This is a genomic window from Pseudomonas sp. FH4 (assembly GCF_000510915.2).
In the GTDB taxonomy this organism is placed as follows: Bacteria; Pseudomonadota; Gammaproteobacteria; order Pseudomonadales; family Pseudomonadaceae; genus Aquipseudomonas; species Aquipseudomonas brenneri.
The window spans coordinates 167,768-225,438 of record NZ_AOHN01000024.1 but is presented as its reverse complement, the minus strand read 5'-3'; the positions used below and the strand labels follow the sequence as shown (position 1 = coordinate 225,438).

General features: G+C 57.6%; 49 protein-coding genes and 3 pseudogenes (2 of these 52 running past the window's edge). 28 read left to right on the top strand and 24 right to left on the bottom strand.

What is annotated here, in order from left to right; translation table 11 throughout:
- Positions 1-91, top strand: the 3' portion of a protein-coding gene (gene trmA, locus H097_RS19735; RefSeq protein ID WP_032861839.1) for a tRNA (uridine(54)-C5)-methyltransferase TrmA. 989 nt of this gene lie to the left of the window's left edge; 91 of the gene's 1,080 nt are visible here — the last part of the coding sequence; the start codon falls outside the window, past its left edge; it ends in the stop codon at positions 89-91.
- Positions 92-255: 164 nt separating this feature from the next.
- On the opposite strand, the gene H097_RS19730 is transcribed toward trmA, so the two are convergent.
- The 5 genes from H097_RS19730 to H097_RS19710 form a co-directional block, all read right to left on the bottom strand.
- The gene (locus H097_RS19730; protein WP_032861837.1) at positions 256-693 is read right to left on the bottom strand and encodes a DUF2442 domain-containing protein; all 438 of its coding nucleotides are present in this window, start codon (positions 691-693) and stop codon (positions 256-258) included.
- Positions 690-1,118, bottom strand: a complete 429-nt coding sequence (locus H097_RS19725; protein WP_032861835.1) for a hypothetical protein — start codon at positions 1,116-1,118, stop codon at positions 690-692. The genes H097_RS19730 and H097_RS19725 overlap by 4 nt, the downstream gene beginning before the upstream one ends.
- 173 nt (positions 1,119-1,291) lie before the next feature.
- Positions 1,292-4,042, bottom strand: a complete 2,751-nt coding sequence (locus H097_RS19720; RefSeq protein WP_032861833.1) for a TonB-dependent receptor — start codon at positions 4,040-4,042, stop codon at positions 1,292-1,294.
- 248 nt (positions 4,043-4,290) lie between these two features.
- The gene (locus H097_RS19715; protein WP_032861831.1) at positions 4,291-5,277 is read right to left on the bottom strand and encodes a FecR family protein; all 987 of its coding nucleotides are present in this window, start codon (positions 5,275-5,277) and stop codon (positions 4,291-4,293) included.
- Positions 5,278-5,339: 62 nt separating this feature from the next.
- Positions 5,340-5,861, bottom strand: a complete 522-nt coding sequence (locus tag H097_RS19710) for an RNA polymerase sigma factor (protein ID WP_032861829.1) — start codon at positions 5,859-5,861, stop codon at positions 5,340-5,342.
- A gap of 215 nt (positions 5,862-6,076) precedes the next feature.
- On the opposite strand from H097_RS19710, the gene aroQ reads away from it, so the two are divergent.
- Positions 6,077-6,514: a type II 3-dehydroquinate dehydratase gene (aroQ, locus tag H097_RS19705; protein WP_032861827.1), complete on the top strand. Its 438-nt coding sequence runs from the start codon at positions 6,077-6,079 to the stop codon at positions 6,512-6,514.
- Complete coding sequence (locus tag H097_RS19700) at positions 6,511-7,365, top strand: shikimate dehydrogenase (protein ID WP_032861826.1); 855 nt, start codon at positions 6,511-6,513, stop codon at positions 7,363-7,365. Before aroQ ends, H097_RS19700 begins: the two co-directional genes overlap by 4 nt.
- A gap of 71 nt (positions 7,366-7,436) precedes the next feature.
- Here the strand turns inward: H097_RS19700 and H097_RS19695 are convergent, their stop codons facing one another.
- Positions 7,437-8,102: a TetR/AcrR family transcriptional regulator gene (locus H097_RS19695; protein WP_032861824.1), complete on the bottom strand. Its 666-nt coding sequence runs from the start codon at positions 8,100-8,102 to the stop codon at positions 7,437-7,439.
- A gap of 71 nt (positions 8,103-8,173) precedes the next feature.
- Positions 8,174-10,069: a 3-dehydroshikimate dehydratase QuiC gene (quiC, locus tag H097_RS19690; RefSeq protein ID WP_032861822.1), complete on the bottom strand. Its 1,896-nt coding sequence runs from the start codon at positions 10,067-10,069 to the stop codon at positions 8,174-8,176.
- 254 nt (positions 10,070-10,323) lie between these two features.
- Between quiC and H097_RS19685 the strand changes: the two genes are divergently transcribed.
- Entirely contained in the window at positions 10,324-11,658 is a 1,335-nt protein-coding gene (locus tag H097_RS19685; protein WP_032861820.1) for an MFS transporter, read from the top strand.
- Between the two features lies 1 nt (position 11,659).
- Here the strand turns inward: H097_RS19685 and H097_RS19680 are convergent, their stop codons facing one another.
- The gene (locus H097_RS19680; protein ID WP_032861818.1) at positions 11,660-12,538 is read right to left on the bottom strand and encodes a DMT family transporter; all 879 of its coding nucleotides are present in this window, start codon (positions 12,536-12,538) and stop codon (positions 11,660-11,662) included.
- Between the two features lie 195 nt (positions 12,539-12,733).
- On the opposite strand from H097_RS19680, the gene H097_RS19675 reads away from it, so the two are divergent.
- From H097_RS19675 to H097_RS19665, 3 genes are all read left to right on the top strand, one after another.
- A complete protein-coding gene (locus H097_RS19675; RefSeq protein WP_032861815.1) occupies positions 12,734-13,147 on the top strand; it encodes a hypothetical protein in 414 nt (137 codons plus the stop codon).
- 156 nt (positions 13,148-13,303) lie between these two features.
- Complete coding sequence (locus H097_RS19670) at positions 13,304-14,194, top strand: neutral zinc metallopeptidase (protein WP_032861813.1); 891 nt, start codon at positions 13,304-13,306, stop codon at positions 14,192-14,194.
- Positions 14,195-15,172 carry a lipoprotein gene (locus tag H097_RS19665; RefSeq protein WP_032861811.1) on the top strand — a complete coding sequence of 326 codons (978 nt, stop codon included), beginning with the start codon at positions 14,195-14,197 and terminating at the stop codon, positions 15,170-15,172.
- A gap of 39 nt (positions 15,173-15,211) precedes the next feature.
- Here the strand turns inward: H097_RS19665 and H097_RS19660 are convergent, their stop codons facing one another.
- The 3 genes from H097_RS19660 to H097_RS19650 all read right to left on the bottom strand — a co-directional run bounded on the left by H097_RS19660 (position 15,212) and on the right by H097_RS19650 (position 17,394).
- Positions 15,212-15,799, bottom strand: coding sequence for an HAD family hydrolase (locus tag H097_RS19660; protein ID WP_032861809.1), 588 nt, complete (start codon positions 15,797-15,799; stop codon positions 15,212-15,214).
- Positions 15,796-16,665, bottom strand: a complete 870-nt coding sequence (tesB, locus tag H097_RS19655; RefSeq protein ID WP_032861807.1) for an acyl-CoA thioesterase II — start codon at positions 16,663-16,665, stop codon at positions 15,796-15,798. The genes H097_RS19660 and tesB overlap by 4 nt, the downstream gene beginning before the upstream one ends.
- Positions 16,666-16,824: 159 nt before the next feature.
- The gene (locus H097_RS19650) at positions 16,825-17,394 is read right to left on the bottom strand and encodes a GNAT family N-acetyltransferase (protein ID WP_032861806.1); all 570 of its coding nucleotides are present in this window, start codon (positions 17,392-17,394) and stop codon (positions 16,825-16,827) included.
- Positions 17,395-17,469: 75 nt separating this feature from the next.
- On the opposite strand from H097_RS19650, the pseudogene H097_RS19645 reads away from it, so the two are divergent.
- The 9 genes and pseudogenes from H097_RS19645 to H097_RS19605 all read left to right on the top strand — a co-directional run.
- A pseudogene (locus H097_RS19645) lies at positions 17,470-17,862 on the top strand (histone deacetylase); the annotation flags it as partial.
- A 322-nt stretch (positions 17,863-18,184) separates the two neighbouring features.
- Positions 18,185-18,949: an aldolase/citrate lyase family protein gene (locus H097_RS19640; protein ID WP_032861804.1), complete on the top strand. Its 765-nt coding sequence runs from the start codon at positions 18,185-18,187 to the stop codon at positions 18,947-18,949.
- 153 nt (positions 18,950-19,102) lie between these two features.
- A complete protein-coding gene (locus H097_RS19635) occupies positions 19,103-21,079 on the top strand; it encodes a TonB-dependent siderophore receptor (RefSeq protein WP_229752363.1) in 1,977 nt (658 codons plus the stop codon).
- Positions 21,080-21,153: 74 nt separating this feature from the next.
- Positions 21,154-22,353 (top strand): carboxylate--amine ligase, encoded by a 1,200-nt coding sequence (locus tag H097_RS19630; RefSeq protein WP_032861802.1) that lies wholly within the window; start codon positions 21,154-21,156, stop codon positions 22,351-22,353.
- Complete coding sequence (locus H097_RS19625; RefSeq protein ID WP_032861967.1) at positions 22,350-24,131, top strand: IucA/IucC family protein; 1,782 nt, start codon at positions 22,350-22,352, stop codon at positions 24,129-24,131. The genes H097_RS19630 and H097_RS19625 overlap by 4 nt, the downstream gene beginning before the upstream one ends.
- Entirely contained in the window at positions 24,116-25,258 is a 1,143-nt protein-coding gene (locus H097_RS19620; protein WP_032861801.1) for an MFS transporter, read from the top strand. The genes H097_RS19625 and H097_RS19620 overlap by 16 nt, the downstream gene beginning before the upstream one ends.
- On the top strand, positions 25,255-27,030 hold the full coding sequence (locus H097_RS19615) for an IucA/IucC family protein (RefSeq protein WP_050593417.1): 1,776 nt from the start codon (positions 25,255-25,257) through the stop codon (positions 27,028-27,030). Before H097_RS19620 ends, H097_RS19615 begins: the two co-directional genes overlap by 4 nt.
- Positions 27,027-28,211 (top strand): type III PLP-dependent enzyme, encoded by a 1,185-nt coding sequence (locus tag H097_RS19610; RefSeq protein ID WP_032861800.1) that lies wholly within the window; start codon positions 27,027-27,029, stop codon positions 28,209-28,211. The genes H097_RS19615 and H097_RS19610 overlap by 4 nt, the downstream gene beginning before the upstream one ends.
- A 328-nt stretch (positions 28,212-28,539) precedes the next feature.
- On the top strand, positions 28,540-30,663 hold the full coding sequence (locus H097_RS19605; RefSeq protein ID WP_032861799.1) for a TonB-dependent siderophore receptor: 2,124 nt from the start codon (positions 28,540-28,542) through the stop codon (positions 30,661-30,663).
- A gap of 203 nt (positions 30,664-30,866) precedes the next feature.
- Here H097_RS19605 and H097_RS27915 read toward each other — a convergent pair whose 3' ends face one another.
- The 4 genes from H097_RS27915 to H097_RS19585 are packed head-to-tail and all read right to left on the bottom strand — an operon-like array spanning position 30,867 to position 36,150.
- Positions 30,867-31,235, bottom strand: a complete 369-nt coding sequence (locus tag H097_RS27915) for a hypothetical protein (RefSeq protein WP_232860026.1) — start codon at positions 31,233-31,235, stop codon at positions 30,867-30,869.
- Positions 31,236-31,279: 44 nt separating this feature from the next.
- The gene (locus tag H097_RS19595; RefSeq protein WP_050593416.1) at positions 31,280-33,373 is read right to left on the bottom strand and encodes a hypothetical protein; all 2,094 of its coding nucleotides are present in this window, start codon (positions 33,371-33,373) and stop codon (positions 31,280-31,282) included.
- Positions 33,363-34,904, bottom strand: coding sequence for a site-specific integrase (locus tag H097_RS19590; protein ID WP_156356819.1), 1,542 nt, complete (start codon positions 34,902-34,904; stop codon positions 33,363-33,365). Before H097_RS19590 ends, H097_RS19595 begins: the two co-directional genes overlap by 11 nt.
- On the bottom strand, positions 34,897-36,150 hold the full coding sequence (locus H097_RS19585) for a site-specific integrase (protein WP_050593414.1): 1,254 nt from the start codon (positions 36,148-36,150) through the stop codon (positions 34,897-34,899). Before H097_RS19585 ends, H097_RS19590 begins: the two co-directional genes overlap by 8 nt.
- 132 nt (positions 36,151-36,282) lie before the next feature.
- On the opposite strand from H097_RS19585, the pseudogene H097_RS19580 reads away from it, so the two are divergent.
- Both H097_RS19580 and H097_RS19575 read left to right on the top strand, forming a co-directional pair.
- Positions 36,283-36,816: pseudogene (locus tag H097_RS19580) on the top strand (histone deacetylase); the annotation flags it as partial.
- Between the two features lie 136 nt (positions 36,817-36,952).
- Positions 36,953-38,224: a TIGR03862 family flavoprotein gene (locus H097_RS19575; protein WP_156356818.1), complete on the top strand. Its 1,272-nt coding sequence runs from the start codon at positions 36,953-36,955 to the stop codon at positions 38,222-38,224.
- Between the two features lie 66 nt (positions 38,225-38,290).
- On the opposite strand, the gene H097_RS19570 is transcribed toward H097_RS19575, so the two are convergent.
- The gene (locus H097_RS19570) at positions 38,291-39,622 is read right to left on the bottom strand and encodes a DEAD/DEAH box helicase (protein WP_032861794.1); all 1,332 of its coding nucleotides are present in this window, start codon (positions 39,620-39,622) and stop codon (positions 38,291-38,293) included.
- A 48-nt stretch (positions 39,623-39,670) separates the two neighbouring features.
- On the bottom strand, positions 39,671-40,567 hold the full coding sequence (gene yedA, locus H097_RS19565; RefSeq protein ID WP_032861792.1) for a drug/metabolite exporter YedA: 897 nt from the start codon (positions 40,565-40,567) through the stop codon (positions 39,671-39,673).
- Positions 40,568-40,728: 161 nt separating this feature from the next.
- Here yedA and H097_RS19560 point away from each other — a divergent pair, with 161 nt between their 5' ends.
- A complete protein-coding gene (locus H097_RS19560; RefSeq protein ID WP_032861790.1) occupies positions 40,729-41,187 on the top strand; it encodes an Lrp/AsnC family transcriptional regulator in 459 nt (152 codons plus the stop codon).
- 30 nt (positions 41,188-41,217) lie between these two features.
- Here the strand turns inward: H097_RS19560 and H097_RS19555 are convergent, their stop codons facing one another.
- The 5 genes from H097_RS19555 to H097_RS19535 all read right to left on the bottom strand — a co-directional run bounded on the left by H097_RS19555 (position 41,218) and on the right by H097_RS19535 (position 44,213).
- On the bottom strand, positions 41,218-41,475 hold the full coding sequence (locus H097_RS19555; protein WP_032861788.1) for an acyl carrier protein: 258 nt from the start codon (positions 41,473-41,475) through the stop codon (positions 41,218-41,220).
- A complete protein-coding gene (locus H097_RS19550; RefSeq protein ID WP_032861787.1) occupies positions 41,465-42,031 on the bottom strand; it encodes a hypothetical protein in 567 nt (188 codons plus the stop codon). Before H097_RS19550 ends, H097_RS19555 begins: the two co-directional genes overlap by 11 nt.
- Before the next feature lie 231 nt (positions 42,032-42,262).
- The gene (locus H097_RS19545) at positions 42,263-42,874 is read right to left on the bottom strand and encodes a 3'-5' exonuclease (protein WP_032861785.1); all 612 of its coding nucleotides are present in this window, start codon (positions 42,872-42,874) and stop codon (positions 42,263-42,265) included.
- Between the two features lie 25 nt (positions 42,875-42,899).
- Positions 42,900-43,376 carry an NYN domain-containing protein gene (locus H097_RS19540; protein ID WP_032861784.1) on the bottom strand — a complete coding sequence of 159 codons (477 nt, stop codon included), beginning with the start codon at positions 43,374-43,376 and terminating at the stop codon, positions 42,900-42,902.
- Positions 43,377-43,496: 120 nt separating this feature from the next.
- Positions 43,497-44,213 (bottom strand): DUF2076 domain-containing protein, encoded by a 717-nt coding sequence (locus tag H097_RS19535; protein WP_032861782.1) that lies wholly within the window; start codon positions 44,211-44,213, stop codon positions 43,497-43,499.
- A 169-nt stretch (positions 44,214-44,382) separates the two neighbouring features.
- Here H097_RS19535 and H097_RS19530 point away from each other — a divergent pair, with 169 nt between their 5' ends.
- Positions 44,383-45,045: a YciC family protein gene (locus tag H097_RS19530; protein ID WP_032861781.1), complete on the top strand. Its 663-nt coding sequence runs from the start codon at positions 44,383-44,385 to the stop codon at positions 45,043-45,045.
- A 72-nt stretch (positions 45,046-45,117) separates the two neighbouring features.
- A complete protein-coding gene (locus H097_RS19525; RefSeq protein ID WP_032861779.1) occupies positions 45,118-46,206 on the top strand; it encodes an endonuclease/exonuclease/phosphatase family protein in 1,089 nt (362 codons plus the stop codon).
- Between the two features lie 67 nt (positions 46,207-46,273).
- Here the strand turns inward: H097_RS19525 and hrpB are convergent.
- A pseudogene (gene hrpB / locus H097_RS19520) lies at positions 46,274-48,400 on the bottom strand (ATP-dependent helicase HrpB); the annotation flags it as partial.
- A gap of 370 nt (positions 48,401-48,770) precedes the next feature.
- On the opposite strand from hrpB, the gene H097_RS19515 reads away from it, so the two are divergent.
- From H097_RS19515 to H097_RS19495, 5 genes are all read left to right on the top strand, one after another.
- Positions 48,771-50,771 (top strand): hypothetical protein, encoded by a 2,001-nt coding sequence (locus tag H097_RS19515; RefSeq protein WP_156356817.1) that lies wholly within the window; start codon positions 48,771-48,773, stop codon positions 50,769-50,771.
- The gene (locus H097_RS19510; protein WP_032861777.1) at positions 50,755-52,836 is read left to right on the top strand and encodes a hypothetical protein; all 2,082 of its coding nucleotides are present in this window, start codon (positions 50,755-50,757) and stop codon (positions 52,834-52,836) included. The genes H097_RS19515 and H097_RS19510 overlap by 17 nt, the downstream gene beginning before the upstream one ends.
- Positions 52,833-53,435 carry a hypothetical protein gene (locus tag H097_RS19505; RefSeq protein WP_050593412.1) on the top strand — a complete coding sequence of 201 codons (603 nt, stop codon included), beginning with the start codon at positions 52,833-52,835 and terminating at the stop codon, positions 53,433-53,435. Before H097_RS19510 ends, H097_RS19505 begins: the two co-directional genes overlap by 4 nt.
- Positions 53,435-54,859, top strand: a complete 1,425-nt coding sequence (locus H097_RS28870; RefSeq protein WP_032861775.1) for a site-specific integrase — start codon at positions 53,435-53,437, stop codon at positions 54,857-54,859. The genes H097_RS19505 and H097_RS28870 overlap by 1 nt, the downstream gene beginning before the upstream one ends.
- 362 nt (positions 54,860-55,221) lie before the next feature.
- A complete protein-coding gene (locus H097_RS19495) occupies positions 55,222-55,509 on the top strand; it encodes a hypothetical protein (RefSeq protein ID WP_032861774.1) in 288 nt (95 codons plus the stop codon).
- A 311-nt stretch (positions 55,510-55,820) separates the two neighbouring features.
- Here the strand turns inward: H097_RS19495 and H097_RS19490 are convergent, their stop codons facing one another.
- Positions 55,821-56,825: a hypothetical protein gene (locus H097_RS19490; RefSeq protein ID WP_032861772.1), complete on the bottom strand. Its 1,005-nt coding sequence runs from the start codon at positions 56,823-56,825 to the stop codon at positions 55,821-55,823.
- A gap of 428 nt (positions 56,826-57,253) precedes the next feature.
- Between H097_RS19490 and H097_RS19485 the strand changes: the two genes are divergently transcribed.
- Together H097_RS19485 and H097_RS19480 are read left to right on the top strand one after the other, a co-directional pair.
- The gene (locus H097_RS19485) at positions 57,254-57,523 is read left to right on the top strand and encodes a hypothetical protein (protein WP_032861771.1); all 270 of its coding nucleotides are present in this window, start codon (positions 57,254-57,256) and stop codon (positions 57,521-57,523) included.
- A gap of 18 nt (positions 57,524-57,541) precedes the next feature.
- On the top strand, positions 57,542-57,671 hold the 5' portion of the coding sequence (locus H097_RS19480) for a hypothetical protein (RefSeq protein ID WP_032861769.1). The gene runs 1,235 nt beyond the window's last position; the window shows 130 of its 1,365 coding nt (coding positions 1-130); its start codon is at positions 57,542-57,544; the stop codon falls past the right edge of the window.

Sequence of the window (57,671 nt, the reverse complement as noted above, 5' to 3'; positions counted from 1 at the left end):
TGACACGCACCGCATCACCCGTTGTGCCATGTTCGACCAGTTCCCGTGGACCCACCATATGGAATCGGGCGTACTGCTGACCCGGCGCTAACCCGTCAGGGCACAGCAGATCCAGAAATGTGGGAGTTTTCGAGCCCCGGCGAGGCTGCGATGGCGGTGGATCAGTTGCCAAGTAGTTGGCTGACCCACCGCATTCGCGAGCAAGCCCGCTCCCACATAAGCCCGTACACATTGGATTGGCGGGTATTCCCCGACTTATTCTTCCTTACGCGGTCGACCGCCCTTCTTGCCATTGGCGCGGGCGGCTTCGGACTTGGCAGCACTGGTTTTACGGCCATTGCGCGATGCCACCATGCTCGCGGCCAGATCCATCAAGGGCTGGCTCGTGGCAATCAGGCCGCTGATGGAAACATGCAGGTCTCGGCCCTCATAGCACAGCGCCTTGCCACCAAACCCGACCTCAAGCTTCTGGAAGTCCTGTACAGAAAAACCTTCGAACTCCACAAGGCCGGCCACCGGCAACACAATGCGGCTGCCGTCGCCGAAGCCGATGGAGATGCAGTCATCTTCGTAGCGCACGGAACTGGCATTGGCGTACACCCGCTTGAGCTTGCGCCCACGGGCCACGGCCTTATCAATATCGGCCTCAGTGATAGGGACATCGGGCCGGACTTTGGCTTTCACAATCTTCATAACTCAATCTCCACGGATCCTGGCGCCCTCACCAGATTCAAAATAGTTCGCCGCCCCGCCACATCGTGCCGGGCACTGGCAATCACGTAGACACCCCGCCGGATGACCAGCCCCGGCACAACCTCATCGGCCTCCCAATCCCAGGAATGGTTGTCCAGGCAGACCGTTTGCAGCTTCTCCCACCAGATCCTTCGTGCCCGCGCCAGATAATGTCGCTGCCGCAGTGTCTGGCGAATGCCTTCCAGAACTGCACCTGATGGTCGCCGCCGCTCGGGATCCACATCCCACAACTCCACGTCCCCATCCAGAAAACTGAAACGAAAACGCGCATCCCAGTCCTTGCCCGCCACATGTACGTGCGGCGGGCAATGCTCATCCCGGAGCAACACTGCAATCACATGTCCCTTGTAAGTGCCTACTCTCATCGTAACCCATCCGTTAGGTTATTTTTCAGCGATCAGCGCTTTATCGAGCACCAACCGACAACCGGCGCCTTCTAATTGCCAGGGCTGCCTCACAGACTAGTAACGATTGGTACGGCTTCAAATGCCGGGTTGTAACCGCGAATGCCCAGGACCTACGGGCTCAAACACCTAGATCAAAACTTGTATTCCAGCATCCCGCTCAACGTGCGACCGCGCGCCAGGCTGAGGTTGTTGGCGTCGCCCATGGCAACGAAATAGGCTTCGTCAGTGGCGTTTTCCAGGGCCAGGCCAAGGTTCAAATGGTCAGTCATCCAGTAACTGGCATACAGGTCATAGAGGGTGTATTGCGGCCACAGTGCCTGGTCGATGAACTCGTAGCCCTGCTGGTTGAGGTTGGCGCCGTTGCCCGAGCTGTAGCGCACTCGCACCCCGGTATCCAGGCGCTTTTCCAGGAACCGCGCGCCCAGGGTCAACGAGCCGCGATCTGCTGGCATATAAGTAGCGTTGCCCATGATCCGGCCGCAGCTTTCCTTATTGTTGGCAACATCGTCATCCAGCACTTCATAGGTCGTGACCGGCCGGATGCCCGGGCGGCCATCCGGGCGAATGTAGGATTCGATACGTGTGGTCCGGGGCCCGCTGGTCTTGGCGCCGCCCATGTAATAGTTCTTCGAGCAGAAGTCGTTACTGCCGATCATGTGGGTGTAGCTCAAGTTGGCGTAGGCCCGGCCCATGTCGTAGTTGAGCTGGTATTCCATGCCGCGAAAGCGCGTCGGCGCCGTGTTGTTGACGTAGGCCATGGTCCCCAGGAAACCGCCAATGCTGGTTTCCGGCAAGCTGACGCTGTGGTTGAGGAATGAGAAGTTTTCGATCTTGGTATCGAAGTAGGCGACCTTCATGCCCAGGCGATCGTCGTTGAAAAACAACCCTTCCTTGAACACGTTGACGCCCATTTCCCAATCCCGCGACTCTTCAGCCTTCAGATAAGGGTTGGGAAACACCCGCTCTGACGAGTTGCCGCCATGGGGCCGACCGGTCATGAAAGTCTCCGTGACTGCCGGCGGGCGCCAGCCCTTGCCCCAGCGCGCATAGAGTTGCATCCACTCAAGCCCCGGCTTGATACCGATGCCAAAGGTGGGCGAGAAGTGCCCTTCTTCATTGTCGATATCAAACACCTCGGCCACCCGCTTGGCGCCCACCAGGCTGTTGTAGAAACGGTCACGCTTGTAGAGGGTCATCCCGGTTTGACCCTCAAGCCGATAGCGGTCGTACCGCAGGCCGGCATCCAGGGTCAGCCAGTTGTCGTACTCGTATTGCAGATTGCTGAACAGGCTGGCGATGGTGCGCTTGCCGCCCGGGGTGGCGCCTTCGACGTACGGCAGCAAGCCCTGGAGGTTGACCGCCTCGACCTTGTTGGTACGCGGTTTGAATTCGTCCTGGTACATCTCCAGGCCGTAGTTCCATTTGACCTGTCCCAGCGTATTGAAATCGAAGCGCGAGGTGTTGTCGGCCTGCAAGCCCCAGGTGTCGGTCTGGAAGTGGTCGGTGTAGCCGCCGACCTCGTTGCCCGTGCCCGGCGTCGCCAGGTTCGGCGCATGGGTCCGCTCCAATTGAGTCGTGACGTAATACGCCTTGGCCTTGAAGTCGATCAGTGGGTTGTCCGGGATGTAGCTGTAGTCCAACGCGACGTTCTTGGCGTTGAGGTTGTTCTTGCTCACGCGCTGGTAGTAAACGCTTTGCCCATCGTCGGCGGTATAGGCCCAGGCGTCGTTGCTGTCGCTGTCGGTTTGCAGGTAGCTCAGTTGCACGCGCTGATCGTTGGGCAGGTTCAAGCCCAGCTTGACGATCTGTGAACGGGTCACGCTGCCCATATCGCCGACTTCGCTGTTCAACCAATCGTCAAACGCTTCGGGTTGGTATTTGCGCGCGCGCAGGTTGGTGCCCAGTTTCTGGTCGTTGTTGGTACCGGCGCGGTAATCGCCAAAGTGCCGCTCGCTGTAGCCCAGCAGCACATCGCCACGCTCATCGCCAAAGGCAAACACCCCGCTGCCGTTAAAGTTAGTGCCATTGCCCAGTTTGCCGATGCCGTTACCCGCGCGCAGACGCCCGCCGTACTCCTTGCCATCGGCCAAAAACTCACTGGCGTCCAGGGTCTTGAAGGACGCAATCCCGCCGAGCACCGCCGCGCCGCCCATGCCCGACTGGCTGCCCTTGTCGATCTCGATACTGGAGACAAATTCGGGGTCGATCACCATCGTCCCGTTGCGCTGCTGGTGGCCGTTGACGTTGAAGTTCTGGCGCATGCCATCGATGTTCATATTCACCCGGCCGTAGTCCTGCACCCCACGGATATTCACCGACAGGCCAGGGTCACGCTGGTTGACGGCGGTGTAGACACCAGCAGTTTCTTCGAGCATATCGGCGGCATGCCGGGGTGGGCGCTTGTCGATCTGCTCGCGGGTGATCACCGCCACCGAGCGCGGCGTTTCGTACACCCAGTCACTGGGCTTGCCGTTGGTATTGGCATGGATGGTGGTGGTGCCGACAGTCAACGCGCCGTCCTGTTCGACACTGACGCGATTGAGGGTGACCTGGCGTTCGCCGGTAAAGCGATACTCCACCGGTGCGCTGCCCAACAAACGCCCCAGGCCTTCCTGGGCGCTGTACTGGCCCTTGAGCGCGGTGCTGCTGAGGCCTTGCAGGCGCGGGCTGTCGAACAGCACCTGCAGGCCGGCCTGGTCGGCAAAGGCCAGGACTGCGCCGCCCAGAGGTTGGGCGGGAATATCGAACATCAGCGTCGCAGGTTGCGAAGCGCCAGCCACAGGAGCGGCGGCGTAGGCTTGCCCTGCGCTGGCAAACAGACCCAAGTGAATGGCCAGGGCCAACCGGCTGCCGGTGGTGCGCCCTTTGGTGATTGCAGACATTGTGGTGATCCCTTCGCTGAGCGTTTTTTGTTTATGCGAATACTTCTCGATTAGCAAGACGCGTCAGGGATAGGGACTCAGTAAGTGTTTCTGAAAATTATTGGAAGATCAGCCAGGAGTGCGGACTTTTGTAGGAGCTGGCTTGCCGGCGATAGCGTCACCTCGGTGTGCCAGATAGACCGATTTGCCTGCATCGCCGGCAAGCCGGCTCCTACACAGTGTCGGTCTACAGAGGGGTTTGCGGTGTGTCAGTAGATCAGGCTGACACCCGCCAGATCAAAGCGCCGCACCTGCAACTCTTCGGTCAAGGTGCCCAGCGCCTTGTCCAGCATGTCGAGGCGCACCACCGCGCTGACTTCACGCTTGCCCAGCTCGGCATCGGTCAGCACCACCCGGCCGGGGCGGTAGCGATTGAGCTCTTCAACCACCTTGGCCAGCGGCTGGCGATCGAACACCAGCACCCCGCGCCGCCAACTGGTGGCCCGGGCCAGGTCAAGGTTGGGCAGGTCAACCACACCGTTTTGCATGCTGTAGCGGGCGGCCTGCCCTTCCTGGAGGACCGTGGTTTGTGGCTTGTCTTGCTGGGTCACGGCCACGCTGTGTTGCAGCACACCCACCCACGCCTGGTCGTCTGCCTCGCGACCGACCACAAAGCGCGTGCCCAGCGCCCGAGTTTGCCCGCCAGCACTCTGCACCACGAATGGCCGGGTTTCCTGTCCAGCCATGGGCGCCACGTCGAAAATCGCCGAGCCGGCCAACAGGCTGATCCGGCGCTGCTCGCCGTCGAAGTCCAGGCGGATGGCGCTGGAGGAATCCAGTTCCACGGTGCTGCCGTCCACCAGGCGGACCATGCGCACTTCGCCCTTGGCAGTCAGGTAGTCGGCCTGCATCTGCAGCAAGGCTTGCGGCCCCTGCAACCAGCCAACACCGGCGACCACCAGCAACAGCGCGACGCTTGCGGCCACGCGCCATGGCCGCCGACGCTGGGCGCGACGCGATGGCACACCAACCGAAGGCGGACGCTGGCGATGCACCGGCGTGTCCAATTGCAAGTCGCCCAGCGCCGCCCAGGTCTGCTGGGCAAACGCCAGTTCCGCAGCGTGACGGCTGTCGCTGTCGATCCAGCGTTGCAGTTCGGCATGCTCCTGCACATCCAGCCCACCCGCATGCAGGCGCACTGCCCAATCGGCGGCGGTCTCAGTAATGCTGGGCTGTTGCGACTCCGGGCTATTCACGTGTGAGTCTCGAATTCTCGTTGTATGAAACAGTGACGTTTGAGCAGCATTTTTCCAGTAATTCATTCATCGGATGGCGTCACATCGCCCTCCCGCAAACGCTGCATGACATGTGCCAGCGCCTTGGCCAGATGTTTTTGCACTGAACTGTCGGAAATTTCAAGGTGCCGCGCGACCTGGGCGTGGGTCATGCCTTCAACGCGGTTAAGGCGGAAAATCTGCTGCGTACGCTCCGGCAGTTCCGCCAACGCCTGCTTCAATGCCTGTCGCTGTTGTTGCGCCATTGCCTGAGCCTCCAACCCGGCCACTTCATCTTCAATCTCGGCCAGCGCCTCATGGGGCACGGAGTCGGTCTTGCGCCGTGCTTCCTGGCGGATATGGTCGATCAGCAGATTGCTCGCCGTGCGGTAGAGATAGCCCTGGGAGTTGTCGATCCGTTCACTGGAGGGCTTTTGTGCCAGGCGCAGAAAGCTCTCCTGCACCAGGTCCGCAGCCAACTGAGGGTCCCGTACCTTGCGCAGCAGATACCGGCGCAGGGTATCGGCATGCTTGAGAAAGAGGCCCTTGAGATCCACGTCCGACAAACCGACTCCCTGGGATGTAAAGGAAACAGGCGGGCATCTTAAGCGTTGTCGAGAATGATTTTCAATTGATATCCGCTCTTGGGCAGTGTCGAAAAACCTTATTCAGCGTTCGATAATCGAACGGTTATCCACAGCAGGACACTTCGTCAATTGACCAAATTAACTATTCAGTACATTTTGTCCTCATCAATAAAAACAACAGTGGAGACATCCCTATGCCACCTATTGTGCTGGTCCTCAACGGTCCCAACCTGAACCTGCTCGGCACCCGCGAACCGGCCACCTATGGCCACGAGACCCTGGCCGACGTCGCCGCGCTATGCGGTCGCAGCGCCGAACAATTCGGGCTGAAACTGGAGTTTCGCCAGACCAACCATGAAGGCGAACTGCTGGACTGGATCCACGGCGCCCGCGCCCGTTGTGCCGGGATTGTGATCAACCCAGCGGCCTGGACCCACACCTCGGTGGCCATCCGCGACGCCCTGGTAGCCAGTGAATTACCGGTGATCGAAGTGCATCTGTCCAACGTGCACGCCCGTGAACCCTTCCGCCACCATTCCTTCGTCTCGCCTATCGCCAAGGCCGTGCTCGCCGGGTTTGGCAGCCACGGCTATCACCTGGCCCTTGAGCATTTCAGCCGGGAACTCAAATGAAGCCGCGTATTCTTGCCGGCCTGATCGGCGCTGGCATCCAAGCGTCGCGTACACCGGCCCTGCATGAGCAGGAAGGCGATGCCCAAGGCTTGCGCTACCTGTATCGCCTGATCGATCTGGATCAGTTGCACCTGGACAGCAGCGCCCTGCCCGACCTGCTCACGGCCGCCGAGCAGATGAACTTCACCGGCTTGAACATCACCTACCCCTGCAAGCAAGTGATCCTGGCGCTGCTCGATGAACTGTCGCCCGAAGCGCGAGGCATCGGCGCGGTCAACACGGTGGTGTGGCGCGACGGCAAGCGCATTGGCCACAACACCGACTGCCTGGGCTTTGCCGAAGGGTTTCGCCGGGGCCTGCATGAGGCTGCGCGCCAGCGCGTGGTGCAGATGGGGGCCGGTGGCGCGGGCGCGGCAGTGGCCCACGCGCTGTTGGCCGAAGGGGTTGGGCAGTTGAGTATTTTTGATGTGGATAACGACCGCGCCCAAAGCCTGGCTGCCAACCTCAATCAGCATTTCGGTCCCGGCCGGGCGTATGCCGGCAGTGACCTCGATAGCGCGATGGCGGCGACTGACGGCCTGGTCAACACCACGCCCATGGGCATGGCCAAGCTGCCGGGCATGCCGGTACCAGCGGGCTTGTTACGCGCGGATTTATGGGTAGCGGACATCGTCTACTTCCCGCTGGAAACCGAACTGTTGCGCACGGCCAGGGCCTTGGGTTGCCGCACGTTGGATGGGGGGAATATGGCCGTGTTCCAGGCGGTGAAGGCGTTTGAGTTGTTCAGCGGCAAGAAAGCAGATGCACAAAGGATGCTCGATCATTTCCAGAGCATGAATACTTCACGGTAGGAACCGAATCCAAATGTGGGAGCGGGCTTGCTCCCACACAAGCCCACCCCACCTTGAGTTCGGCGGGGGAGTCAGGCCTGTAGGTAACGCAGCACCGACTCGCAGATCATCGCCCGATGCCGCTGCTTGATTGCCTCATCCGACAACTCGATCTGAAAGATCTCACTGAAGGTATGCCGGTTGGACACCCGGTAAAAGCTGAACGAATTGATCAGTAAATGCACATCCAGCGGCTCCAGCCCAGCGCGAAATACCCCCAGTTCCGCCCCCCGGCGCAAGGTCGCGCCCAGCGCTTCAAGGATGTTGCTGTTCATTGCCTTGATCGCATCCGACTCTTTCACATACTCGGCGTTGTGAATGTTCTCGATGCTGACAATCCGCACAAAATCCACATTCTGGTCATGGTGGTCGAAGGTGAACTCCACCAGGCGCCGGATCGCTTCACGGGGTTCCAGCTCGGTGAGGTTCATCCGGGTCTCGGTGTTGCGGATATCCCCGTAGAGTTTTTCCAGGACCTCGACGTACAGCTGTTCCTTACTGCCGAAGTAGTAATAAATCATGCGTTTGGAGGTGTGGATGCGCTCGGCGATGGCATCCACCCGCGCACCGGAAAGCCCCTGCTGCACGAACTCGACAATGGCCTCTTGCAGAATGTTCTCGCGGGTCTTTTCCGGGTTGTTCTTGCGGCTCTTGCGCGGCGCCAGGGGGGCGTCGGGCAGTTCGGACGTCGGGTTCATGGTGCGCTCACGGCCATTTATGCAGGCCGTGATTATGGGCCGCCACGTCGTACGAAGGAAGCGCCAACCCCCTACAACTTGGCCTGGCGCACCGCACCGCTGCGCGACTTGGCCATGGCCGCCAGGCGTACCGCCACATTGGCCGCGCCATAACCCGCATAGCCGTTTTTGCGCTGGATGATCTCGAAGAAAAACCGCCCTTCGAAGGGCTCGGTGTACACGTGAAACAACTCACCGCCCTGGGCGTCACGGTCGTACAACACGTTGTAGTACGCCAGCTCGCTGAGAAACTGATCGTCGAAATCAAACCGCGCCGCCAGGTCATCGTAATAGTTGAGCGGGATATCCAGCAGCGGCACGCCCGCCTCCTTGGCCCGGCTGACCTCGGCGAAAATATCCGCGCAATCGAAGGCAATGTGATGCACCCCGGAGCCACGGTAGCTCGATAGCGCGTGGGAGATCGCCGTATTGCGGTTCTCGGAAATATTCAGCGGCAGGCGGATCGAGCTGCAGCGGCTGCGCAGCGCCCGGCTCTTGACCAGGCCGTAGGGGTCCGGCAGCACCACTTCATCGTCGGCCTCGAAATCCAGCAGGCTCTTGTAGAACAGCACCCAACTGTCGAGGCTGTCGGCCGGCAAAGCCATGGCCATATGGTCGATGCGCAGCAAGCCACCGCTGTTGCGGCTTGCGGCTTGCAGGTTGAAATCAGTGTCGTAGATCCCGCCCGCGTGCTGGTCCACCAGGTAGATCAGGCTGCCATCCGGCGCACGCACCGCCGCCAGCTCCAGTTCATTGGGCCCGACCAAGCCACGATAGGGTTGGCCCTTGTAGGCCACTGCCCGTTCCAGGGCCTTGGCGCTGTCCTTGACGCGGATCGCCGTGGCGCACAACGACGGGCCATGGGCCTCGAAAAAGTTGTGGGCAAAGGAGTAAGGCTCGCAGTTGAGGATCAGGTTGATATCGCCCTGACGCAGCAGGCTCACACTCTTGGACCGGTGCTGCCCGGCCTTGACGAACCCCAGGCGTTGCAGCCATTGCGTGAGCCGGGCGCCGAGGTTTTCATCCACCGCGAACTCCAGGAACTCGATGCCATCGTACTCGCTGGCAGGCGGGGTTTCGAACAGGATATCCACCGGCGTAGCCTGTTGTTCCAGGCGTTGACGGGTCTTCTCTTCCAGGTACAGCAACGAGCGCAAACCATCCGCCGCGTTGGCCCGGGTGGGCGCAGCGCGAAAACCATCGTTGAAAATCTCCAGGGACAGCGGCCCGGTGTAGCCACTCTGGATGATCGGCGCCAAGAAGCCCGGCAGGTCGAACTCGCCCTGGCCGGGGAAGCAACGGAAATGACGACTCCACTCCAGCACATCCATGGCCAGGATCGGCGCGTCGGCCATTTGCACGAAGAAGATCTTGTCGCCGGGAATCTCGGCAATGGCCGCCGGATCGCCCTTGAGCGACAAGGTATGAAAACTGTCCAGCAACACCCCGAGACTGGGGTGATCGATCTCGCGCACCAGTTGCCAGACCTGTTGCCAGGTGTTGACGTGCCGGCCCCAGGCCAGGGCTTCGTAGCCAATGCGCAAGCCGCGCCGACCGGCGTGTTCGGCCAAAAGACTCAAGTCATCGCGCAGGATCGAATGTTCGCCCGTGGAATCCGCCGAGGCATTGCTGCACACCAGCACCAGGTCGGTGCCCAGTTCCTGCATCAGGTCGAACTTGCGCTCGGCCCGCTCCAGGTTGCGCGCCAGGCGTTCGCGGCGGCATCCTTCGAAGTCGCGAAACGGCTGGAACAGCGTGATGGCAATGCCCAGGTCGGCACACATCTGCCGCACTTCGCGGGGGCTGCCGTCGTAATACAGCAAGTCGTTCTCGAAGATTTCCACCCCATCAAACCCAGCTGCAGCAATGGCTTCGAGCTTTTCCGGCAGGGTGCCGCTCAGGGAAACTGTGGCGATGGAACGTTGCATGGGGTGACTCCCGGCAATGAAGGCTGGTCTTGTTTGCGGCAAATTATTGGCCGCGCGCAATAAAGCAGCAATTCAAAATGTACGAACCGGTTAGTTTTATGGGCGATTATCGAACACAATGGCAATTGGCGAATTGACGATTTTTTAGCCACTGCGCACCATCGATTGCGCATCCAGGGCCGCTTTTAATCGGCGTGCACCTGTGATCACGACCCAGAACACACCATAAGAATTTCAAAAAACGGGTACCTCTCATGCCTTCGCAAAACTCCGCCGTGGCCCCGCGCCCCGGCAACCCGCAAGCGGCTATTGGCGACAAGATTCGCGGCGCCCTCGCCGTCGGCAAAACCCGCTGGGGCATGCTGGCCCTGGTGTTTTTCGCCACCACCCTGAACTACATCGACCGCGCCGCCCTGGGCGTGATGCAGCCGATCCTGGCCAAGGAGATGAGCTGGACGGCGATGGACTACGCCAACATCAACTTCTGGTTCCAGGTCGGTTACGCCATTGGTTTTGTCTTGCAAGGCCGGTTGATCGACCGGGTCGGCGTCAAGCGTGTGTTCTTCTGCGCGGTGCTGTTGTGGAGCATCGCCACCGGCGCCCACGGCCTGGCGACCTCAGCAGTGGGCTTTATGGTCTGCCGCTTTATCCTCGGCCTGACCGAAGCGGCCAACTACCCGGCCTGCGTCAAGACCACCCGCCTGTGGTTCCCCGCTGGCGAGCGCGCGGTGGCCACCGGCATCTTCAACGCCGGCACCAACGTCGGCGCCATGATGACCCCGATGCTGTTGCCACTGGTGCTGCATGTGTGGGGCTGGCAGGCCGCCTTCCTGTGCATGGCGGCGCTGGGTGGGATCTGGCTGGTGTTCTGGGGCCTGAAGTACTACAACCCCGAAGACCATCCAAGCGTGAAGCAATCGGAACTGGACTACGTGCAACAGGAAGTCGAGCCGGAACAACCGCGCGTGCCCTTCAGTCGCATCCTGCGCATGCGCGGCACCTGGGCCTTCGCCATTGCCTACGCCCTGACCGCGCCGGTGTTCTGGTTCTACCTATACTGGCTGCCGCCGTTTCTCAACCAGCAATACAACCTGGGGATCAACGTGACCCAGATGGGCATCCCGCTGATCATCATTTACCTGACGGCAGACTTCGGCAGCGTGGGCGGCGGGATCCTGTCCTCGTTCCTCATCGGTCGCGGCATGCAGCCGATCAAGGCGCGCTTGCTGTCAATGCTGCTGTTTGCCTGCTGCATCGTCGGCGTGATCATGGCCGCAGGCTCCAGCCAGTTGTGGGTCGCGGTGTTTGCCATCTCCCTGGCCATCGGCGCGCACCAGGCCTGGACCGCCAATATCTGGAGCCTGGTGATGGACTACACGCCCAAGCACATGATGAGCACGGTGTTCGGTTTTGGCGGGATGTGCGCGGCCATCGGCGGGATGTTCATGACGCAGATCGTCGGCCATATCCTGACCGTGACCAACAACAACTACACCGTGCTGTTCACCCTGATCCCGGCGATGTACTTCCTTGCCCTGACCTGGATGTACTTCATGGCACCGCGCAAGATCCCGACGGTCGAGGTCTGATTCACCGCCGCCGCTGCTGCCAGGCAGCGGCCAACCCGCTCAGGCAGATCACCCCGATCCCGACCACCGTGGTCAGGTCCGGGGTGTGGTTGAACACCAGCCAGCCCAACAACCCCGCAAACACGATCTGGCAATAGCCGAACGGCGCCAGCAAGGCCGGCGCAGCGAAGCGGAAGGCCTGGGTCAGCATCAAGTGCGCGGTCATCCCGCAACTGCCCAGCGCCAGCATCAACAGGCCATGGCCCAGGGTTGGTACTTCCCAGAAGAACGGCACCAGCGCGCTCATCACCAGGGTGTTGCACAGGCCGGCGAAGAAGTTGCTGGTGGTCGGGCTGTCGTACTGGCTGAGGATGCGGGTCAACAGTTGGTAGAAGCAGAAGAACAACGCCGAGACCAAGGGCAACAACACCGCCGGGGTGAACAACTCACCGCCGGGGTGCACGATGATGATCACCCCGACAAACCCGCAGATCACCGCCAGCCACTGGCCCCGCGTCACATGCTCGCCGAGCAGCGGCACCGACAGGGCCGTCACCAGGATCGGCGCCAGGAAGTTCACCGCCGTGGCCTCCGCCAGCGGGATGTAATGCAAGGCTGCGGTAAAAAACAGGCTGGTACCCAGCAGGCACAAGGCCCTGGCGACCTGCAACAACGGGCGCTTGCTGCGCAGCACTCGCAGGCCCGATTGCGGCAGGAAAATCCCCGCCATCAGCAGCGTATGCACCATGTACCGGGCCCATACCACCATCACGATCGGATAGAAGCCGGCCAGGTATTTGGACAAGGCGTCATGGCTGGAAAACAGGAGCGTCGCCAGTACAATCAGCGCGATGCCCTTGAAGGGATGGTTGACGCCGGAAAGAGGGGTGCTGAGGGTCATTGAATTCTCGTGCGTGACAGGCTGAAATGACCGCCGCAAGCAGTGGCACTCAACGCGCTAATCTAGAGCGGGTGGTGCATCGGTCTCAAGAGCATAACCAAACAGCGGGCGATCAGCGCACTAAATTGCCCAAACCCAGTCCAACGCTGCACGCCAGCCTGCCATTGCATGCTGTTTAACCAAGGCCAGTCCCCAATGAAAAAAACCCTGTTGATCCTTTCGACCCTCGCCCTGCTCAGCGCCTGCGATAAATCCCCCCAGGCCCCGAAGCCGGCGCCGCCCTCCGTACAGGCGACCCTGGTGCCGGAAACCCTGCCCACCGACAAATGGGTCGGCAAGTGGGTCGGCGTCGAAGGCCTGCACCTGACCGTCAGCAAGGACGACAGCATCGGCCGCGGGCATTACCTGTTGACCATGCAATACGGCCTCGATGCCGACGCCTCCGGCACCTTCAAAGGCGAGGCTGGCGAAGACGGCATCACCTTCAACCGCCCGGACGGCCCGCAAGTGCTGCGTGCTGGCGACGGTGCAGCCACTGGCCTGAAATGGCTGGCTGATAAAAAAGACTGCCTGGTGGTCAATACAGGCGAAGGGTATTGCCGCCAATAACGGCCATACTCACTCACCACAACCCCTATTACTGTAGGAGCGAGCTTGCTCGCGAAAGTCGTTAACGCTAACGCCGCATGCCTGGTTTAACGCGGGCCTTGGCGTTTTTCGCGAGCAAGCTCGCTCCTGCATAACGATCATCAAGAGGATTGTCACATGCTATGGAAAAAGGGTCGGCGCAGCGACAACGTGGTCGACGCGCGCAATGACAGTGGTGGCGGCGGTGGCGGCATGCGCTTTGGTGGCGGCAAGGGCCTGAGCCTGACCGCCATCGTGCTGATCGTCGGTATCGGTCTGTTGACCGGCCAGGACCCGATGCAGATCCTCGGGCAACTGAGCGGCCAGATGACCGAGCAGGCGCCTTCGGTCAGCCCGCAAACACGCCAGGCACCGCCCGCCAACGATGAGCAGGCAGACTTTGTGCGTGCCGTGCTGGGCGACACCGAAGACACCTTTGGCCAGGTGTTCCAGGAAAACGGCCTGGCCTACAAGAATCCCAAGCTGATCCTGTTCCGTGGCCGGGTGAATTCCGCCTGCGGTGGCGCGACCTCCGCCAGCGGCCCGTTCTATTGCCCGGCCGACCAGCAGGTCTACCTGGACCTGGATTTCTTCCGGGAAATGTCCCAACGCTTCCAGGCGGCCGGCGATTTTGCCCAGGCTTATGTGATCGCCCACGAAGTCGGTCACCACGTGCAAACCCTGCTGGGGATTTCTTCGAAGATCCAGGTCGCGCGCCAGCAAGGCCGGCAGATGCAAGGCGATGGTGGCTTGCTGGTCCGCCAGGAACTGCAGGCCGACTGCTTCGCCGGGGTCTGGGCCAACCGCGCGCAAAAGCGCCTGAACTGGCTGGAACCGGGTGACATCGAAGAAGCGCTGAACGCCGCCAACGCCATCGGCGACGACCGCTTGCAGCAGCAGGGCCAAGGCCGCGTAGTACCTGACTCGTTCACCCATGGCACTTCGCAACAGCGGGTCCGCTGGTTCAAGACCGGGTTTGCCCAAGGCCAGATCAGCCAATGCGACACGTTTTCGGCCAAGAGTCTGTAAATGAATAAGCGATGCGGATGGCTGCTGGGCCTGCTGATCACCTGCTCTACCGCCACCCTGGCCGCCGGGCAGGCGGTCAAGGTGATCAGCCCCGATCGATTCACCCTGCAAGCCGGCGACCTGAGCCTGGGCCTTAGCCAGGACTGGCGCCAGCCGCTGCCGCAGGTCACCCGCGCGCTGATTATCGTGCATGGCCGGCTGCGTAATGCCCAGACCTACCTCAAAAGCGCCGAGGACGCCGCCGCCCACGCCGGGCAAGGCGCCAACACCCTGGTGATCGCGCCGCAGTTTCTCAACGATGCGGATATCCAGCGCCATCACCTGGGCGATAGCGTACTGCGCTGGCACGGCAATGCGTGGATGGCCGGCGAGTCGTCAATCGGCCATGGCCAGATCAGTTCCTACGGCGCCCTGGACCAGATCATCAAGCACCTGGGCAACCGCACACTGTTCCCGACCCTCAAGGAAATAGTGGTCGCCGGGCATTCCGGTGGTGGCCAGGTGGTGCAACGCTTTGCCCTGACCGGCCATGCGCACCCGGCCCTGCAAGCGGCGGGGATCAGCCTGCGTTATGTGATCGCCAACCCGTCGTCCTATGCCTACTTCAGCCCGCAACGCCCGGTGCAATTCGCGCCGGCCAGTTGCTCAGGATTCAATGACTGGAAGTACGGCATGCAAAAGCTGCCGACCTACGCCAACGGCCAAAGCCCCGAGCAACTGGAAAAAGCCTACGTCGCACGCGATATCACCTACCTGCTGGGCCAACAAGACACCGACCCCAACCACCCGGCCCTGGACAAGAGCTGCGCCGCCGAGGCCCAGGGCGCTTATCGGCTGATTCGCGGGCACAACTATTTCGACTACCTCAAGCAGCGGCATCCGCAGTTGAGCCAGCGGTTGGTTGAAGTGCCAGGGGTTGGGCATGACGGCGACAAGATGTTTACCTCGCCCGAAGGGCAGGCGGCCCTGTTCCACTAATCCTTCAGACAAAACCCAATCAGAAATGTGGTGCTTGGTTTAGATCATCTGGCGCAATGCCGCGCAGTCCTTGGCATGCCAATCGGCCAATTCCGGCCAAGGGTTTTCCGGCAAGTTCACCAACACTGTCCGCGCTCCCGCCGCCCGGCCGCAATCGAGGTCGAAGCGATAGTCACCCACCATCACCATCTCGGCGGGCGCTACATCCCACGCCTGCGCCAGTTTCAGCAGGCCACCGGGATCCGGCTTGGGCGGGGCGTCGTCGCGGCCCAACACATCTTCCACGGCAAAACAGTCTGCCAGGCCGATAGCCTGCAAGGTGATGTGCGCCAACTCCTGGGCATTGCGCGTCAGGATCCCCAGGCGACAGCCCCGTGCCGCCAAATCACGCACCAACTCCACCGCGCCCGTGGCGGCCACCGAACCCAGCGCCAGTTCGCGCTCATGCGCCAACAACCAGGCATGCTTGGCCGCCGCTTCGGCCGCAGGCAATGCCGCCAGGTGGGTGAGAATGTCGTCGGTGGGCGGAATTTCCAGCGCCACGCGGATCGCCGCAAAGTCATGCACGGCCACAGTCAGGGTGCCGTCCATGTCGAACACCCAGTGTTTGACGTGCGCCAGGCTCACGCCCAATCCTTGCGATGGCGAATCAAGCCTTCCTGAGTCACCGAGGCCACTAGTTGGCCAGCGCGGTTGTACACACTGCCACGGGAGAACCCACGGGAATTGCCGGCCCATGGGCTGTCCATGGCGTACAGCAACCAGTCATCGGCACGCAGATCGGCGTGAAACCATAACGCATGGTCCAGGCTGGCCACTTGCATGTCCTTCTGCCACACAGTTTTGCCATGGGGCAGCAACGAGGTGGTCAGCAGGCCGAAGTCCGAGGCATAAGCCAGCAGGTATTTGTGCAGCGCCGGCAAATCGGCCAGGGCACCATCGGCGCGGAACCACACATATTTGACCGGATCGGACGGCTGCGGGTTGAACGGGTCTTTCTCAGTCACCGGCCGCACTTCGATCGGCTTGGGGCACAGCAATTTTTCGCGCATGGACTCAGGAATCAGGTGCGCGCGCTGCTGGGTCAGTTCCAACTCCGACGGCAGGTTCTCCGGCCCCACCACCACCGGCATGGTGGTCTGGTGCTCGAAGCCTTCTTCGTCGTACTGGAACGAGGCACTGCAGGTGAAGATCGGGTTGCCCTTCTGAATCGCCGTCACCCGACGCGTACTGAAACTGCCGCCATCGCGTACCCGGTCCACTTGATAGACCACCGGCAGCCCGGCATCCCCAGGGCGCAGGAAATAGCCGTGCAACGAATGCACATGCCGCGCCTCTTCGACGGTCTGGCTGGCCGCCGACAGCGACTGGCCCAAGACCTGGCCGCCGAACAGTTGGCGAAAGCCCAAGTCCTGGCTGCGGCCGCGAAAGAGGTTTTCTTCAATCGGTTCCAGGGTCAGCAAATCGACCAGATCTTCCAACACTTGGCTCATACACTCTCCTCAGAGCAAAACGGTTTCTACCTTCTATTTTCTACTGTAGGAGCGAGCTTGCTCGCGAAAAGCCCAGGGATGACGCAGGGTGTCAGGCCTCCCGCGTAACCGTTGATGTTTTTCGCGAGCAAGCCCGCTCCTACAAGTATTACCGCCTGCTTATCCGTGCAGCGTGTCCAACCATTGGGCGCGGGTGATGCGATACAACACATGATGGCGCAGCGGATCGTCCGCCGCGAGCCTGGGGTGTTGAAAATCTGCCGCCGGATCGTAATGCATGCCGATGGCCTGCATGACTTTCTGCGACGCCAGGTTGGCCTCGGTGGTGAAGGCCACGATCTGCTCCAGTTGCAAACGGTCAAACCCACAGCGCAATGCGGTCCAGGCCGCCTCACTGGCAAACCCCAGGCCCCAGTGCTCGCGGGCCAGGCGCCAGCCAATTTCCACCGCTGGGGTGAAGTCGGCTTCAAAGCCGACATTCAGCAACCCCGTCAGGCCGATAAACTCGCCGCTGTCCTTGCGCTCCAGGGCCCACAGGCCAAATCCATACTCAGCAAAATGCCCACGTATTCGCCCGATCAATGCCGCACTTTCCAGGCGGTCCAGGGGGGCCGGGAAATAGCGCATCACCTGCGGATCGGCACACATCCGGGCAAATTCCGGCAGGTCGCTGTCGCGCCACTGGCGCAGCACCAGGCGCGCGCTTTCCAACTCCAGTATCGGCTCCATCGTTCCCCTCCCTTGCCATGTGCGTGAGTGTACAGCGCTGTTAAGATCCGTCGCTGGTTCCTGTCAGAAATTGCCATGCCTTTGCCACTGATCTACCACGACGACTACAGCCCCGAATTCCCGGCGGATCATCGCTTCCCCATGGACAAGTTCCGGCTGCTGCGCGATCACCTGGTCGACAGCGGCCTGACCCAGGACAGCCAGTTGCTGCGCCCCCAATTATGCCCGGCCGACGTCCTCGCCCTGGCCCATGACCCTGGCTATATCGAACGCTATATGAGCGGTGAGTTGTCCCGCGAAGACCAACGGCGCCTCGGCCTGCCCTGGAGCGAGGCCCTGGCCCGACGCACCGTGCGTGCGGTCGGCGGCTCGTTGCTGGCCGCCGAGCAGGCCCTGGAGCACGGCCTGGCCTGCCACCTGGCGGGCGGCACCCACCATGCCCATTACGACTACCCGGCGGGCTTCTGCCCTTATGCCGACCAAATTATGTAAACAAATCTTGTTAGACCGCGAAAATAAGGCCCTTGGAGAGTCAAGGTTTCTAAAAAGTGGAAATTAATACCCGAGATTCGACGAGGTGTTTACAAAACTCAGAAATCGCCCCAGCCCCCTCATATGCCATCGGGTGAATCGTGGCGGGAATCCGGGGTGAATCAGTGAACAGCATTACACCAAGAACGGGATTTTTATGAGGACCATCACGAATATCACGAATCGGCGACTAAAAATGTTTACTTATGATTGTGAATGATTATTATTAGCGCGCATCCACCCTGAAGGATATGCGTCAGTGATACGAACCTCTCCGGTGTTTTCCCGGTTACAAGCAGGGAACAACGTCTACGGCTTGCTCAATTCTCTACCTTCACCGATGCTCTGCGAAATGCTCGCGTTTGCGGGCTACGACTTCGTGATTCTCGATCTTGAGCACTTACTGCGCTCCGAAGAAGACATCATGCATTGTGTCCGCGCGTGTGAGGCCGCTGGCATTTCGCCTTGGCTGCGCATACCTCAAGTGGACGAAAAACTGATCGGTCGGGCACTGGATGCCGGCATCGAAGCCATTGTCCTTTCACGCACCGAAAGTGCTGCGCAAGTTCAGCGCGCCATCGAAGCGGCGTTCTTTCCCCCCTTGGGGAAACGCGGAATAACCGGCGGACGCATTACCGGTTTCGGTCGCCTGCCATTACCCGAATACATCGATCTGGCCAATCGTCAGACCCCTATTATTCCCATGATCGAAAGCCGCGCCGGGGTCGACGCTCTCGGCGAGATTCTGCAACTGCCGGGGGTCGGCATGATCATGGAAGGCGCTCTGGATCTGTCGCTCGATCTCGATCTGGGCCCCGACCCGCTCAATCCTCAAGTCTGGCAAACGCTGCAAAACATGGCCGATGCCTGCCTCAGCGCCGCAATACCTTTCTGCGCAAATCCCCGCACGGCCGAACAGAACACGCTGTGGCGCGCTCGCGGGATCCGAAGTTTTCTGGCCGGTGAAGACCGAGGCTTGCTGCATAACGCATTGAAAGCCCGCCTGCATTCTCTCCAACAGTAAAAATAAGCCAACGTAGTCCACATGAAAACAACAACAAACTCCCTACATTTTTCACTCAGTCTTATCACTTTGGGCATCTGTCACGGTGCCGTGGCCGCCGATCAACCCGTCGATTTGTCCACCAGACCTGCCAGTAACATGGAACTGGCACCCATGATGATTCAGGGTGACGTTCTCGGGACGGCCAGCGATCAGGAGGTGCGTACCTATGCCGGCAGTCGCAGCGTTGTCGACTCCAGCGAACTGAAAAAAGCCAGCGTCCGCGGTGTGGACGACGCGCTGCAACGGGTACCGGGCATCAAGATCTTTGACGAAACCGGCACCGGCGCCTTGCCACAGATATCGGTACGCGGGCTGTACGAGAGTCGTAGCGGCCGGATTCAAGCGTTGTCGGATGGCATTCCACTAGCACTGGCGCCGTACGGCCAGACGGGTCTGTCGCTGTTTCCAGTGACCATGGCCACTGTAGACCGTATTGATGTCGTGCGTGGGGGCGCAGCGGTGCAATACGGTCCGAACAACGTTGGCGGGGTGATCAACTTCATCAGCAAGCCGATTCCGCGCGAGTGGGAAACCACTCTGCAGGAGAAGTTGACGTTCAATGCTGGCGGGCGCCAGTTGTGGGACAACTATGTGGGCACCGGCGGCTACCTGACCGACAACTTCGGCCTGCAACTGGACCTCAATACCCTGGGTGGCGAATACGGGCGCGAGCACTCCGAGACCGATGTGCAGAACTACCGTCTGCGCGGCCAGTGGAACATCGACGACGATCGCGATCTGAGCTTCGGTATCCAGCACTACAAGGCCGATATGGACCTGGCCGGAGCACTCAGCGTGCAGGATTACAAGGATGATCCACGGCAATCGACGCGTCCGCTGGACCGCTTCGAGGGCGACACCAATCGCGTGTGGGGCACCTACACCCAGCGCCTGGGCGCCATGGGGCCGTTCGACTCAGTAGAATACAGCTGGACCAACTTCGCCCACGACAGCTACCGCAACTTCGTAGTCGGCCTGCCGTTCACTCCGGACGGTACGGCGGTGACCAAACAGGACGGCCCACGCGACTTTAAAGTCTGGGGCACGGAGCCGCGCATCAGTGCCACCATCGATGGCGACACGGTTGGCCAGACCTGGTTGCTGGGCGCCCGTTATGTCAGCGAAGACATCGACTACAAGGTCAACCGCCAGCGCGTCGCTACCGGCGTGACGACGCCGTTCCGGGACTGGAAGTTCGATGACGACGCCCGCGCGTTCTACCTCAGCAACGCCATCAGTCTGCTCGATCATCGCCTGACCATCACCCCCGGCGTGCGCTACGAAAACGCCCGCATGGATTACGCAGACGGCATCACCGGGTTCTCGCGCGAGAACAAATCCGAAGAATGGCTGCCGGGCCTGACGGTGGGTTACCAGGCGACCGACGCCTGGTTTGTCTACGCCAACGCCCAGAAGTCCCTGCGTCCACCGCAAGTCACGCAGATCGTCAAGGAAGGCGATGTCGGCGCCGAACTGGCGTGGAACTACGACACCGGCGTGCGCTATACGCCATGGGACGGCATGCGCGTCGACTTCAACTTGTACCGCATCGATTTCGACGACCAAATCAGCTACAACGCCACGACTGACCGCTTCAATAACCTTGGCAGCACACGTCACCAAGGTTTCGAGAGCGAGATTTTCTGGACGCCGCAAGCTCTACCTGATCTGGACCTGCACGCCAGCTATGCGTACCTCGATGCCAAGCAACGCAACGGCACATTCAAGGGCAACGAAGTGCCGTACTCCTCGCGCAATCAGTTCACGGTTGACGGTCGTTACCGTTTTGCCGAGCACTGGACCTACAACCTTGACGGCCTGTATGTCAGCAGCGCTTACACCGATGCCGCCAACTCCAGCGATGAAGATGCCACAGCCAGTGTGGGCAAACTGCCAGCTTACTGGGTCTGGAACACCGCCATTGAGCGTGAGTTCGAGCTGGCAGACAAAAGCGTCCTGACCGCGTCCGCGGGCATCAGCAACCTGTTCAACCGCGAATACTACTTCCGCGGTATCGACACCAGCCCGTGGGGTCGTCAACCCGCGCCAGAGCGCTCGCTCACCCTAGGCGTCAACTACCGCTTCTAAACCGCGCACTTGCGCACTTGTAAACCAGTGCCCGATCCTCCGGGACGGGCAACTGCTGCCCCCAGGAAACTGCCATGCAACGCCCATTCGTCATTCTTGCCCACGTCGCCCACCCTGCCATTCTTGAGGGTTTCCTGCCTGCCGCGCACAAACGCGGGTTGCCGATCGTGGTGATCACCGACCACGCTCAGGAACACCGGCGCCTGCTCGCCACCTCGCACATTTCGCCGGATGAGCTGCACGTTATCGAATGTGATGTGTTCAATCCGCTAGCGGTCGTCGAGACACTCAACAGCCAGGGTTTGCGCCCCGCCGCAGTGTTCTCCAACAGCGATCACCTGCAGACCGCGACAGCAATGGTGGCCGAGATATTCGAATGCCCCGGCAAGGACTGGCGACTGTGCTATGCGGCAAAGAACAAGGCGGCCATGCGCGAGCGCATGCAACGTCTCGGCTTGCCCGGCCCATGGTTCCAGGTGATTACATCGAATTCCAAACTGCCGACCGATGCGCCATGGCCGGTGGTCGCCAAGCCTCGTGAAGGCGTCGCCAGCCTGGACGTCAGACTGTGTCACAACGCCGCCGATCTGGCCGTTTACTGCAAACAGTTCTGGCAGCAGCAACCGGACCGGGCGTTGTTGCTGGAGGCGTACATGGAAGGTCCTTTATTCACCCTCGAGACACTGGGCGACGGGCGCAACCTGCAAGCCATCGGTGGCTTCGACGTCACCCTTTCAGCACCGCCGCATTTCGTAGAACTCGCCGCACGCTGGAATGGACAACTCAGCCGCGCGCAGCGCGCCGGCGCGCTGGCTCAAGTGGCCGCGTTCGGGGTCAATTTCGGGGTTTGCCACAGCGAGTTCATTCTGACCGCCCAAGGCCCGGTACTGGTTGAGATCAACTATCGCAGCATCGGCGATGGTCGCGAGTTCCTGCTTGATCGGCTGCTGCCACAGGGTTGGTTCGACCGCATCGTCGCTTTGTATTTGGGAGACAGCCTGATCGACGCGCAACCGGCGCAAGCCGAAGCAACCGTTCATTACCTTGTGGTCGACCGCTCGGGGCGTCTGGATCAGGCCAGCGCCAGCTTCAACGTCGAACGTGAGGGCCATTGGTGCGATTACCGCGCACTTCACAACACCGGCGACACCGTGACCATCAGCCATTCCAACAAGGACTACGTCGGCGTACTGAGACTGATCGCGCCGGATGAGGTGAGCCTCGAAGCGCAACTGAATTCGACTCTGAACGACCTGAAATGGGTGATGGCATGAGCCTGTATCCGGACGCCGCGGATCAGGCGTTCATTACTCGACGCATCATCGATTGCTGCCTGCGCGAGGACATCCGAGGGATCGTCAGCACAGGACAGATTTGTCGGCTGCCGGAAGAACTGAGTCAACACTTGCAGCATCAGCCCGACGCAAGCTGGCTGCGAATCGCCCATCTGGGCGCCGACGAACTATGGCTGCCGGTGGTCAAGGCGTATCCGTTGCAGGACTGGATCGGTACAGGCGACGCCTGGATCAAAGTGTCGCCGCAAAGCCACGGCGAGGTTCAACACGGCTACGGGCTCTGGCTGGGCCACCTGAGCCACGGTCTGGACGAAGAAAGTCTGACGCTGTTCGCGGCGTACCTGAAAGAAGCGGATTGCGCGACCGAACACCGGACCCTGTGCAATCAGGCGTATCGCCAGCATGGCCCTGCGCTGAGCGACGTGACTGCCCTGAAAGACTGGTCGCAGAGGCTGCTGAAGATCGATCAACTGGCGAGCTACCTGGATCACCCGTTTTATCCAACGGCGCGGGCCAAAAGCGGCTTCGATGCCGCCGCGCTCAAAGGCTACGCGCCGGAGTTTGCGCCGCGCTTCGAACTCAACTGGCTGGCGATTCCCAACAACGCCCTGACCCTGACCAGCCCACAGCCGCTGCACTGGCCGGACTTCGAGGACGTCGGCTTGTCACCGACCTTGCAAAACAGCCATTCATTACTGCCAGTACACCCGCTGACATGGGGCGAACTGGAGCAATACGGCCTGCCTGAAGGAACGCTCAAGGCTCCACGTTCGGCCATGCAGGTCGAACCTACGCTGTCCGTGCGCACGGTGGTCTGCATCAATCAACCTCAGTGGCACATCAAACTACCGTTGTTAGTCAGCACGCTCGGTGCGCGCAATTTGCGCCTGATCAAGCCCAGCACCCTATACGACGGTCACTGGTTCCAGACCACCCTGCAGGCCTTGACCGAGCGCGATCCGGCACTGGCGTCACGTTATCTGCACGTTGACGAAAAACACGGTGGTCATGCCGACGAAAGTCGTCACCTAGCCTATATCGTGCGCCGTTACCCGACGGGTCTTGAGAACACCACACTCGTACCTGTCGCCGCGTTGGCCAGTCCGCTTGCCGATGGACGCCTTTTCCTCGAACAGTTGGCCGAGCGCTTCTACGCAGGTTCGTTGCAACACTGGCTGGACGATTATCTCGATCTGCTGCTGCAGGTCCATCTGCGGTTGTGGCTGCATTACGGCATCGCGCTGGAGGCCAACCAGCAGAACGCCGTCTTGATGTTCGAACAAGGTCAGCCATTGCGCCTGCTGATGAAGGACAACGACGCCGCTCGCCTGTGGCCTCAGCGCTTCACCCATGCGTGCCCGGATCTCGCTGATCTGCCGGCAGTCTTGCAGGACGAGCGCATTCGCGTCGACAGCAGCCAACCGTTGGCCGAGATGTTCTGCACCATCACCTTGCAGCTGAATATTGTTGCGATCCTGGAAGCGATAGCGACCGCAGGCCTGGCCTCTCGATCCGGTCTGTACGGCACGCTGCGTCAGCGTCTCATGACCTGTCTGCAACATCTCGAAGCAGAAGGCATCGACTGTGACGACGCGCGTCAATGGCTGCTCGACAGCCCGAAACTGCCGGTGAAATACCTGCTCAGCGCCGGCAGCCTGTTCAGCAAGGCGCATTCCGGTGCCAGCGACATCAACAAGTTCTATGGCTACAGCGCGGCGAACTTCCTGCTGGAGGATGCTCCATGCAACGGAGTCTGATCACCAGCGTTCTGCTGGGGCATTACCTGTCGGCTTTCACGGCGCTGGGTATTCCGTTGTACTTGCCGCGCATCCTCGCCGACCTCGCACCTGACACACCAGGCTGGGCCATCGGGGTGCTGTTCGTACTGCCGACACTCTGCACCGCACTGGCGGCGCCGATCTGGGGACGCTGGGCCGATCGCAACGGTTGTCGCTTGTCGTTGCTGCGTGCGCATGCCGGACTGTTCGCGGGCTTCCTGCTGGCAGGCTTCAGCCCCAATCTGCCGGTGTTCGTCCTGGCATTGATCATCCAGGGCACCTTCGGCGGCGCGATGGCGGCGTCCAACGCCTACCTGTCGACTCAGTTCAAGGAAGGCGATCTGTCCCGCGCCCTGAACTGGACGCAGTATTCAGCACGTCTGGCGATGATCAGTGGCCCAATCCTGTTGGGGCTGCTGACCTCACAGGGTTTGGGATTAAGCCTGTATCGCTATCTGGCCTGGTTACCGCTGCTGGCGTTTGTGCTCGTCCTGCCGCTGCCCAAGGACGCCCCCAAACATGCCTTGAGCAGCAAGAAAGCCGTGGCCTTGGGCGAACTGCCTGAAGACATGCCGCGGCTGATGGCGGTGCAGTTTCTGTTCAGCTTCGCGATGGTCGTCACCTTTCCCTATTTCGTGCCCTTCGGCGAACAACTGAAAATTGGCAACGATGCCTTGATCGGCGTGCTCTACAGCCTGCCGCATCTGGTTTACCTGCTGGCCCTACCCTGGGCTCAGAAGCATCAGGGCAACCTGCTGTTGCCGGGGCTGGCGCTGCTGGCAATCAGTAACGCGTTGCAATTCTGGAGCGTGCAGGCCGAGCCGCTGTTCGCTCTGCGTCTACTCAGCGGGGCCGGCATGTTGCTGAGTTTTGTCGGGCTGCACCGCTGTCTGAGCCAGCGCAGCCGCCAAGGCAGCGCCGGCCGCCTGTTTGGCTGGTTCGACTCCAGTGGCAAATGGGCCGGCACTGCTGCCGGGGTCACTGCCGCTCTGGTCAGTCAGACCTGCGGCATCGCGTCCCCCTTTCTCGTTGCGTGCCTGGCGGCCATAGCGGCCATGGTGCTCGCCCGCCCTCTATTGATGACTTCCCGGGAGATTCCGGCATGACTTTCGCTCTGAATACCGCATCGCTGAACACCGTATCCCAGCATGACCATGCCCTCGATGGCGAAGCCCAACGACATGCCATCGAGTGCCTGCTCAATTGCTATTTGCGCGAATACGCATTGCCCCGCAACGAAGTGAACCTGAACGATCAAGCACAGGATTTGCCGATGAGCCTGCGCCAAGCCAACAGTCGTTGCATCAGCATTCGCCTGCCCAGTGGCCGGTTGATCGTACGCATCGACCGCGCCAGTCTTCTGGGCCGCTGCCACTACATCAGCGCCCCCTACTTCAAAGGCAATAACCAGAGCTGGCGACCGTTGGACGCCCACGAACTGGCGCGCCTGCTCTGTACCCCGCTGAGTGGAGCCGACCGCGTCGGCGAGATGCTGCAACAGATCGGTAACAGCCTGCAGATCACCCGTACCTTTCTGCGGCATTCACGCCCGGCCAACCAAGCAGCCGACAGCCTGCTGGCGTCCGAGCAACATCAGCTGTGGGGCCATGCCCTGCATCCGACACCGAAAAGTCGCGAGGGCATCTCCCATGACGATTTGCTGACCTGCTCGCCGGAAGTTGGGGCGCGCTTTCAGTTGCACTGGTTCAAGGTTGATCCGACGCTGATTCGTCATCAGGGCGAGGATCCGCGCAGCACGCTACGCCAACTGTCGGGGCGTGAGGGCGCCTATCCGTGCCACCCTTGGGAAGTCGCCCGCGTGCTTGCTGACCCGCTGGTGCAACGGGCGCAACAACAGGGTTTGATCACCTACCTCGGCCCCCTGGGTCAGGCCATGTACCCGACGTCGTCTGTGCGCACGCTCTACCATCCGCAGATGGCCTACTTCATGAAGTTCTCGATGCACGTGCGCCTGACCAACTGCGTGCGCAAGAACGCTTGGTATGAACTCGACAGCGCCGTCGCCCTCACTCACCTGCTCGGCCCCATCATGAGCGAGTTGGCGACGCAACAACCGGGCTTCATGTTGATGCCCGAACCCTGCGCCACCAGCCTGGACCTCAGCGCCCTGGGTACGCTGGAGGAGGCCCGCGAAGTCACCGAATGTTTCGGTATCGTTTACCGGGAAAACCTTTCCGTCGCCGAACGCGAGCGTTATCAGCCGCAAGTGGCAATGGCGCTGTTTACCTGGGATCAACAAGGTCGCAGTGTCTGCCGCCCACAGGTACAGCGCTACGCCGACAACACCGGCTTGACCATTGAGCAAGCCACGTTGAACTGGCTCGATGCCTATGCCGGTCAGATGCTCGGCGGTGTGCTGTATTGCCTATTCCGTCAGGGCGTGGCGCTGGAGCCGCATTTGCAGAACACGGTCATCGGCTTCGCTGAAAACGGCCTGCCCAGTCAGGTCTGGATTCGCGATCTGGAAGGTACCAAGCTGGTCCCTGAAATCTGGCCCGCTGAACGCCTGAGTGCGCTGGATGAACGCACCCGCAGCTCGGTGTACTACAGCGCGCAAAAGGCCTGGCAACGAGTGGGCTACTGCGCACTGGTGAACAATCTCGGCGAAGCGATCTTCCATCTGGCCAACGGCAGCGGCATGCTGGAACAACAATTGTGGGACCGAATCGGCGACCTGCTGCACGCGCAATCCACGCGTCTGGGCCATCCGACAGAACTGCGTGAGTTGTGCGCCGGCGCGCCCTTCCCAAGCAAGGAAAATTTCATGACGCGCCTGATGATGCGCGCCGACCGCGAGGCCGATTACACGTTACTGCCCAGCCCGCTGACGATGACTGAAAAGAGGAAACACGCATGAGCCTTCCTGCCTCCGTCACCCAACGCATCGAGCAGCTCAAGACTGAACACGACGCGCCATTGTGCGCCTACGTCTACGACCTGCCTGCCCTTGAACGGCACGTAAAGGCAATGCGTCAGGTACTGCCCGAAAACTGCGAATTGTTCTACGCCGCCAAGGCCAACCCGGAAGCCCTGGTGCTGAAAACCCTGGCGCCGTGGGTAGACGGATTCGAGGCGGCCTCCGGCGGCGAGCTGACGTGGCTGCATGAACAGTGCCCCGACCAGCCGCTGATCTTTGGTGGCCCTGGCAAACTCGATCGCGAACTGGATATCGCCCTGCAGTACCGGATTTCGGCGTTTCACGTGGAGAGCGTGACCGAACTGCGCAGTCTGGCGCGCATCGCCCGCGAACGCGGTGTGCGGGCTCCGGTGATGCTGCGGCTGAATCTGAAGCTGGCCCAGACACCGCAGAGCCGATTGGTCATGGGTGGCAAACCCACGCCGTTCGGTCTGGATGAAGAAGGCCTTGCAAGCGCCCTGCAATTGCTGCGCGAAGAGCCGTCCCTAGAGCTCAAGGGACTGCATTTTCATCTGTTGTCGCACCAGCTGGATGTCGACGCGCACCTTGAATTGATTCGCAGCTACTTCCTGACCTTCCGCCAGCTGTGCGCCGACCACGACCTGCAACTGCCGCTACTGAATGTCGGCGGAGGGATGGGCATCAACTATCAGGACGCGGCCAGGTCATTCGACTGGCCACGGTTTTGTCAGGGCCTGCAGGGGTTGATCAATGAATACGACATGGGCGCGACCCGCATACGTTTCGAGATCGGCCGCTTCATCAGCGCTGCCTGTGGTTACTACGTCATGCAGGTGCTGGACATCAAAAGCAGTCACGGCGAGTTTTTTGCCATCGGACGTGGCGGTACCCATCACTTTCGCACGCCTGCGGCTCAAGGCCACAATCATCCGTTCACGGTACTACGAGGCTCGCAGCCGGCACAAATCAGTGATCAGTCCGTGACGCTGGTGGGCCAGTTGTGTACACCAAAAGACGTCCTTGCCAGACAACAACCAGTGGCGCAGCTAACGATTGGTGACCTGCTAGTATTCACTCTCGCGGGCGCCTATGCCTGGAACATCTCGCACCAGAACTTCCTGATGCACGAACCGCCGTTGAAGGTTTTTATCGAGGGCTGATTCCACGCTATTGTCAGCCTCTGTGCTGCCCTTCCCGTATCTGTGGCTGCTTGTCCGATGTGTCCTTCAAACTCTTCGGACCACTACAGTTTGCCTATCCCTTATGTTAAGGGGGGGGGAAACGGTGTCCTGTCTTTCAGAGGGCTCGTCCAGATGGGATGATTGCAGTCCTTCAACCAAGCAAGTTGGAGGGAGCGCTCCTGTCGGCCACCTATTAAGTTGAGACGGTCGTTCCGAGTCGTGCCAATGGCTTGAATCAGAATGATATGTATTTACTTACAAAAGATAACCGTTATCATCTGCGCGATAATTCATACAAAAGGTGTTCATGGTGGCTCGATCGCGCATTTACCCAGTCTCTCTGTCGTTGCTGGGCGTTCTGGTTGTACCTGATTTACAGGCAGAAACGGAGTCTGCTCTAACCCTACCGGCAACCGCTGTGAACAGTGAGTACAGCGAGCAGAGCTACATGTCGACCGAGAGCAGGAGCGCGCTGAAGATCGATGCCCCTCTACGAGATATCCCGCAAACCGTCAACGTAATTCCCCAGAGCGTTATCAAGGATCAGGGGGCTCAGTCGATGGAAGACGTGCTGAAGAATGTCCCCGGTATCGGCCTGTCCAATGGCGATGGCCAGCGCGATCAAGTCACCATCCGTGGTTTCAGCGCCATTGGCGACATGTACGTCGACGGCATTCGTGACGATGCGCTGTACTTCCGTGATCTGTCCAACGTCGAGCGGGTGGAAGTGATCAAGGGGCCGGCCGCAGTGCTCTATGGCCGAGGCTCTTCGGGCGGTCTGATCAACAGCATCAGCAAGAAGCCCAACTTCACGCCCAAGCAGGAGGTCGGTGTCAGTGTCGACAGCGAGGGCAAAAAGCGCACTCAGTTCGATGCCGGTTGGGCCGATCAGCAACAGGGCGATAAAGCCTTTCGTGTGACAGGGGCGCTGGAGAACAGCGACACCTTCCGGGATGACGGCTACATCGACCGCAAGGCCATCGCGCCTTCGGCCTACTTCAAGCTCTCCGACGATCTGGAACTGAACCTGGGCGCTACCTATCTGTATGACAAGCGCCTGATCGACTTCGGTATCCCAGCACGAGGCGACCGTCCAGTCGATGTGGACCGCGATAAGCGTTTCGGTTCCGCTGATCCAGATGACGATTACACCCGCAGCGAAGTGTTCTCGTTCACGGCCGGCGTCGATTACAGCATCAATGACGACTTCACCCTGAGCAACACCAGCCGCTACTACCACTACGACCTGGATCGCAACAATACGCTCGCGGACTCCAGTCCAACGCGTTTCGTTACCGCCGCCAACGGCGAATTGCTGGTAAAACTCAACCGCGGCAACGTGCAGCGCAAGGAAGACGGTTGGTTCAACCAGACCGAACTCAAGCAGCGCGCCGTGCTCGCCGGGATGAACCATAACCTGCTCTATGGTGTGGAGCTGGGGCGCCAGGTGAAGGACCAGTCCGTGTTCAGCCAACCCAACGTGGCAAGGGTGCCGGTGTACCGCGATGCTTTGGTCGACGTGCCGTTCCAGGCCAACCGGCAAACCGCCAAGGGCACCAATACTCAGGACACTGCCGGGTTCTACGTGCAGGACCTGATCGAACTGGCGCCGCAGTGGAAAGCTCTGCTGGGAGTGCGTTATGACGTGTTTGACCAGGAATACGCCGATGACCTGACGAACAAGGAACTCTCCCGCACCGACACTACCTGGAGTCCGCGAGTCGGTCTGGTCTACCAGCCTGATCATGTGCAGTCCTATTACGTCTCGGTGAGCCGTTCCTACCAGCCCTCTGCCGAAATGTTCGCTCTGAGCACGACGAACCAGGACCTTGAGCCGGAGGAAACCACCAACTTCGAGATCGGCGGCAAATGGGACCTGCTCGACAATCGCCTGGCGTTGACGGCGGCGCTGTTCCGGCTGGAACGCACCAACATGAAAACCACCGATCCGGCGAACCCGACCAAACTGGTGCTTGCGGGAGAGCAGCGTACTGATGGTCTCGAACTGACCGCCAGTGGGCAGTTGAGCGAAAAATGGCAGGTATATGCCGGTTACGCCTATCTGGATGCCGAGATCACCAAGTCCAACAGCCGTACCAACGGTATCGCCAACGAAGGCCAGACTCCGACCTTGACCCCGCGCCACAGTGCCAATTTGTGGTTGGTACGTTCTTTGACACAGGAGTGGCGTGTAGGCATGGGGGCGAACTATGTCGATGACCGTTACACCGCCTTGGATAACCAAGTGGTCATGCCGGCCTACACCACCGTGGACGCAGCGTTGCTCTACAACCAGCCGAAATGGGACATGGCCCTGCGTCTGCGCAATGTCTTCGACAAGGACTATTACGCTTCGGCGCATGGCTCGGTGGATCTGATCACACCCGGCGCACCACGGACGCTGGAGCTGAGCACCAACTACCGCTTCTGAGTACGGACCTGAAGAACAAACGCCCGGCATTGTCGAGCGTTTCCTCACGGCTGGGCCTGTACTCCCAGCCGTGCAGTGGCAGCTTTCAAAAGCCCAACTAATCTTCAATGCGCGGGTTTGAGTGAGAATCTGTCGTGTGAGAGCTTTAACGATACGAGTTTGCTCTTATAGATCAATGGCTTGAGATGAAACGGCAACAGACCCTAGGGTGTCTGCTGTCGATTGATGATGGGCAGAGGGCGGGAAAGAAACTGTTCATCCAAGCCCCGAATGTAAGCGTTATAAGCCCAGCGTACAAACTGCTCGAGCAATCGATCATTCTCCATCCGCAGACGTTGATTCTCCGCTTCCAAACGAGCAATTCGCTCGTTTGCAACTTGTAATTCAGGACTGCTGGCCTTCTTCACTCCTACTGTGGTTGAGAGTGTTTGCTTACGCAGTATGAACGCACGCCGAATCCGCTCATGTTTATGCAGAGTCTGGCGCGTGTAGGTTCCTCGTAAACGGCGAGCGACGCTTAAGATCAGCAGGTCCCACGTCAGTTTTCCAGACCAACCATCCAGGATCGACACGATCTGCTCTATAGCATCTGGGGTTAGATTTCTCGAACGAGACATTACAGGTCCTCAGCCTCTATGCATGGCACATCTGGATCTTCAGTGTCTGGTCCCGGCAAATTACGCTTGTTCAATATTTTATGGTGGGTCAGCAACTGTTCCAGCCTTGACGCTGGGACGATCCCACGCGGCTGGATAATTGCATTTGCGGCAACGGAAGAGTCCTCAAAAATGGCACACAGTTCATCCAGTCGTTTAAGGGTCAGTGTCTGGTGCTCGACCCAACGGTTGGCACCAAACTCCTCCTCGCCCAGCGCTTCTAACGCTTTTGCGAGGAGGGCCTGGGTTTCCTGACGATACTGGCGTATAGCCTGCTCTCGGACCACATCACCTTTGATGCATACATGCTCATCACAATTGGGGCAATCTCGATGGAGTTGGCAAGGCAACATGGAAAAATCGTGCAGGCAATACCCCAAATCCGTTGTATGGGCGGTCATGATCTTCAGCGTCGCAAACTGATCCCGCGAGATCAAACTACTTGGAGGGATACCTGCCACATGACCTGCCGACTTTTCCGGGTCACCCAAAGCGGACCTCGCGAGCGCCAACACATCCCTATCGGACTGATGGTCATAGCACTTGTTTTGTCCGAGTTTGGCGCGACCGCTCCATTTGGCGATGTCGAGTTGCGATAATCCGCCCATCTGTGCCACGGTATTTAAAAAATGGCGAAATTGATGCGTCGTGATACTCATTGGACTGCCATCTAACTCACGATAACCGAACCGTTCGAAAATATTGAGAAAAGTTCGAGTACTACCTAGTTGCTTCTGAGTATAAGCGGTGTCTGGCAAGACGATTACCCCACGGTACGTTCCCCACAACTCGGTTAGCTCATTCAGCCGTGTCAAGCAAAGCGCTTCACTGTACTTCAGGTTGTTCTTCTGATCTGCCAGCGGGAAGTTAGCTGGCAGCATCGAAAGGATTACTCGCTCAACGTCCGCGAACAAAAACCTCGGAGCATGTCTCTGCTGTGGGTCATATGGAATATGTTCAAAAATCCCCTGCTTTCTGCACCACCCCGCCCCTTGCGCGGTTTGATTGCCATTGGGGGGTGGGGCGAGAAAAACAATCGCGCCCACCTGTTCTGAACTAATTAACGACCGCCCCCGTAACGCCTCCAGCTCCGTTGGCAAATACATCGCATCAGGGTGCTGCTCATACCACCGTGCCACTTCCCGCGCTGGCGTGGAAATGGTCCTGAGCTTACTCACCGCCTCGCGGGCAACACTGGCCATGGATTGCACCACCCATTTGACTTGTGCCTTACCACCCTTTGAAGGCCGCCAGCGCAATCCATACAGTTGTTGATTTGCTTTTGGATCGAACTCCTCGACTTCACACTGGTTTGAAATGGACATCACCTCATTAATGCGGCTCGGCGCCGACGCAAGCAACGCACAGACACTGGAGGTAAAAATATCGCCTGGCTTCTCGGCGGTTCTGAAAATTTCGGCAATCGCTTCTAACGAAGCTGACGAGGGCAGACGGGCCCGGCGCGACGCATCAAACTCTGGGCCAACACTGCGCACAAAGTTCGCTGGTGCCCGAAGTGGATTTTGCCATTGAAGAGGCAGCGTACAGAGTTGATGCTCCACCAGGAACTGCGAAATGCGTTTGAGTTCTGCCCCGGCAAAAAATGCGGCAGAGGCTTGGTAGCGTTCGTTTAGTATCGCGCACGCACGATTAAAATGCCCCAGACTTGCCTTAATAGGTGTGACACAACTCTCCGTTTCTTCCAGAGCTACAGCGAGGGAGCGGAGCGCGGCCAATCGTGAACTGACGGTTGTATACGCGCACAACGAATAATCATAACGGCAGTAGGCTTTGGCAAAGTCTTTGTAAGGCTGAGGCAAGCAACAGGAATCCTTTTGCCCTCGTCCACTGGGGAATCCATGAAATCGCATGCTTGAACAAGAATTACGTCGTTTCAATCGAACAAAATTGGTGACATCCCAACTGTCCGCCTCAAAGACCAACTCACTGCCAAAAGCCGTCAGAGACTCTCTGGCGAGGGTAACGAAGTCCCTGAGATTGTCCTCAGCCGCCTGCTCTGCTCGGGGCTTAAACAGGATTACCCTATCGTCCATGAGCCTGCTCCTTTCTGCTGCGACATAATTGGACCACTTCTGCCACTGCGAGCAGCGTTCGATCGTTGATCGCCGCGATACGACCGTCCGGATAGCGTTTAGCATCCGCTAGCAAGAAATCCAGGACCGCCTCATGCGGCCCGTCCAACCAAGGTTGAAAACACTGACAGGTGTAACAGGCCACGGGGGCAAATAATCCGCAGAAACTGAAGCTGCCACATGACCCCATTGGCCGTGCGCTTTGATCGATACGCAAATCGATAATTCGGCTGGAGCAGACCGCTCCACGAACGGCATTGTCCTCATGAGCTATCAGTTGACCTTTAAAAGCTTGAGCCAGAGGCGCCATGTACAGCGCAGTCGCCTTTTCAATCCGCATCGCAAGCTCTGGTGTCGCAGCTACATAGACAGCCGCAGAGTCAGTTCGCGAATGATCAAGCAAGTCCGCAATGACCAAAACCCCGTGCCCTTCACGCGCAAGATTCGTCCCTAACGTACGCCGAAAGCGCAAGGCACAGATGTTAACTATTTCCCCCGTGCGCTCAGAGCGGACGGATAGCTTGTCCAACGCGGTCACCAACAATTTCCGTAAATTCTCGCTGGTACGGTGGTATCTGGCCCATCCTGGCCCGTCCGCCAAATACTGTGACTGCCGGGGTAAAGGAAACAGGGGCGCCTGCTGGGGGTCTGGAAACGCTCCAATAAAGCGCTCACTGACGCGTCGGGCATAATCAAACAACGGTCGACCAATTTGATTCACCAGCGCTCGCGGCTTGAGTTCCTGGCGGAGCAATGCGTTTTGTTGCTTCGCACGCGGAACAAGCAAAAGAAAAGACTCTGTTCCATCCGCAGCCACCGAGCGCACAACATCACAAACCTTTAAGGCTGCCAACTGAACAGGGCGGGAACCCAACGCAATAAACAACCATGCCAGCAGGTATATGTCCTCACTCAAACGCCCTGCGCCGTAAGCTTCATTCAGGGCATCTTGAATACCCACTTGCTCAATTGGAGTAAATGGACCCAACTCGGGATCCCACGTCAATACAGCGATTCCGGTTTCTCGCTTCCGGAGCTTTTTCCTGTCCAGGACGTACACCACATCATCCTGAATACCCGGCAAGCTCATGGCATGCCATCGGCGTAAAAACGCAAAGAGATCGCGTGTTTGAAAGTCATTGGCATCGCAATGTATCAATACGTCATTTCCGCAGATAGTTTCCAACGGTTCAACGCGCCCCTCTTGCAATCGCAAGGCAAATGCTTTTAAAGCCGCAAAGCGACCCATCACAGTACTTGGCGCCCTATTTTCAACGAACCAAATCAACGTAAGATGGAATGAAGCCATGAGCACAGCAGAAAAATGTAGCCCAGAAAAATCCATGTAAACCGAATACACACCGTCCCGGTACGACCAAGCAGGCCGGTTAGGATCAAACGCGATACCGCTTTTGCTACGAATTACCGACGGAAGTGAAGGACAGAAATCAATTCCATCGATTACGTAGTTTTCCCCTGGTTTTTTAATCATCGGAAGGAGCCTCCACACGCAATTGTTTTTGCATTTGCAAGGACACAGCGGTGGCTTTTTTCTTGATATGACGCTGGTTATACACAATCGCCATTCCGGATGTTTCGGACCACCCCATCAATCGTGACCGCAGTTTTTGCTCCATGGTCGGCGACACATCACTTCTATCAATCGCTTCCGAAAAAATATCGTTCCAGGTATGGCGAAGGAGATGAGGGCAGATGTTTTCTGGTAGTTCCGGACAGTGTTGCCGTAAAGTGATAAATACTTTATTTAGCGCCGCAAGACTCAGTGGTTTTCCTGAGCCACCGGCTACCCAAAGATATTCATGCTTACGCGAGCCTGTAACATTTCGACGAATGGACATTACATACGCTCGCGTGAGCGCTACCAACTCTGCGTCGAGCGCTAATAATCGACCGCTTGTTTTGGCATTCGGCTGTCTCAACCGTGGATCCGCCGGATCGTCTGCCCTCCTGGCAATTAAAACTTCATTGGTCTGAAAGTTAATATCCGAGATTTTGACACCAAGCAACTCACCTCTCCTGACTCCCAAGGACAATAGCCAGCGAATCATTAAGTAGTTTCGCTGCCGAACAAATTCATGAGACCACGGATTATGCTCAAACTCTGGAGCAACCACCTGTTGCAGTAGCGATACCATTTGTTCAGTTAGGCCCTCACGAGGCGTAACATTGGATAAGCGCTGCACTGAAGGAATGCGAGCCTTTATGGCTGTAGAAACCAGTTCACGGAGTTTTTCCACCCCTGAAAAATGTGGGTTTCCTGCGCCTGTTTTTAGTAAGTGGTCGGTCGCAATCCAGTCAAGGTAACGGGCAATGTATAAAAGCCGTATAGCAATAGTACCAGGATGAATTTTTGGCGTACTAAAGCCACTGGTAGACCATGGCGATACAAACTTTCCATTTCCAATTTTTTTTCTGTCGCCCGCTGTAATTGGTAATTTACACGCCCCAACGATAGCTTCTATGTCTCCAACCGTTAAAAACTGGCCGTCGCGCAAACGGGCGGACAAATCTATCTTTAGTTCATCAAAAACAATGAACAGCACCATCAACGACCGAAGCGCCTGTTGGAGTGTGCTCGTCGACAAATTCGCCGTTCGTAACTCTGTCAGTACCCAAAGGTTAGCGCTGTGCACGGGCATGCCGTCTTGCTGAAGGCAAAGCACTGGAAAGCGCTCACCACCGTCGAACCGCACGAGTTTGATTCTGTAAGGGTTCATTGTTTACACACTCCTAAGGTAAACTATAATAAACCCTAGACTACAATCCTACTTTTCGCAAAAAAGTACGCTAATCCTCTGTTTTTATTATATTTCCCTCCTAAATATTTACGTTTTAATAGAAGTCGGCGCTATTGCATCTTCAATGACCTGGCGGTGATCAGCCACTACCTGCTGGCCAGCGGACGGGTCAATCGGGTGCTGATCTTCGACTGCGATGTGCACCAAGGCGATGGCACCGCGCGCATCCTCCACGACACGCCGGATGCCATTACCGTCTCCCTGCACTGTGAAAAGAATTTCCCGGCGCGCAAGGCCACCAGCGACTGGGATATCCCCCTGCCCATGGGCATGGGCGATGCCGACTACCTCAAGGTGGTGGACGATGCCCTCAACTACCTGCTGCCGTTGTATCAACCGGATCTGGTGCTGTATGACGCCGGTGTCGATGTACACAAGGACGACGCCCTCGGTTACCTCAAGCTGACAGACGCCGGCGTCGCCGCCCGTGACGAAAGCGTGATGCGCCACTGCCTGGGCCGCGACATCCCGGTGATGGGCGTGATTGGTGGCGGCTACAGCAAGGACCGCCCTGCCCTGGCCCGTCGCCACGGCATCCTGCACCACAGCGCGCAACGGGTCTGGACGTCATCAGGTTGTCATTGAAACGTGAGTGTTACCCACAATGCCTGTGGAACGGCCTGTGGATAACTTGAGCGTAAACACCTGTAAGGCAGACAGCGTATAGCGTGTAGGAAGGTGTACGTTTTTTGATCAGGCAGTTTTGCGGTCCTCGGGTAGAATGCTCGGCTTACTTCGCCGAACCGCAGTCACCGCCATGTCCCAGATCCCAGCCCAGCCCCATCACGTCACGATCATCGGCGGCGGCCCCGCCGGGCTGATGGCCGCCGAAGTATTGAGCCAGGCCGGGGTCCGGGTGGACCTGTACGACGGCATGCCATCGGTGGGTCGCAAGTTCCTGCTGGCAGGTGTTGGCGGCATGAATATCACCCACTCCGAGGCCTACCCGGCATTCCTTGCGCGCTATGCCGAACGCGCACCGGACATCGCCCCCTTGTTGCGCCAGTTTGGCGCCGAGGCGTTGTGCGAGTGGATTCATGGCCTGGGGATAAAAACCTTTGTCGGTAGCTCCGGCCGGGTATTCCCTACCGACATGAAAGCCGCACCGCTGCTGCGGGCCTGGCTCAAGCGCCTGCGCGACCAAGGGGTAGTTATCCACACCCGCCATCGCTGGCTAGGCTGGAATGCCGATGGCGGCTTAATTATCCACAGCCCGGATGGCGAGAAAACTGTCCACAGCGATGCCGTGCTACTGGCCCTCGGCGGCGGCAGTTGGTCACGCCTGGGTTCCGACGGCGCCTGGCTCAAATTGCTGGAAGACCAAGGCGTGCCCTGCGCCCCGCTGCAGCCGAGCAACTGTGGCTTCGAGGTGTCAACCTGGAGCGACTTGATGGTGAGCAAATTCGCCGGCGCGCCGCTGAAAAATGTCGCCATTGGTTTGGCAGCTGACAAACCTCGGTTGGGCGAATGCGTGATCACCGCGACAGGTATCGAAGGCAGTTTGATCTACGCACTGTCGGCGCCGATCCGTGAAGCAATCAACCGTGATGGCGCGGCCACCGTGCATATCGACCTGCTGCCGGGCAAGCCGCTGGACAAAGTGCAGGCTGCATTGGCCAAGCCCCGTGGCTCACGCTCGATGAGCAAGCATTTGCACAGTCAGTTGGGGCTGGATGGGGTGAAGGGGGCGCTGTTGCGCGAGTTGGCGCCTGCCGAACATTTCAGCGACCCGCAGCAATTGGCCGTCGATATCAAGGCTCTGCCGCTGACCCTGGTGAAAACCCGGCCAATGGACGAAGCCATCAGCACCGCAGGTGGCGTGCCGTTTGAGGCGCTGGATGAGCGCTTGATGCTCAAGCAATTGCCGGGAGTGTTCTGTGCCGGAGAGATGCTGGATTGGGAAGCGCCGACGGGTGGGTATTTGCTGACGGGGTGTTTTGCCAGTGGGCGGGCTGCGGGGCGCGGGGTGTTGGAATGGTTCCAACGCCAATAGTTGCGGCGAACTCAGGGCCTCATCGCAGGCAAGCCAGCGATGAGGCCCTGACAGGCAGCAAAGAAATTACTTCTTCTTACGCGGCCCGGTATTAAAGACCGGCACCTTGCGCACCGGCTTGATCGACGGCTCTGCCGCAACTTCCCCGCTTTCTACCCACTTGCCCAAGTTGCGCTTGCCGCCACCACCCGAGGTCTTGGGCTTCTTCGGTTTTTTCGGCTTTTTCACCACCTGCCCACTGGCATCGGTGTCCGGCACCCGGTGCTCCGGCTCGAAGTCCTGTTCCATTTTGCGGGTCAGGGTCTGGCGGGTCAGCATCTCGATGGCCGAGAGCATGTTCACCTCATCGGCACACACCAGGGAAATCGCCTCGCCCGTGTTGCCCGCGCGGCCAGTACGGCCGATACGGTGGATGTAATCCTCGGCAACAATCGGCAGGTCAAAGTTGACCACCATCGGCAAATCTTCAATATCCAGACCGCGGGCCGCCACATCAGTGGCCACCAGGATCTGCACATCGCTGGCCTTGAAGCGGTCCAGGGCACGTTGGCGCGTGGCTTGTGGCTTGTCGCCGTGGATGCCGTCGGCATTGATCCCCAGGCCTTGTAGCTTATCTACCAGCGCATCCACGCCATTGCGGGTCTTGGCGAACACCAGCACCTGTTTCCACTTGCCCTTGCGCATCAGGTGCACAAACAACTCGGCCTTGCGCTTCTTGTCCACCGGCACCACCCACTGCTTGACGGTGTTGGCGGCAACGTTGCGCGGGCTGACTTCGATGCTCAAAGGGTCATTGAGCATCTGCCCGGCCAGCAGGCGGATATCGTCGGAGAAGGTCGCGGAAAACAGCAGAGTCTGGCGCTTTTTCGGCAACATGCGGTAAATGTTCGCCAGCTCTTCCGAGAAGCCCAGGTCGAGCATGCGGTCGGCTTCATCCAGCACCAGGGTTTGCAACTGATTGAGTTTCAGCGCGTTCTGGCGAAACAGGTCGATCAGGCGGCCAGGCGTGGCCACCAGAATGTCGACGCCCTTGCGCAGCTTCATCATCTGCGGGTTGATGCTGACGCCGCCATACACCGCGTAGGTGGTCAGCGGCAGGTGTTCGGCGTATTGGGCGACGCTGGCGTGAACCTGCTCGGCCAACTCGCGGGTTGGGCACAGGATCAGCGCGCGCACCGAGTTGGCGGTGACTTTCGGCCCTTCCATCGTCAGCAGTTGCAGGAGCGGCACCGCGAAACCTGCGGTCTTGCCGGTACCGGTCTGGGCCGCAGCCATCAGGTCGCGACCGGCCAGCACCGCCGGAATGGCTTGCGCCTGCACCGGCGTCGGGGTCTGGTAGCCAAGCGTCTCAAGGGCGCGCAGCAAGGGTTCGATCAGGCCAAGGGAGGCGAAAGTCATGTGTTTACCGTAGGGAAAATTCAGCGCAAGGTCGCAATGCGCGGCAGTTTACCTTATTTCCGGCTTCGGCTTGCGCCACTGGGGCAGGCTGATCAGCAACACCGCACTGATGATCACCAGCATCGCCAGGGCTTCTTCCAGGCCGATGGTCTCGCCCACGAACACAATGCCCAGCAACACCGCCACCGCCGGGTTGACGTAGGCGTAGCTGGTGGCCGCTGCCGGACGCACATGCTTGAGCAGGTACATATAAGCGTTGAAGGCGATGATCGAGCCAAAGACGGTCAGGTAAGCCAGGGCCAGCCAACCTTCCACTGGCGGCATCGCTTCCAGGTGCTCACCCTTGAGTGCGCTGCCGATCAACAGCACCACACCGGCGATCAGCATTTCAGCGGCGCTGGCCATAGCGCCCTGAGGCAACGGCAAATGCCGGCTCCAGACCGAACCGAAAGCCCAGGAGGCTGCGGCGAACAACAGCAACCCTGCGCCCAACGGGCTCGATTGCAAGTTGGAGCCCATATTGAGCATGGCGATGCCGATCATTCCCAGAATCACCCCGGCCCATTCCAGACGGGTATTACGCGCGCCCCAGAAATAGCCACAGAGCAAGGTAAACAGCGGCACCGTCGCCACGGCCAGCGCGGCGACACCGGAGGTCACGCCCGTGTGTTCAGCCACACTCACCGCGCCATTGCCGAACGTCAGCAACAAGATGCCGATCATGCCGGCGGCTTTCCACTGCGCCCAGGTCGGCGCTGGCACACCGCGCCAGCGCAAGTAGCCATACATCAGAACGCCCGCCGTGCAAAAACGAATCCCCGCCAGCATCAGCGGTGGCCAGTACTCCACGCCAATGCGGATCACCAGGTAGGTGGAACCCCAAATGACATACAGCGCAAAAAAAGCGGCGATCAACGGTAAGGGAAAACGACGTGGGCCAGGCATGGGGTGGCTCTGAGGCAAGACAGGGGATAGCTATTCTAGAAATCCGCGCCAGTAAACATAAGTTACAAAACCTGTTTAAAGTGCCCATACACTTTTCAATTCATGGTTATCAGGGCTATAAGCCTTGTATTCGAAAGCCTCCTATTACCAGAGCCTTATTCATGGACAAATACGACCGCATGCTCCTCAGCGCCCTGCTCGAAGATGGCCGCGCCACCTACGCGCAACTGGCCCGCACGGTAAACCTCTCCGCCCCCGCCGTAGCCGAGCGCGTGGCCAAGCTGGAAGCCAGTGGCGTAATCACCGGTTACCAGGCCAAGGTTGACCTGTCCAAGATCGGCTTGCCGATCCAGTGCACGATCGAACTGCGCTTGACCAACAACGGCAGCCAGAAGGTGTACGACGCACTGGCCGAGATCCCCGAGTTGACCGAGTGCCACCGGGTCACCGGCGACCCCTGCGTGATCATGCAGGCGGCGGTGGGTTCGATGCCGGAATTGGAAAACCTGATCAATCGAGTGGCGAAGTTCGGGTTCAGCAAGACCTCGATCATCTTGTCGAGCGCCATAGAGCGGCGGGTGCCGTTGGGGCATTTGGAAGGGAAAAATGGCGGTGGCTGAACGGGCAAGCCAGCGGTAGCGCCAGTTGCCTCACTGCCGACATTGAACAATCAAGTCGACAACTTGCTGGATAGTGGTGATGTGATTCCAATCATCCTGAGTCGCCTGCAAGTTGAATTGCCATTTGATCTGCATGACAAAGCAGGTCAGATCTTCATCAATAATCTTAAAGTCGTGGATGAAGTCCGTTTGTTCCGTCACCTGGTTTCGGTCGATAAAGCCAATGATATCGACGAAAAGCCGGATTACTTTTTCACTGATTTCGGCTCTGGTCAGGTTACTTTCCATTTTTTGCCTCATAGGCACACTTACCAATACTGATTAGATCAAAAACAGCCAAACCCGCAGCAACAAAGGGAATGCCTCGCCCGATAATGCCAAACACCCGGACGGTACCAAAAGTCGCTTTCGCCATGCCGGCCAATGTCGGCTGCCTGATCAGTGTACGAGGGAAAAAGCGCATGCCAATGAGGCTAGCCAGGTTTGTCGTTTTGCTGGAGCCAACGTGGACCCAAGTCCCCACTGCAATTTTGCTGATGGGTATGCCCGCCGCCCCCGTGAGGACCGTTGCCAGCGTCAAGCCGTAGTGTTGCTGTGTACATTTCCAGAGTTCGTCAACAGTAGTGTTCGGCACCGCAGAGTCGGCATGAATGGGCTTGAGTAACTTGTAATTGGCACCATGCGTCCAGCCTGGTGTATTAGGTAAAACCATGACTGCCGGACAGCTTGCCATCGTATTTCCCAGGTGAAACGTCATGCTGGAAGTTGAGCCGAAATCAATGCCATTTTGTTCGAGTTCGGACTGGATTCGAATGATTGCCGAATGAAGATCGCTTTCCTGCATGACGTAGTCCCTGTACGTAAATGACAGGCAAGATGTTAGGCCGCAACAAAGGACGATAGGCGGGAGAAGGGAAAATCCAGAAAGGCCCGACGGGACTGTAGGGCTAAACCTACTGACAATTCAGAAAGCCGGTAAACGCCCCGACAAAGCGCCGATAACCACCACAAAACCAATGTGGGAGCGGGCTTGCTCGCTCCCACATTTTGATCTTTGCTGCTCGGAAGGTTGAGATCAGAACCCGCGATGTTTCTTCAGATGATCATTGATCTTTGCCGCCGGCACTTTCTGCAAGCTGCACAGCAGGTCATGGGACAAGTCGCGCAAGCCGTGGGCACGGCGCAGTTCCTGGGCCAGGTGGGCGGTCAGGTTGGCCGCCATTTCCGCGTCGGCCATGGCCCGGTGAGCCTTGCCGGTGTGGGGCAGTTGGGCAAATGAGGTCAGGGTGCCGAGTTTGTGATTGGGCGCGGCGGGCATCAGCCGGCGCGCCAACAGTAGCGAGCAGGCGAATTTTTGCAGACGGGTGCGGCGGATCAAACCGAGTTCGAAGTCCCAGAACTTCTGGTCGAACGCAGCGTTGTGCGCCAGCAGTGGCGTGGTGCCGACAAACTCATTGACCTCGTTCATTACCTTCTCGGCCGGCGGCGCACTGCGCAGCATGGCGTTGCTGATGCCGGTCAGTTGTTCGATAAACCCCGGCACGCGCACGCCAGCGTTCATCAGGCTCTGGTAGCGGTCCACGATCTGGCCCCGCTCCAGGATGACCACGGCGATTTCCGTGGCCCGGCAACTGCTGCTCGGCGAGATGCCGGTGGTTTCAAAGTCGATGACCGCTATCCGTTCCAAACCTGTTCCAACCTCATCAGAAAATCTATTTGAGCAACAACGCGCCTTCGATAGGCACGTAGCGGCTGGCCGCGCGGATCAACGAGTTGGCCGTCAGCCCCGGCACACCGTAGGCCACGGCTTCGACGCCATGTTTATGGATGATGCGGTCGAGCAACATGTCGAAATCGCCATCACCCGAGGCCAGCACTACTTCGTCGACATGGGCGGCCGCGTCCATGATGTCGATGGTGATGCCCACGTCCCAGTCGCCCTTGGCCGAGCCGTCACTGCGCTGGATGTAGGGCTTGAGCTTCACGGTAAAGCCCAGGTTGCGCAGGATCTGCTGGAACTGCTGCTGCTTGCTGTCGCCACGGTCGATGGCATAGGCATACGCCTCGACGATCTGCCCGCGCTGGCTGATATCAGCCCACAGGGCGGCGTAGTTGAAGTGGCAGCCATAGGCCTGGCGCACGGTGTAGTAGAGGTTCTGGACATCGGCGAACACTGCAATTTTTTTCACCGCACACCCTCATGGCACTGGCAGGCGTGATGGCCCGCAAAGGTCGCCAGTATGCCAGCCAAGGGGAGCTTTCCGAGAAAAATCAGACCGGGGCGGCAACGCGCCCCGGATTTGTGTGTTTCAGACGAAGGAATCGTCGTCGCCAAAGAAGGAAGAATCGCTGTCGGCAAAGCTGTCGTTATCGTTGGCATAACTGTCATTGCCGGCGAAACGTTGCTCGTCATTACCCCAGTCGCTGTTGTCACTGGCCGGCGCCGGCTCTTCGCGCACGATCTCTTCTACCACCTGCGGCTGTTGGTTATGGCTGAACAGGCTGCTGATGCCCTGGGCCAGCATCACGCCACCGGCCACGCCGGCTGCGGTTTTCAGGGCCCCGCCGAGAAAGCTGCTGCCGGCGGGTGCAGCCTGTTGGGGTTGCTGAACGTTCTGTTGCGGCGCAGGCGCGCTGTTGAAGCCCGGCCGGCTCGGCTCACGCCAACCACCGTTCGATGACGACGGTGTGCTGGGCGCCGGTTGCGAGTCGCGAGGGCTGCCACCAAAGATACTCGACAGGAACCCACCGCCGCTCGCGGCCGGCGGCGCGGCCTTGGCCCGTTGCAGCTCATCCTGCAATTGCTGGATCTGTTGCGCCTGCTGCTTGTTCTGCGCATCCAGGCTCTTGATCGCGGCTTCCTGCACCAGGATCGCCTGGGTCATGAAATACCCGGCGGCCGGTTGGCGAGTGATGTGCTCCTTGATCCGCGTTTCTGCCTGGGCGTCGCGGGGGGCTGAGTCCGTTTCGGCTTGCTGCAACCGTGAAAACAGTCCATCGATCAGGGTTTGCTCTTCGCTGTTCATGGCGACCTCGTTAGATTGCCGGTAAAAATCTGCGTCCCGCCCGCAATGGGCAAGGTACGCCACCAGTAATGGGGCTGGCCTGTGGCGTTTCAATGATCTTTACCCAAGGTTTACGTTTGTCGGTGATCAGTTAAAGTGTCTGCTGCTTTTTTGGCCTGTGATGACTTTGATGAATCCGTTGACCGTTCTGCGCGACTCTTTCTACTTCTTCCAGCGCAACCTGGGCGCCATCGTGCAGTTGTGCCTACCCTTGGTGATCCTCGAAGCCGTGCTGCAACAAGTGCTCGATCGCACCCTGGGCCCGGAGGCGTTTACCGGCTACAGCATGATCGTCGGGCTGCTGGTGTATCCGCTGTACACCGCCGCGTTGATCCTGTTTCTCGATGCCCGCAGCCGTGGCGAGTCGCCGCGCACCGCCGACGTGCTGGCCATGGCGCTGACCCTGTGGCCACGCTATGCGCTGCTGACCGCCATGAGCACCCTGTTGATCCTGCTGGGGCTGTCGTTGTACTTCCTGCCGGGGCTGTGGCTGATGGTCACTCTGGCGTTTGCCGAGTACCTGTTGGTGCTGCGCGGCATGCCGGCGCTGGCGGCGATGAAGGAAAGTTTCCGACTGACCCGTGGGCATTTCCTGCGCATCCTGATCTGCCTGTTGTGCGTGATGACCCCGCTGTGGCTGCTCAAGGGCGCGAGCGTCGCGGCCTGGCCCGACCCGCAGAACCCACTGCTGGCGGTGCTGATCGACAGCGCCCACAGCTTCTTGCAATTGTTTACCAGCGTGGTGCTGTTCCGCCTGTTCATGCTGATCGCCGGTGATGCAGACGCCCGCTAACGTGGCCCTTGGGCTCTCGGCCGCCGGTCGGGTATGCTCCGTGCCTGTCCTGCAGCGCCATAAGGCGAGCCGATGAACCGTTTACTGCGTACAACCCTGGTGGGCCTGCTGATTCTGGCTGGTGTGCTGACCGCCCTGGTCTACAGCCTGACCTGGCGCCCCGCCGACAAAGAGATCCTGCCGGTAAGCTGCGTCGCCCCGCGTGCGCCGACGCTGTTGCCCGGCCAGGCGCTCAAGGTGATGACCTGGAACGTGCAGTACCTGGCCGGCAAGAACTACGTGTTCTGGTACGACACCCCGGACGGCAGCGGCCCGGATGACCGCCCGACCGTTGAAGACATGGCCTCCAGCCTGGATGAAGTGGCGCGGGTGATCCGTGATGAACAACCGGACGTACTGCTGCTGCAGGAATTGGATGAGGACGCCAAACCGTCCCATTACCAGGACCAACTGGCGCTGCTCCAGGAGCGACTGGTGGACCTCTATCCTTGCAGCGTCCAGGCCTTCGACTGGAAAGCCGACTTTGTGCCCGATTGGCATATCTTCGGCAGCGTCGGCCGCAAGCTGGTAACCCTCAGCCGCTACCAGATCGAACACGCCGAACGCCTGCAACTGCCAGTGGCCTCGGCCAACCTGCTCAGTCACCAGTTCCAACCCAAGCCTGCGTTGCTGCTCAGCTACCTGCCGTTGAGCGACGGCGGCCAACTGGCGGTGCTCAACACCCGCCAGGACAACGCAGCTCCTGGCCACAGCACGGTGCGCGAACAAGTCAAGGCAACCATCAAGCTGCTGGATAAATTCGAAAGCCGTGGAACGCCGTGGTTGATTGGCGGGGATTTCAATCTGTTGCCGCTGGGCCAGTTCCTGCGCCTGGAGGCCGGTAAGCGCGGGCAGTATTCGCCAGACAGCGAGCTGCATCTGCTGTGGGACAAATACCCGATGGTGCCCAGCAACAGCCAATCCAGCGGCATCGACCGGGCGCAGTGGCTGACCCACTTCCCCAATGACCCGAGCCTCGACGGACCGGATCGCACGGTGGATTATCTGTTCTACAGCCCAAGGCTGAAGAAAGTGGAGGCCCGGGTGCGGCAGGACGATACGTTGCGTATTTCCAATCACCTGCCGGTGATTGCGCGGTTCTTATTGCCCGCCGCGCAATAACCAACACTACAAAACCAATGTGGGAGCGGGCTTGCTCCCACATTTTTGATCGGTGGCCTGTTCGAGGTTATTTTCGGGGTTTGATCCGCGCAGTAGCCTCAGCCACCAAAGGATCATCCGGCCAATAATGCTTGGGATACCGGCCCTTCAGATCCTTCTTCACCTCGGCGTAGGTACTGCGCCAGAAGTTCGCCAGATCCTGCGTCACCTGCACCGGCCGCCGTGCGGGCGAGAGCAGGTGCAGCTTCACCACTTGCCGCCCACCGGCGATGCGCGGGGTGTCAGCCAGGCCAAACAGCTCCTGCAAGCGCACCGCGAGGATCGGCGGTTGTTCGCTGTAGTCCAAACGCACCGAAGACCCCGACGGCACTTTCAAATGGTGCGGCGCCAACTCGTCCAGGCGTTGCGGCAACGGCCAGGGCAGCAGGTTATGCAGGAAACTCGATAGATCCAGGTTGGCAAAATGGCTCAAGCGCGAGACCTTGCCCAGGTACGGCATCAACCAGTGTTCAAGGCTGGCGAGCAAGGCGCTGTCGCTGACATCCGGCCATTCACTGACCTGGCCGGCGTCCAGTTGGCGCAACAGCATGACGCGGGCCTGCCACTGGCGCAGCTCCGCAGTCCAGGGCAGCAATTCCAGGCCTTTGCGCCGCACCAGATTGACCAGCGCCTGGCTGCGAGCAGACTCGTCGAGACCGGTCAACGGCTCGCGACTGAGCACCAATTCACCGACCTTGCGCTGGCGTTCGGCACGCAACACGCCTTCGCGCTCGTCCCAATCCAGTTGGTCAAGACAGCGCACCTGTTCGGCCAATACCGAATCGAACAACGCCGGATCAAAGTCTGCAGCCAGGTAGATCCGCTCTTCACGCTGCCCCTGACGGCTGCCCAGGTCGGCGATGACCAGCCACGCTTGCTTCATCAGGCTGTCGGCTTCGGCAAACAGCGCCGCACGGCCATTGGCTAGGCGATATTCGGCGCCCCCGGCACGACGCTGCTGGGCCACCCGATCCGGGTAAGCCAGCGCCAGTAACGCCCCAAGCCAACGCGGGTGATCGGGATCGGCGACGGGCTGTTCGGCCTTGCCTCGTAGATAGCCGCGATATTGGCGGGCCAACTGCCTGGCCCGCTGCACGCCACCCTGGGTGCCACGGGCCCGCTCCTCGCCGGACAACAACGCCAGGCGACTGTGCAAATCCGCACCGGCACCCCGCAGGATATCGCGCTCACCCAGTAGCGCGGCGACATCACACGCCATGTTCGCCAACCCCAGGTCCTGACCACGCAACAACAAGTGTGCGATACGCGGGTGCGCCGGCAGGCTGGCCATTTTCTGCCCGTGGGGGGTCAAGGTCGCGTCCTTTAATGCGCCCAGTCGCTCCAGCAAGTCCTGGGCCTGGGCATAGGCGGCCGTGGGCGGTACATCGAGCCATACCAGTTGTGTCGGCGTCACACCCCAGCGCGCCAGTTGCAGCGCGAGGCCGGCCAGGTCCGCCGAAAGAATTTCCGCGCTGCCATAGGCCGCCAGCCCTTCATGCTGGTCCTCGGACCACAAGCGATAGCACACGCCCGGCTCCAACCGCCCTGCCCGACCCGCGCGTTGCGTGGCACTGGCGCGGGAAATGCGCTGGGTATCAAGGCGGGTCATGCCGCTACCGGGGTCAAAGCGCGGGACCCGCGCCAGCCCGGCGTCAATCACCACCCGCACGCCATTGATGGTCAGGCTGGTCTCCGCGATGTTGGTGGCCAGCACCACCTTGCGCTTGCCGGCGGGTGCCGGGTCAATGGCCGCCCGCTGGGCCGTCAGGTCGAGTTCGCCATGCAACGGGCAGAGCAGTACATCGCTGCGCTCAGCCAAGGCGTCCGCCAACTGTTGATTGACCCGGCGAATTTCTGCCTGACCGGGTAGAAATACCAGCACGCTGCCGGTTTCGTCGTGCAGGGCTTCAAGGATGGTCTGCACCAACCGTGGCTCGATAAATTCACCGGGCTGGAACGGTCGCCCCCAGCGCATCTGCACCGGGTACATGCGTCCTTCACTGCGCAGGATCGGTGCGTCGTCGAGCAGACCCGACAGGCGTTCGCCTTCAAGGGTGGCGGACATCAGGAGGATTTTCAGCGGTTGCTCGTCGCGAAACAGCTCACGGCCATTGAGGCTCAGGGCCAGCGCCAGGTCGGCGTCGAGGCTGCGCTTAAAAATTTGAACTATTGCATACTCATGTCAAAATCATCTCAGCCCCTCTAAAATGCCGGTTTCAGGCCAAAACAAAGAGTATCACCTGTTGATAACCATCAAGAACACGAACTCCTTGGCCACTTATCCATTTCGTGTCCTTGCACCAGAGGTCGTAAGCCTCATGGAGGCGACAGCTCGGACGCTATCAAAGTCGTTCATAGTTGCACTGAGACTATTCGAGTGCTACTGCGACCTTCTCGGCGTTCAAGTCAGCTACGTGGGTCTGTCGAGTCCCAGCTACACAGGTTTAGTCAGAGGCTTCCTTGGCGCCCTCAAGTCCACATCCTTTGTAGGGAATGAGTGGGCGGCGCGAAGAGCCAAGATCCGTATGTTCACTGCTATGCACAACGCAATGCGGGCCTCTGTTCCGGCATTGGAGCATATAGGTTACGACGATGAGAGCTGGGCGGAGAACGACCGAGCTTGGGAGCAAACTCGAGGTAAATTCAATGCAGAGAGACTCCGATACTGGAATGGTTGGAGGATCGAATCATCTAAAGAAACAGAGCATTTCCTAGATTTCCCCTGCCTTTGGGAAAGTCATGGAAAGGAGTTTACTGAAGACTTCTATCAGCACTGGGAAATGTTCTACAGAAAGCAAGCACGCCCTAGCTATACAGACCTGAACAAAATGGCACGCTTTCTTTCCGCAAATGCCAAAGACTGGCCAGCTGCTACCTTCCAACATCCTCAGAAAATCAATGAATTCTTCCTTGCTTTTATGAAGGATTTTTTCATTACTGCTTACAATGATAAAAAAGACATGAACTCCCAGATCCTTACATGGGGCCAGCTAATCTCAAACTGCGAGGCTCTATTTATTGATACAGGTGTATGGGCGACTCCCTATCGAGGTCATCTACCGAAGCCAAAATCGAGAACTACTTTTGGCGCTGGAACTCACAAAACAATACGAGATAACGGCGTTATAATCCATGAAAAGCTTATTACGCCGGTTCCGCTGTTTTTGACCGATGAAGAAGCAATTGAATTACTCTTTAAACGTATTGACACTGACATATCGATTACGACCAACTGGGCTGTGGTTCAAACTAGCGCTCTCATTAAAGCTGCGCAAAGCCGAAAGGAAATGGCAAAACTTGGCACGCCATTAGAAGGAGGGTCATCCCTAAAGAGCATAGCAGAAATAGGATATGCAAATATCTGTGCTACGTTCGAAAGAGATGGATTCCGAACTGGGAAGGCTTATCTTGATGCAAGATTTGGAGGCGGAAACCGAGCGGAAACTGCCGAAATCCTGGGCCTACCTACCAGTGAAAAACTATACCCATATCAGATCCTATTGGTCACGGAACACCCTGAGATAACTGGAAGTTTCTTAGAGAAACTTATTCTCTGTGATGACAATGGGGATTACATCGGATTCGTAAAAACCGAAACTGGTGCTAATTTAGTAGGCTACAAGGATCGGCGGGGAAAAAAACTTAGCGAACAGGTTATCAGTCTCAACTCGCTATCTCAAAGGTGGGTGGAAGAAATTATCGAGATTACTGAGCCTTTGCGTAATTTCCTACGCGAGCAGGGTAATCCTGCTTGGAAGGAGCTGTTCCTAACTTGCGGAGGTGCATTCTCAAAACCTTCAAGCGCTAGGTTTCCTCGCTGGAACCGATCCAAGCTAGCAGGATCAGATAGCCTGCTCGCAGGTCTTCAATCTCAATTCGCGCCCTATGAGCATTTGATGGGATGTGGAATTCAAGACTACCTTGAGCGTGTTTCGCTGGCTTCTCTGAGAGCATCTTGCGGCGTTGCTGTGTATTTAAAAACAAAAGATGTAACTGAAATGGCCAAAGCCCTGGGGCACGCTCGTTATGACTCACTTCTACTAGGAAGATATTTGCCCGAAGCGCTGCTCGGGTTCTTTCAAACACGCTGGATCCGGATTTTCCAGCGCGGCTTCATATGTGAGGCTATGAAAAATAGTCCCTATCTTCTTGAGGCAACGAATTTTACCAACATGGATGAGCTACATTCATTTTTGAAAAACCATGCCCTCAAAGACATCCCTGCGTACCTTCAAACACCTGAGCAGGAAAATATAAAGCCCACTGTTGCCACCAAAGATCACATTTATATTTCGATTGATGTCGGCATCATGACTGCATTACTCTCATTGGAACAGGCAGTAAACCAATCCCCTATGCCTAACAAAATTTCTGGGCGAGCTAAATACTGGGCACAAATTTCTAGTTTGATCACTTTCGATATCGAGCAGGGTAATGATGGTCTTCTAAAGGAGCATTTATCCACAGCGTTGGTACATCGCAATCCTGCCTACATGGAAAAGGTGATCTATGAATCTGCCGCCTGAACTCGATTTTCTTAAACCATTATTTTTGCACTCTGCGGAAAGACTGCTAAAAGCTGACTGGCTACTTAGCGACTTTTATGAGAACCAGTGGGAGTACAGTTTTGGATTCAAAAAATCTAAGCTGATTGACTGGAATGTCGAGCTTGAAGACGGAAGCCGGCTGACCGATCAAAAACATAACGATCTGTTACTTGGATTAAAATATTTTCTGACGGGTTCAGTTTCAGAGATAGTTACGACAAGCAAAATCAAAGCCGGACAAGCTCCATCAATTTTCGCCGCCACCCTTCACATCATCGACGCACTTCTCCTAAACTCAAAGCACTTCAAATTAGCCAAGTTTGGCCTGGGAGGTCTGGGACGGGATAATTTAAAGACCATCCTGACTGAAATAGCATCGAGCAGCAATGCGGCAGAAGCAGTTTATGGGTGGTCTAAGCGGTTGTCTCTTCATTGCCTTGAGCTACTTATTAAAGCAGATCCTGTCGCCATCCAGAAAATCATCACGGAATGGCCTGAAATTTCCGAGATTACGCCTAGCCAGCACGATAACAACACGCTCGACATCCCCATGGAGCTCATCCCTAAAGTAAGAGCAGCCCTTCACATCAATGGAGTCTATAGATTTTCCACTGAAAAGGGATATGTACCTAACTCAGCTACACTATCCAAAGTAATTTATGCAAACACCTTAAAGGGCTGTACTGCTGACAAGCCTATCTTAGAAATATTGACCATTCCTAGGAAAGATGATTTCAAGCGAGAATTCCCGCCAGTTCCTGTCACCACTGGCGGGAGCGAACTGATTGGCCAAAGCGCTCTTGCGGATTACAAAAAGGCTATTTACGGATTGGGCATCCTTCATGAGATCGGCCTGCCTGCACCTTCAGAGACTGACCTGATTCATATAAAAAATCTCTCAATAAAATTCCAGGAATTAGGTCGGCACAGAACTCTACCTGCTTCTGTTGTATTTAGCGCGGTAAAAGACGCTATAGAATTCCATTTAAAGCATGGGCGCAATGTTATTGATGGATGGTGTCGAGTCGCTATCTACTGCCGAAAACAGGGAATCAGCCTTAGCAAACTAACAGATCCAGTTTTCAGAAAAATAATGCCTGAAGAACTTAAGCTTCTCGGAGTTGAGAACCTTGGGCTTTCGCGCAGGAGTGTGGATACTCCCTATACACAAAATACCCGAGGTGAAAATACAGAATACTTTAGGCGCTTGCGTTGTAACCGGGGATTGATTGAGCTTGTCAAAATATACACTGGCTGTGTTCAATTGGTCGTTGGCGCACTTATGGGGCGCCGCGTTGGAGAGCTCCGAGACCTGCATGCGTCTAACTGCCTGGATACCAGCTTTCAATGGCTTATCTTTCAAAACAGGAAAAGCACTTATCGGCTCTTTGGGACACGTCAAACAGAAGCACGTCCAATAGAACCCATCGCGGTAAACATGATCAAGAACTTGATCAGGATGCAAAAGATACTCAACCGCCTTGGGTTCATCCAAGAAATGCAAGAACTATTTTGCAGCCCCTCGATCCATGGTGATGTCACCTTATCTCAATTATCGACTTATACCTATAATCAAAACCTCGATCTGTTTTGCGACTACTTTGAAACCTTGAATAATGAGCAAGGCCAACGCTATTATATTCGACAGCATCAACTCCGTCGTTTCTTCGCATTGCTATTTTTTCACTCCAGCAGTTTCGGAGGGCTGGAAACTTTACAATGGATGCTCGGGCATGTAGACGCCACACACATATGGAACTACATCACAGAGACTGTTGATGGGGTTACTCTGAAAGGTGCCAAAGTTCAATATATTGCGGAAGACATCCATAATGGACATGCGGAAAACTACCAGAGCTTAGCCGATCTTTTAAAAGCCAAGTATCAAACTTATGATTTCACTGTCGTTGATGCGGAGGAGCTGGAAGACTATTTGGCAGACCTTATGGAGAAAGGCACAATTGAAATTGAGCCCGATTTTTTTGAAGGCCCGTACGGTCAAAAATTTCGCTTAGTGGTAAAGATCAAGGAAATTCAGCCATGAGCAAGATAGACACACGTATTCAACGTAATACTGAGGCATTCAATACGCTGGTTGAGTGCCTCCTGCGGATCCATAGAAATCCGGACGCTTTTAAGAGTGATAAGGCTCTTATACCAGCGCTTAAGAACCAAAGCTCAACTGCCGCTATGAGAATTAGCTTTGAAATCGAAGATTCAATCAAAACCACTGTACCGGTGAGTCTTAATACCCTGAAGACCTATGCTGAAAAAATTTTACCCACAGGGTTTAATGGCCTCAACAGACTAAGGCAAGCTGCCTTGGAAGCACTTGAACTCGCCGAACGCAAAGCTCAGCGCTCCAATAAGCGAACTAAAGTAGGCTTATCCATGAGGGTCGAGGAGCTCGAATCCAAACTCGCCATGCACCAAAGAACCAATTTTGTTCTGTTACAGGCCTTAGGGCGCGCACTGGATGATATCAAGAGCGTACGAGATGCTCCTAACGCTGGGCTACGAGCGCATCGGGCAAGCGAATCGATAAGGGCCTTGGCGGCCATAACCTCATTGAATGCACCGCCCTTTAATAGCCTACCTACCCCAAGCGAAAACCCGGTGGTTAAACTTGAGGATTATAGGTAATGAGCAAAGATACCTCATGCCAGCTAACCTATCTCTTAGATGGCCTAACCTTATATTCACACATGGCATTGGACAAGTTAGAAACCTATCAATTTGACAACATTCCATTTATTACATGGCCTAATGGATCTCCTTGCTTACCGGCCAACCAATACATCCTTTCATTATTGGAGCGAGCAGGTCGCGGAGGAAATCTTGGTTTATCCTCAAGAGGATCCAAAGGTGGTTCACTAGGAGAGTATGCCTCGAAAATTTCGCAACTAATCCGTTTTTGCTTCTATTCAAAAACAGACTTCATTCAGCTAACCGATTCTAGTTTCACACAATTCATTGACTCTTTAAGGAAAGAAACGTCACCAATATATCCTGCATCCAAGAAGAGGACTGAACCGACCATTCTAGCAATTGGACGTAGATGCTTAAACTTCCTCGAGTTCGTAGGTCGCATGAACAACAATCCGGAATTCGTATCTACTGGTGGAACAATACGCATCACGCATGAATCCTTTACAATCCAATACCGTAACGGTCGTAATATTAAGAGAAGCTATGTGCATCACCACTCTCTCAGCCTTGGTGGTAGAACTCGCTCTGTCTTCCCCATAACCGATGAAAACATCAGACGTCTCAGCAATGCAGTAGACTCGGCAAAATCCTCGCGATTTATTAAACAAAGAAGAAAGGTCATGCTTCAACTACTCGAGCATACAGGAGCAAGAAGGGGCGAAATTTCACGCATTAAGGTTCAAGACATCATAAATGCATTAGAGATGACCGATCCAATGTTGCGGCTAGAAACCTGGAAGCAGGGCGATGGAAGAATACGGTACATTCCTGTCCACAAAATGCTTCTTAATGACATTAAGAAGTTCATTGACATGCAGCGACGGCAGGTTTTCAAGAAGCTAAAGGGTGTACACGATGAGGGATTTCTTCTCATCGGTGAAACTACCGGAAAAGGGCTGGTACCCGATACGATCACTTCAGAGATTTCAACCCTTAAAATAGTCGCAGGAATTAAGGAAAAAATTTCACCTCATATGTTTAGACATGCCTTCATCACGAAACGATTCGTGATGTTGATAAAAGAGCACGAGATCCAGAATTCCGACCAGTTCAGGCAGGCTCTGCTTGATGTCCGTAGCTTTATTGCCGAGGTTATGATGTGGACTGGGCACAAATCCCCCGAATCGGTGGAACATTACATCCATATGGCGTTCAAGGAAATCGCTGGGTATGCAAAAACTGTTTCCTCAGTCCTTCTGACTACTGCCATGGAGCTTTTCGACCGCAAGCAACGAGAACTATTGACCAGATTGAAAGTGGATCTGACAATCGAGGAGTACGAAGCAGAGTTGCTGGAACTGCAGCGTTTGAGGGACGAAGATTTTGAGATAGCCAGGAAGCGTGCTCCAGTCGCCTGATGTCTATGCGCCAAGCCATCACGGTAGATGAGTACATCTGTCGGCGTGCTCGGTGGCCACAAACTGGTAACCGCAATTGAGCAAACCTCGAAGCGCAAACGGAACATGCCAACTCCCTGATTTTTGACCAACTTCCTATAGCCACATAGAAACTCTCTCAAGCGCTAGCATGGCTCATTTGCATCAGGGACGCGCCAGGTAACTAAGCGCGATAGCAAGAAGCCACTAACCTCGTGACACTATGCCAAAGCTGAGGCACGATTAGCTCGCCCAAGCACCATCATGCTCGCCTACCAGGCGGGGCCTTTGGATGCACGGAGCGCTCAATTCCACATCAGCTATATCACGCAAATGGAGTTCACATGGCTGTAATACTGAAACGCTCAAACCTTCAAATCGATGTCTATACCTACACCTGGACTCGAGATGAAGGCGACTCGCCTTATGCAGGTATTAAAGATCGTCAGCAGGTAGACAAGGACGAAGGCTACGAAGTCCTTTATTTCTTGGAGCAGCTTATGAACAAGCACGGCAAAGAGAAGCTTGTACATGTCCATGCTGCCGAAAATGCACTTCATAGCGATGATCTGAGCAAGGTTACCGACCGGGCAGAACTCACCGAACAGGTCGAAGAAATTCTGGGCTGGTAAACAGAAGCTGCCTCGCCATCAGCGGGGCATCCTGCCCACGACCGGCAGAAGCACCACCACTAAGCGTTGGCGCAAAACCGGACTCAGGAGTAACCCTCCATCTCAGGGCTCCGAGCAGTAAACAATGGGCACAAAAAAACCGCCTTTGAGGGGCGGTTTCTTTGAACATTTTACTTTCACAGGAGACGGTATTAGCCGTGTCGCCGAGGTGGAGTCCTGCACTCTTAGCTCGACCATGTGGGCAAATTATATAGAAAAGGTGCCACGCGTGTCAACCAGATTGACAGGACTTCAATTTAACGTTGCTCGACTCAGGCGCGATCCAACTCTCGCTGAACCTCAAGGCCTTCATCATAGTCCAGCTCCCACTCTGATGCCCAACGTTTTGCGAGGTTGCCCGCTGTGGTGACCGCGTCCAGGGCAGCTATGGACGCCTCCAGCTCCCGATTGAGGCGGTCAACATCCTGCTGGAGCTGATCAGCTTTGATCTGCTCCTGAAGGAACTGGTGGTAGGGGACATAGTTGGTAGCACCCACAGCGTGCAGCAGAGCCTCTTTGAAAAGCTTCTCTTCGCTCCGCGCCAGCTTAACCGTGTAGCGCACGTTGCGAATGGGGATGCTCGTTCCGTAGCTCAATGGAGGCAAAAGACGCTGAATAGAAACGGATTCTGTTCTGCCGCACAGGACATAGCTGGACTTGCCACTAAATTTATAGCGCGGCATTTTATCCAGCGTGGCCTGAGATATCTGGAAGATCGATTTGTCATCCGGCGATGGAGTGACGGATGTCACAGGAGCAACCTGAACAAGGTTTGGCGACACAACCTTCACCACTACAGCCAATCGACGCTTGTACATCTCACCAGCAAGAAGCGTGTCGCAGTAACGCTTATTAGTCTTTGTGCTCGCGTCAGGCCGCCCTGTGTGCTGGACAAAGCCATAATCGACCTCAACCAATGTTCCAGGCCATAGCAGTCTCTTCAGCGTCTGGTTTTTGTCCTTCTTGAGCGTCTGGTAAAGGAAAACCTCGCTGGAAACGTCTACCGGCCTGATAAAAATCGTAAAAATAGCCGGTGCTACCCCGTTCGCGGGCGTACTGGTTACCGATACCAATTCCCAACGATGGTGCTGGGAGGTAGAAAAGCACTTAGTGACGAAGATCGGGGGGGCCTTCTTACCTGGGCGCGGGGTGGGTAGGCCGGGGATGAGTGCTTCGCGAATATCTTCGTAGGATTCAGTTCCCAGCAGGTTAGGCACTTCACGGCCTGATGCTGGGTCGATCACAGTTTCAAAATAGCGAACGATGATCGTCTGCATTAAACATCCTGTAGGCACGTCAAAATCGTATTTTGACGTGTTGGATGGTCAAGTGGAAGCCTGACAAAGATTCCTAACCCAATAGTTCGATGGCGATTCCCATTGAATCCGCTCCGGCACTTGACTCCGCTGGGGCACGGCTGTAGTGAACCAAACCCCGGCTGCGCCAGGTTTTGGCCCTCCCGGCTTTCATCCTCAAGCCTCTAGCCTCTAGCCTCTAGCCTCTAGCCCGTCGAGGGCCGGCGCGCTTCCCTTGCGCTTACAAGAAATCAGAAACGGCTGGTGGAGCAGCGCGAGGCAGCAATGGCCATGTGCGCTGGGCCCTGCCCATGGCTGAGAAACCAAATCGGATTACTTGCACGATAATTATCATCTGATCAACGAACATCTCAGTGCCGCATCAACCAAACCAAAACCTGAGGTTTCCCATGATCCGTAAATCTGCTTTCACTGGCTGGTCTGCCCTTAAAGACTCTTACCACCTGCAGCAAGCCCGCGAGAACTTCTCCGAGCCTGACTACCTGAACGCTCTCGCTCAAGCTATTCAAGATGTAAAACCAGGCACCTGCTTCCGTGACGCCATGCGTCAAGCCATCACGGTGGACGAGTACACTGTCGGCGCGCTCGGCGGTCAGGAACTGGGTAAGCGGACTCGGGCAATTCTTGAAGATCAAGCTGCCGCCGTCCCTATTCGGTAATCAGAAATGGAAGAAATAATGAACGACAAAGGACAAGATAGGCTTGCCCAAGGATTTTTGGCTCGTAAAGACCGCGCTGTTCAAAGCATCCAAGAAATCCTAGGGCTCGATAAGCAAGCCTATCAAGACTGGCTTGATAGCATGCCCC

Coding starts and splice junctions, on each gene's coding strand:
- H097_RS19730 (WP_032861837.1), bottom strand. CDS start 693: ATGAAGATTGTGAAAGCCAAAGTCCGGCCCGATGTCCCTATCACTGAG.
- H097_RS19725 (WP_032861835.1), bottom strand. CDS start 1,118: ATGAGAGTAGGCACTTACAAGGGACATGTGATTGCAGTGTTGCTCCGG.
- H097_RS19720 (WP_032861833.1), bottom strand. CDS start 4,042: ATGTCTGCAATCACCAAAGGGCGCACCACCGGCAGCCGGTTGGCCCTG.
- aroQ (WP_032861827.1), top strand. CDS start 6,077: ATGCCACCTATTGTGCTGGTCCTCAACGGTCCCAACCTGAACCTGCTC.
- H097_RS19700 (WP_032861826.1), top strand. CDS start 6,511: ATGAAGCCGCGTATTCTTGCCGGCCTGATCGGCGCTGGCATCCAAGCG.
- H097_RS19695 (WP_032861824.1), bottom strand. CDS start 8,102: ATGAACCCGACGTCCGAACTGCCCGACGCCCCCCTGGCGCCGCGCAAG.
- quiC (WP_032861822.1), bottom strand. CDS start 10,069: ATGCAACGTTCCATCGCCACAGTTTCCCTGAGCGGCACCCTGCCGGAA.
- H097_RS19685 (WP_032861820.1), top strand. CDS start 10,324: ATGCCTTCGCAAAACTCCGCCGTGGCCCCGCGCCCCGGCAACCCGCAA.
- H097_RS19680 (WP_032861818.1), bottom strand. CDS start 12,538: ATGACCCTCAGCACCCCTCTTTCCGGCGTCAACCATCCCTTCAAGGGC.
- H097_RS19675 (WP_032861815.1), top strand. CDS start 12,734: ATGAAAAAAACCCTGTTGATCCTTTCGACCCTCGCCCTGCTCAGCGCC.
- H097_RS19670 (WP_032861813.1), top strand. CDS start 13,304: ATGCTATGGAAAAAGGGTCGGCGCAGCGACAACGTGGTCGACGCGCGC.
- H097_RS19665 (WP_032861811.1), top strand. CDS start 14,195: ATGAATAAGCGATGCGGATGGCTGCTGGGCCTGCTGATCACCTGCTCT.
- tesB (WP_032861807.1), bottom strand. CDS start 16,665: ATGAGCCAAGTGTTGGAAGATCTGGTCGATTTGCTGACCCTGGAACCG.
- H097_RS19650 (WP_032861806.1), bottom strand. CDS start 17,394: ATGGAGCCGATACTGGAGTTGGAAAGCGCGCGCCTGGTGCTGCGCCAG.
- H097_RS19635 (WP_229752363.1), top strand. CDS start 19,103: ATGATGATTCAGGGTGACGTTCTCGGGACGGCCAGCGATCAGGAGGTG.
- H097_RS19630 (WP_032861802.1), top strand. CDS start 21,154: ATGCAACGCCCATTCGTCATTCTTGCCCACGTCGCCCACCCTGCCATT.
- H097_RS19625 (WP_032861967.1), top strand. CDS start 22,350: ATGAGCCTGTATCCGGACGCCGCGGATCAGGCGTTCATTACTCGACGC.
- H097_RS19620 (WP_032861801.1), top strand. CDS start 24,116: ATGCAACGGAGTCTGATCACCAGCGTTCTGCTGGGGCATTACCTGTCG.
- H097_RS19615 (WP_050593417.1), top strand. CDS start 25,255: ATGACTTTCGCTCTGAATACCGCATCGCTGAACACCGTATCCCAGCAT.
- H097_RS19610 (WP_032861800.1), top strand. CDS start 27,027: ATGAGCCTTCCTGCCTCCGTCACCCAACGCATCGAGCAGCTCAAGACT.
- H097_RS19605 (WP_032861799.1), top strand. CDS start 28,540: ATGGTGGCTCGATCGCGCATTTACCCAGTCTCTCTGTCGTTGCTGGGC.
- H097_RS19595 (WP_050593416.1), bottom strand. CDS start 33,373: ATGGACGATAGGGTAATCCTGTTTAAGCCCCGAGCAGAGCAGGCGGCT.
- H097_RS19590 (WP_156356819.1), bottom strand. CDS start 34,904: ATGATTAAAAAACCAGGGGAAAACTACGTAATCGATGGAATTGATTTC.
- H097_RS19585 (WP_050593414.1), bottom strand. CDS start 36,150: ATGAACCCTTACAGAATCAAACTCGTGCGGTTCGACGGTGGTGAGCGC.
- H097_RS19575 (WP_156356818.1), top strand. CDS start 36,953: ATGCTCGGCTTACTTCGCCGAACCGCAGTCACCGCCATGTCCCAGATC.
- H097_RS19570 (WP_032861794.1), bottom strand. CDS start 39,622: ATGACTTTCGCCTCCCTTGGCCTGATCGAACCCTTGCTGCGCGCCCTT.
- yedA (WP_032861792.1), bottom strand. CDS start 40,567: ATGCCTGGCCCACGTCGTTTTCCCTTACCGTTGATCGCCGCTTTTTTT.
- H097_RS19560 (WP_032861790.1), top strand. CDS start 40,729: ATGGACAAATACGACCGCATGCTCCTCAGCGCCCTGCTCGAAGATGGC.
- H097_RS19555 (WP_032861788.1), bottom strand. CDS start 41,475: ATGGAAAGTAACCTGACCAGAGCCGAAATCAGTGAAAAAGTAATCCGG.
- H097_RS19550 (WP_032861787.1), bottom strand. CDS start 42,031: ATGCAGGAAAGCGATCTTCATTCGGCAATCATTCGAATCCAGTCCGAA.
- H097_RS19535 (WP_032861782.1), bottom strand. CDS start 44,213: ATGAACAGCGAAGAGCAAACCCTGATCGATGGACTGTTTTCACGGTTG.
- H097_RS19530 (WP_032861781.1), top strand. CDS start 44,383: ATGAATCCGTTGACCGTTCTGCGCGACTCTTTCTACTTCTTCCAGCGC.
- H097_RS19525 (WP_032861779.1), top strand. CDS start 45,118: ATGAACCGTTTACTGCGTACAACCCTGGTGGGCCTGCTGATTCTGGCT.
- H097_RS19515 (WP_156356817.1), top strand. CDS start 48,771: ATGTTCACTGCTATGCACAACGCAATGCGGGCCTCTGTTCCGGCATTG.
- H097_RS19510 (WP_032861777.1), top strand. CDS start 50,755: ATGAATCTGCCGCCTGAACTCGATTTTCTTAAACCATTATTTTTGCAC.
- H097_RS19505 (WP_050593412.1), top strand. CDS start 52,833: ATGAGCAAGATAGACACACGTATTCAACGTAATACTGAGGCATTCAAT.
- H097_RS28870 (WP_032861775.1), top strand. CDS start 53,435: ATGAGCAAAGATACCTCATGCCAGCTAACCTATCTCTTAGATGGCCTA.
- H097_RS19495 (WP_032861774.1), top strand. CDS start 55,222: ATGGCTGTAATACTGAAACGCTCAAACCTTCAAATCGATGTCTATACC.
- H097_RS19490 (WP_032861772.1), bottom strand. CDS start 56,825: ATGCAGACGATCATCGTTCGCTATTTTGAAACTGTGATCGACCCAGCA.
- H097_RS19485 (WP_032861771.1), top strand. CDS start 57,254: ATGATCCGTAAATCTGCTTTCACTGGCTGGTCTGCCCTTAAAGACTCT.